The organism is Vibrio sp. CB1-5 (assembly GCF_059412285.1).
In genome coordinates this window covers 56,216-113,886 of the sequence record NZ_JBJHPB010000010.1, presented here as the reverse complement: position 1 = coordinate 113,886, position 57,671 = coordinate 56,216, and the positions used below count along the sequence as shown (strand labels likewise).

Below are 57,671 nucleotides of genomic sequence, written 5' to 3'. Positions count from 1 at the left end.
CGCTTGCGTGGTTATTGTAGACCGAGGCAATGTAATCTAGGTCAAAGTCATCACGGATCAAACCTTTTGATGGTGATGCTTTTTTGCATTCTAAAATAAACGCGGTTTTGCCTGTCGAAAGCGCTCCATAGAAGCTGCGGTCTGATGGAACGAGATCCGCTTTAAAACTCTCTAGTGGCTGAGCTTGCTTGCGCTCCTCAACCCAAATTTTCTTATCATCGACGATTTTTGCTAATACTGTTTCCATTGTCTTTTCCTGTTAATTCGCCGAGTTACTTGCCGTGTGCCGCCAGCTTTTGAACCAGCTCGTAAGCTTTACCTGAGTTCATTGCATCGATGGCTTGCGCTGCATTGGCTTTGAGGTCTTCGTGACCAAATAGTTTCATTAGAAGCGCAACGTTTACCGCAACAGCGCCTAACTGCGCATCCGTTCCTTTACCCGTTAGCATATTAGTGATGATCGCACGATTTTCTTCTGGTTCCCCGCCCTTGATAGTTTCTAGCGGGTAAGACTCTAAACCAAAGTCTGCAGGCGTTAGCGTGTATTCTGTGATTTTGCCATCTTGAATTTCTGCTACCAGAGTTTCACCGTGAATAGCGACCTCATCCAAGCCACTACCGTGAACCACAGCAGCGCGCTTCATACCCATTTGTAGCATGGTTTCTGCAATAGGACGAACCAGTTTTGCATCATAAACACCCATCAATTCGATGTTTGGCCGAGCAGGGTTGATAAGAGGGCCTAAGATGTTAAAGATCGTACGAGTCTTCATCGTTTGACGCACTGGCATCGCATGGCGTACACCACCGTGATATTGCGGTGCAAATAGGAAAGCAACGCCAATTTCATCCACGGCGCCGCGAGTATCTTCCGCCGACATAGCCAAGTCGATACCAAATGAATCCAGTAGGTCGGAAGAGCCAGATTTGCTCGACACGCCACGGTTACCGTGTTTTGCCACTTTCAGCCCGCATGCCGCTGCCACAAACGCAGCTGTGGTAGAGATGTTGATGGTATTGGCACCGTCGCCACCTGTGCCTACTATGTCGGCGAAGTCATAATCTGGGCGAGGAAATGGGTTGGCGTTAGCAAGTAGCGCTTTTGCAGCACCTGCAATTTCGTCCGGCGTTTCGCCTTTGATTTTCAATGCTGTAAGGGCCGCAGACATTAAGATAGGGTCTAGCTCACCTTTGATAATGGTGTCAAACAACGACTGGCTCTCTTCTTGAGTCAGATCCAGTTGGTCGTAAAGTTTGTTGATGATGTTTTCCATAATTACGATTCCTTAGTTGTTTGAATTTTTAAGCCGATTTGGTTTCGTTAGATTTTTCTGTCGCCCAAGCGATGGCATTGCTCAGTAGTGTCGCACCGTAGGTAGTCATAATAGACTCAGGGTGGAACTGGAAGCCGCAGATACGATCTTGTTCGTTCGCGACCGACATCACTAGACCATCAACCTGAGCGGTCACTTCTAGTGAGTCAGGTACTTTCGTTGCCACCAGTGAGTGATAACGTGCTATTGCTAGCGGTGAAGGTAGGCCTTGATAAATAGCATGATTGTCATGCGCCATCATCGACACTTTTCCGTGGATGATTTCGCCCGCGCCAGCAACCACACCACCGTACGCTTCTACAATCGCTTGATGGCCTAGGCAAATACCGATCATGGGTACTTTGCCACGCAATGTTTTAATCAGCGCTGGCATACAACCCGCTTCTGAAGGTGCACCAGGACCCGGCGAAAGTACGACCACAGGGTTATCAAGCTCGAGTACTGCTTTCGCGATTTTTTCTGCAGCAATGTGGTTGCGATAAATCTTAACGTTATGACCTAGGCTTCGGAATTGATCCACTAGGTTGTAGGTGAACGAGTCAAAGTTATCGACAAAAACAATATTGGCGAGTGTGTTGGTCACTGACTTTGGATTATTAGACATCGTGATTACCCCTTATGCGCCGTTTTGATTGCTGAAATAACGGCTTGCGCCTTACCACGAGTTTCATCCGCTTCGGATTGAGGGTCAGAATCAAATACCACACCAGCACCCGCTTGAACTTGAGCAATACCGTCTTCAACGTACGCTGAGCGGATGACGATACAGGTATCTAAATCACCCGCGCCGTTCATGTAGCCAACCGCGCCGCCGTAACTGCCCCGAGTTTGGCCTTCGAATTGGCGAATCAGCTGCATAGCACGAATCTTAGGTGCGCCGGTGAGCGTGCCCATGTTCATACAAGCTTGGTAGCCGTGCAGCGCATCTAGGTCACCACGAAGCTGACCGACGACGCGCGATACTAAGTGCATCACGTGACTATAACGGTCTGTTTTCAAGAGATCTGCCACATGACGAGAGCCTGGCTCTGCAATACGAGCCACGTCATTACGTGCTAGGTCAACCAGCATCATGTGCTCGGCGTTCTCTTTCATGTCGCTGCGTAGTTCAAGCTCGATACGGCTATCGAGATCTTTGTTGATGCTGCCATCTGGGTTTTTACCGCGACGGCGTGTACCGGCGATCGGGTAGATCTCGATCTGGTTAGAATCTTTTCCGTATTTCAGTGCACTTTCTGGAGACGCACCAAATAGAGTAAACAGCTCATCTTGCATGTAGAACATATAAGGGCTTGGATTGCTTTGCTTAAGTTCTTTGTATGCTGCGAGTGGAGAAGGGCACGGAAGGGTAAAACGGCGAGAAGGGACTACTTGGAAGATGTCGCCGCGAACGACGTATTCTTTAAGGTCGCAAACAATTTGGCAGAAGTCTTCGTCTGAAATACTCACTTCTTCTGCAATGCCAGCGACTTTGGTTGCTGCGGGTACCATTTTCAGGTTCTCACATTGCTGGCTAATCTCTGTGATTCGGCCACGAATACGAGCAAGCTCAGCATCATCGTGGTTAAACAGTGTGGTTTGTAGGTCGCAAGACTCTTTTTGGTGGTCGACGACCAGCAGACTTTCAGCAACATAGAATACAAAGTCAGGACACTGGTTCGCTTGGTTTGCATTGCCCAGTGGCTCAAAGTTCGCAACGATGTCGTAAGCAAATAGACCGCCCATGAAAATGGCGTTCTTGTCTAAACCGCTTAGGTCAAAGCTGTGTTGAACAAGACGCAGCGCATCAAAAGAGGAGGCTTCACGAAGTCGAGAGTCTTCATCTAGCGTGTCATCTGGCATCTCAAACTGAACGACGAGCTCTTTGTCTGTTAACGTGTGTTCGATTTCATCAGCAATGTTCTGAGCGATGATGTTGAGAAGATTGACACCGTTTGTGGTTAGCGCTTCATAGCGTACTTTGTGACCTTCACAAACGATACGAACGGCAGAATCAACGATAAGTAGGCTCTGTAGGTCTTGTTTTGAGTCGATCTCTGCAGACTCAAGTAGCAGACTATCGGTTTTATTTTCACACAGGGTGTGAAACAGTCTGGTTGGGTCTTGCGCATATGGCACTTGGAGAGAAAGGACTTCCAATCGACCCTGTTTATTGATGCTAATGGCTTTATTCACAAAAGCTCCTTTTAATCTTGAATCTGCTGTTGCAACAATCTTGGTTCACCTAGCGGTCATTAAGCTATAGTCGCACAATTAAAACGTTTGCCCAACGCTCAATGTACCCAAATTGTTGCTAAAATAATCGTTTAAATTGAATTCTTTGTCAGATGAATCGAAAAACAAAAAAGCCCACTCGATTGAGTGGGCTTTAATCAAATTCGGGTTTGATTATGCACGTAAAAAAGCCCACTCGGATTGTGTCCAAGTGCGCCACCAACCTACTAGAGCATTAACCCCAAGGTTTAAAGGTTTTTTGAATGGTTGAATATCGAGTAACATACGTGACTAATCTCAAAATCTGTATCTGCGTACTAGTTAACTAGTTCGTGATATGAAAGTCAACCGAAAATGTGAAAAAATGAAGATAGATTTACACAGTCACACAACCGCCTCTGATGGCCGATTATCGGTTGCTGAGCTCTTGGACAGAGCCATAAGCTTTGACGTGAAAGTATTGGCGATTACCGACCACGATACCTTAGATGCATTGCCTACCGCTCATCAGCTCATTGAAGAGCAGTCACTGCCAATTGAGTTGGTGAACGGTATCGAAATCTCGACGGTTTGGCAGAATAAAGATATTCATATTGTCGGGCTTGGAGTGGACAATGACTCCTCAGAGTTGAACGCGTTGATTCGTGCTCAGCAAGCTAGAAGAGTAGAGCGTTCCGAGCTCATCGCTCACCGATTAGAAAAAGCGACTCGAGAAGGTTTGCTTGAGGAAGTCAAAGCGATCGCGGGTGATGCGCCGATAACACGTGCTCACTTTGCCAAATGGCTAGTGGATAACGGTTACGCGAAAAACATGCAGCAGGTGTTCAAGAAGTTTATGACTCGTAATAACACCGGCTATGTGCCACCAAACTGGTGCACGATGTCGGAAGCGGTAAATGCGATTCATCAAGCGGGTGGGTTAGCAGTGCTGGCGCATCCGGGCCGTTATCAGTTAACGGCTAAGTGGTTAAAGCGTCTACTGGCAGCATTTGTCGAAGCCAATGGCGATGCTATGGAAGTGGCTCAGCCACAACAAAGTCAACAAGAAAGGCGCAACCTCGCAGATTATGCGATACAATACAATCTATTAGCTTCACAAGGGTCAGATTTCCACTATCCTTCCCCTTGGATGGAGTTAGGTAGAAACCTATGGTTACCATCGGGTGTAGAACCGGTATGGGATCGCCTACCACTAAAGACAGCAACTTCGCTGACGACCACTACAATTGAGAGTGGTGCTGAAAATGTTGAAAAAGAATAACGAAGCCGATATCACTAGACCTTGAAGCATGTTGACCTTGAAACAAATCGACCTTGAAACAAGTCGACCTTGCGTTGAGTATTTTAACTGCACTCTCTATTGATTTATTATCGTATCAAAGCGACAGCTCTTGAAGTCGAACGACAGGGAAGGTCGTCCCGAGAGCGTCCTTAAGTTTGAAGGAATAACAATGAGCCAATTTTTTTATGTACACCCGGACAACCCGCAGGCACGCTTGATCACTCAGGCCGTTGCTATTATTCGTAACGGTGGTGTCATTATCTATCCAACTGATTCTGGTTACGCACTAGGCTGTCAGCTAGAAAACAAACAAGCGTTAGAGCGCATTTGTCAAATTCGTCGCCTTGATGACAAACATAACTTTACTCTGTTGTGTCGTGACTTGTCTGAATTGTCTCTTTACGCACGTGTTGATAACACCGCATTCCGCCTGCTAAAGAACAATACGCCTGGGCCATACACCTTTATCTTCAAGGGTACAAAAGAAGTACCGCGTCGTTTGATGAATCCAAAACGTAAGACGATTGGTATTCGTGTTCCAAACAATCAAATTGCTCTGGATTTACTAGAGGCGCTGGGTGAGCCATTGATGTCAACGTCGTTAATTTTACCTGGTAACGACGTTACGGAATCGGATCCTGAGGATATTCGTGACAAGCTAGAGCATGCGGTAGATTGTATCTTGAATGGCGGTTATTTGGGTGAGCAACCAACGACTGTGATTGACTTTAGTGATGACGAAGCAAAAGTTCTACGTGTTGGTGCGGGTGACCCTGAACCATTCGAGTAGCGTATTGAATGTTTTCTTACTAAATTTATGAAGAAACTTGGTGCGTGAATCAGGTTTCTTTGCGATAATACGCGACCGCGATTTTAGGTCGCATTATCTGGTTTCGACGTCTGTGAAGACGACATTATAGGTAGGTAAATGAGCGAAAAATTACAAAAAGTGCTTGCTCGCGCAGGCCACGGTTCTCGTCGTGAACTTGAAACCCTGATTAAGACAGGGCGCGTGAGTGTGAATGGTCAGGTAGCAAGACTGGGTGAGCGTCTGGAAGACGAAAATGCGGTCATCCGTATCGATGGTCATACTGTTTCTGCCAAAGCACAAGAAGAAGTGGTTTGTCGAGTTCTGGCCTATTACAAGCCAGAGGGCGAGCTATGTACACGTCACGATCCTGAAGGCCGTCGTACTGTATTCGATCGTTTGCCAAAAATCCGCGGCTCACGTTGGATTTCTGTTGGCCGTCTTGATGCCAACACATCAGGTCTACTTCTGTTTACGACGGATGGTGAGCTGGCTAACCGCCTAATGCACCCAAGCCGCCAAGTTGAGCGTGAATACCTAGTTCGCGTTTTCGGTGACGTTAACGAGCAGAAAGTTCGCAACGTGGTAAACGGTGTCGAGCTTGAAGACGGTATGGCACGTTTCGAAGACGTGGTATACGCAGGTGGTGAAGGTATGAACCACACCTTCTACGTTGTTATCAACGAAGGCCGTAACCGCGAAGTCCGTCGTCTATGGGAATCTCAAGAGACAACAGTAAGCCGTCTTAAGCGTGTTCGTTACGGTGACATCTACCTAGACAAGAAACTGCCTCGTGGCGGTTGGATGGAACTGACTCTGAAAGAAGTAAACTACCTACGTGAGCTAGTTGAACTTCGTCCAGAGAAAGAGACCATGCTAGACCAAAGCCAGAACACTTCTCGTCAGCGTGAGCGTTCTCGCAGCCAGAAAATCCGTCGCGCAGTACGTCGCCACGAAGAGCGTGCAAACGCACCAAAAGGTCGTAGTAATCAACAGCGCCGCAACAAAAAGTCCTCTGGTGAGCAGGGCGCACGCAGCAAAACACGTCGATAAACAGAACCGTATTTTCTTAAAGCCAGCGATTGTAATTGCTGGCTTTTTTGTACTTACCCCGCTCTCTGCTCCTCATTTCCCGTTCTAAAACTGTGCCCAAGTCACTGCTTTTGAAATATATTCTGTTAATTGCTCTAGCTAAGGGCATGATGTTTTTCTAGACTAAAATGATGGTTTTGTCTTAAAACGATCGTTGATTATTCTTAGATGTACAGTGGACAGGGTGTGTGCTTTATGTTGGCTTTTTCCAAGTGGGTATTAAAAAAGATTCGAGTTCTTAGCTTCGCTATATGTTTAGTTGGGTTAACCATGTTCACCTCGTTGCCATTTCATACAATTGAGGCATCTGAGAGCCCCAGCGCAAAGCAAAGTGAACTTACCTCCTCTCAGTTGGCCAATACGATCGTCGAGCTTAAGTATTTAGAAGAAGTGTTAACGTCTTCTGCCTCTAATTACGTGTTGCTGAACGATAAGAAGTGGCTTCAACGATACAATGAATATGAGCCCAAACTCACCGAGTTGATTGATGTATTGTCGATGAGCGAGATTGAAGAGGAGCACCTACTAGCATCCGAATTGGCAACTGTTCACCGGTTAACCTACGAGTTAGAAATGAACGTGTTCCAACTGGTCGACGAAGGTGATTTCGTCGTTGCACGACATCTGATAAATAGTGATAAATACCACGCATATAAGACCCGCTATCTCACTATACTGGGGGAGCTTGCACGTCGAGTTGAAAGTCGAGCAGATAATCCTACAAAGGAAGAGGGACTAAACCTCACTGCTAAAGAGCGTGAGTGGATTCAAGAAAATACAGTGACTTTTGCGATTGAAAACTGGCCCCCTTTGCTGTTTAAAAAGGACAATGATGAAATTGGTGGCATTGCTGGTGAAATAGTTAGTCAAATCGTTGAAAAAACCGGACTAAAAGTGGCTCTTATCGAGGGGCAGTGGGATGAACTGTTAGTCAAGTTCAAAGAGGGTGAGCTTGATGTCATGCCGCACGCTTATATGACACAAGAAAGAAAAGCGTATGGTGATTTCACTTCTCCGTATTTTTTGGTTAAAGAGTTGTTTTTTGTAAGACAGGATGACTTTAGATTTGAAACTGCCACCGACTTTGCCAATGCAACAGTCGCTGTCTCTGAGGGTTATACCACGGTTACTAGGTTGAAAAAACTTTATCCAGAGATCCGCATACTTGAGGTTGCGGGTATAGAACAGTCTGTAGCAGCAGTATTGAGTGGAAAAGCTGATGCGCTAGTCGATGCTGACAGTGTGGTTCTTGACTGGTTGTCACTGAAAAAGATCGATGGCCTACGTGCTATTGAGGAGGACCCTGTATCGTCTTCGACGATTCACTTTTGGTCTACTTCGAGCAAGCCAATATTGCATTCTATCTTACAAAAAGGGTTGGACTCATTAAAATTAAGAGATTTAATTTTAACAAAAGGTGATTGGTATCAAGAACAGGAAGAGACCGAAAGCGAGCCTTTTGACGATACGATTCTGAATACATTTAAGTATGTAGTTCTTTTTGCAGGGATAATCCTGATCCTTCTTGTCGTAATTGTTTCACGGGTTTTCGGTGTAAGCGATAGTGAACTAGCGGTTAAGTTTGGAAATAGGAGATTTAAACGGGCGATCATCTTGACTCAAGTCGTTCTTTGTTTTGCTTTACTATCCGCTGCGATGATAGTGATAAGGTATGCTGAACAGCAGAGCGTGGCTTCAGTCAGTTACAGCTTAGATACATTGCTAAAATCGACGCATAAGCGGATGGTTGGTTGGGTAAATGTGGAGCTCTTGACTTTAGAGGAGCTAGGAAAAAATCCCCAATTAGTTAGTTTGGTCGAGGAATTGCTGAAGGTTGAGCGGACACAATCTGCCTTACTTTCCTCTCCAGTACAACAACAGCTACGACAGTTTATTGACCAAAGAAAAGGTTTATCTGGGTCGTTTGGCTTTTTTATTATTTCGCCTGATAAGATAAGTCTCGCATCCCGAAGAGACTCCAATGTAGGTACGATCAATCTTATTCAGCAACAGCGGCCAGATTTAATTACGAAAGTTTTGAATGGCCAAAGTACGTTTGTTCCTCCAATACGCTCTGATATTGCATTGACAAATAAAGAAGTGACACCAACCATGTTTTTTGCTGCTCCTGTGTTAAATCAAAATCAGGAAGTTATTGCGATATTGACCAAGCGTGTGAATTTTGAGGGGGCGTTCTCAACGATATTGTCAGCTGGGTTTCTAGGTCGAAGTGGAGAGACGTATGCAGTAGACCGCTCGGGATTGTTATTGTCAAATGTGCGCTTTGAGAAGCAACTTAAGGCGTTCGGATTAATCGATTCAAATGAGCATTCTTCTTTGCATATAAGAATAGCAGACCCAGGAGAAAGTCTAGCGAGTAACCCACGTGATGCAGACAGTAGTTGGCCTCTGACTTTAATGGCAAAGAGTATAAATAATAAGCAGTCTGGGCGTGACCTTACTGGGTATAACGACTATCGGGGTATTCCTGTAGTAGGAAGCTGGATTTGGGACGAACTGCTCAACGTAGGGATAGCTGCAGAAGTGGATGTAGAGGAGGCATTCGACTTACTTAATACCTTAAAGTTAACGGTATGGTCATTACTTATTGTTTCACTTACATTAATGCTAGGCACGAGTATTTTTACGTTAAAGATGGGTACTCGTGCGACACGTGCCTTAACAAGAACCCAAGAAGAATTAGAAACACTGGTTTCACAAAGGACATCTGAACTTAAAGTTAATACTGAAAGAACTCGTACGATTATTAATAATGCTTCAGATGGCATCGTTGTTGCTAATGAACATGGGCTAATTTTAGAATTTAGTCCTTCAGCCCAACGTATCTTTGGCTATCAAGCCGATGAAGTTATTGGTAAAGAAAATATTTTCCCTAGACTTATACATCAATCCTTTTCAGAATTTCAAGCCAACCTTACTGAAGGAGAAACAGGACAAAGATCGCTACTTGAGCTAAAGGGGTATAGGAGAAGTGGGCAAGTAATTGATCTTGAAGTCTCAATTAGCAAGATGCTAGTTTCTGGGGAAACATTGATTACGGGCATCTTCCGCGATACAACACAAAGAAAAGAAGCAGAAAGAGAATTAAAACTCGCGAAGCAGCAAGCAGAAGAAGCGACGAAAGCTAAAAGTGACTTTTTGGCTAATATGAGTCATGAAATACGAACACCCATGAATGCGATAATAGGTATGAGTTACCTAGCGTTGCAAACAGAACTGTCTAGGAAACAATCTGACTATATATCCAAGATTCAAACTTCGGCTGAATCCTTGCTCGGTATTATTAATGACATATTAGATTTCTCGAAAATAGAAGCTGGAAAAATGGATCTAGAAAGTACCGATTTTCTATTGGGTGATACATTAGATAGTTTGATGCATATCGTCACTCACAAAAGCCAAGAGAAAGGACTGGAGTTACTTTTAGACGTAGATCACAAGTTGCCAGCGGGGTTGGTCGGAGACCCATTGAGACTTAGCCAAGTGCTGTTGAATTTGACGAACAATGCGTTGAAGTTTACTGATAAGGGAGAGGTTGTAGTAAGAGCGAGTCTCGTAGAGTCCAAAAACAACCAGGTCAAGGTTCAATTTTCAGTACAAGATACTGGTATTGGTATGAGTGAGGAACAGATAGCAAGACTGTTTAGTTCATTTAGTCAAGCGGACGCTTCTACAACCCGAAAGTACGGTGGAACGGGCTTAGGTTTAACCATTAGCAAAACACTAAGTGAGATGATGGGGGGCGAAATCTGGGTGGAAAGCGAACCGGAGGTGGGAAGTACTTTTTACTTTACTGCTTGGTTTGGCATTGCAAAGGGGAAGAATGAAGAGGTGCTTCTCTCGGGAGCTAAATTGGCCGGTTTAAGAGTATTAATTGTTGATGATAGTGAGTCTGCTCGCCAAATTTTATTCAATATGTGCCTAAGTTTTCACTTTGAAGTGGATGTTGCATCGTCAGGCTCCGAAGCGTTGGAGAAAATGGTATTTGCCGAAAGCTTGAATCAGCCGTACGAAGTGGTTTTGGTCGATTGGAAAATGCCGACTATGGATGGGATCCAGCTTGTTTTGGAAATCGAAAAACATGCTCTACTTGTGTCAAAGCCTAGATGCATCATAGTGACAGCTTATGACAAGGATGAAATGTTAGAAAAAAGCAATGGCGCGAGGATAGCGCAGTCATTAACTAAGCCTGTTAGTGCTTCTACGTTGCTTGATACGATGTTAACGGTTATGGAAGCCAAGGCGCCGTGTATTATGTTACCGGAAGAAGAAAAAAAATTAGATTTTTCAGCACTTTCTGGCCTAAAAGGAACTCGGGTTTTAGTTGTAGAAGATAATCAAATAAACCAAGAGATAGCGGTCGAGCTCCTTAGTTTTGCAGGTCTCGATGTGTCCATCGCAAATAATGGACAAGAGGCTATCGACAAAGTAAATAATATGAAGTTTGACCTGGTCTTAATGGATATACAAATGCCGGTTAAAGACGGCTATGAAGCGACAAAAGAAATTCGACAAGTTGGGTTGCATAATGATTTGCCAATTATTGCAATGACCGCAAATGCGATGTCAGGTGATAGAGAACGATGCCTGTCCGTGGGGATGAATGATCATTTACCAAAGCCGATTAATCCTCAACAGGTGTTTAAGACCATTGCACAGTGGGTAGCGCCAAAAGAAAACGTAGTGGCGGTGGACTTAGAGCTGCTAGACGATACTCCAACATTTAATGTTGAAGGGTTCGATACGACATCTGCGATTTTACGGATGGCCGGGAACCTTAAAGCTTACAAAAAAACGTTATCGCGTGTTATCGAAACAGAAAATGATATTGTTGCTCGTGTTCAGTTGGCAATGGCTAATAATGATATTGGCTCTGCTATTTTGTCGATACATAGTCTTAAAGGGGTTGCAGCTACCATAGGCGCAATAGACTTAGTTTCTCCGCTAGAGTCATTGGAGAATACTCTTACAGAGCAGCAGAAGAATGAAATGTGTGAGGTAGATGACAACCTAAGAGCGGAGTTTTATAGCTTGTCACTATTAGTTGACAAAGCTATGGCTGCTATTGCAAAGGCGTTGGCTATAGATGACTCGGTTACGGAGGGTCGCTCCAAAGATAAGGAGTTGTTTTTACTGCTGTCCTCAAAAATACTAGAACAGCTAGATAACTTCGATAGTTCGGCCGTTGACACGTTCGATGACATGATTACTGCGATGGGTGAAAAAGAAGAAGAAGTTTTGGCAAAGGAGATAGTTAATACACTATCTCGGTTTGACTTTGAGGAGGCGCGTCCACTTGTAGAAAAATTTATTGGTCGGCATTCTGAGTGAAAGGATATTTTATAATATTTTGATGTCAACGAACAACGGAAGTACTAGAATAAATCAGGACTACATTCAAGCGTTTGTATGAGTGAAATGGTTGATTGCATACTCAAATAAGAGTTAAAGCTAGGAAGATTGGAGAGGCTGAATCGTGTTAATAGACAAGGATGTACAAGCAACAGTTTTAGCAGTAGATGACACGGTGACAAATATAGAAGTCGTTAAAGGGGTGTTATCTGGTCAATATTTGGTTCAAGCGGCATTAAATGGCGAAGTCGCGTTGAAAATTATTGACAAAAAAAAACCAGACTTGATTTTGCTAGATATTATGATGCCAGGACTTGATGGTTATGAGATTTGTCGTCGCCTCAAAGCATCTGAAGAAACGAAAGATATACCTATCATTTTTTTGACTGCAAAATCCCATGAGGAAGATGAAACCAAAGGGCTATCATTAGGGGCGGTAGACTATATTACCAAGCCAATCAGTCCACCCATTCTAAAAGAAAGGGTTAAGAACCACTTAATGCTCAAGAGTATTCGTGACCAACTGGAAAGACAGAATGAAATACTCGAGGAGAAAGTCCAAGAGCGTACTCAGCAATTGAGTAATTTACAGGATGTGACGATGGTGGCGTTGGGAGCTTTAGCTGAATCGAGAGATCCTGAAACAGGTAACCACATACGTCGAACACAAACCTATGTGAAAATACTTGCTGAAGCTTTGGCGAAAACCCCCAAGTACAACTGCATACTTCAACCTGACATTATAACCGCAATGTATAAATCTGCGCCTTTACATGATATTGGTAAGGTAGGTGTGCGTGATGATATCTTGTTGAAGCCCGGATCTCTTACGGAAGAAGAGTTTGAAGAGATGAAAAAACACACCACTTATGGGCGTGACGCTATTGCTGCTGCGGAGGGGGCGTTGGGTAGGGCGGATAACTTTCTAACATTTGCAAAAGAGATAGCGTATTCTCACCAAGAAAAATGGGATGGTTCAGGTTACCCTTTAGGCTTGTCCGGAGAAGATATTCCTTTGTCAGCGCGTATTATGGCTCTTGCTGATGTGTATGACGCCCTAATTTCTAAGCGAGTTTACAAACCCGCATTTAGTCACGAGAAAGCAGTGGAGATTATATGTGAAGGGAGTGGGTCACACTTTGAACCTCTTTTGGTTGATACGTTTTTGGCCATTAAAGATGAATTTCGAGTAATAGCTAATCGTTATAAAGATTAATTTTGATATCTTGTTCGGGCGCTTTTTTAAGGTAAAGCGCCATTGACGTTACTTGTGCCTAGGTGCTTTGTGGAAGTGACTGCTTACCATACGTTGAGTGACGATGTGCTGCGGACTTTCAAGGACATCACTGGTTTTACCATATTCCACAACATCTCCCTCATGCATCACAATCACCTTATCGGTAATGTGTTTTACAATACCGAGGTGCTGAGAAACATAAACAAACGCGACCCCCATTTCTTCTTGAAGCTCGAGAAACAGGTTAATGATCTGAGAGCGCATCGCCATGTCCAAACCATTAAGCGCTTCGTCTGCAACAATAATAGATGGCTGAAGAATCAAAGCTCGTGCTAGACAGACACGCTGTTTTTGTCCAGTTGCCAGCATTTGCGGATAGAAATAGGCATGCTCAGGTAACAGGCCAACGCGAATGAGCGTGTCTTTTACACGTTGCATACGCGCTTCCGGAGGCATGTTGGTATTTCGCTTTAAGGGACCTTCGAGAATGCGACCGATTTGAATGCGCGGATTCAATGATGTATTTGGGTCTTGGAAAATCATGCGAATCAGCTTGCAGCGCGTGGAGTAGTCTTTGTGCTCAAGCAGATCGCCATTGACTCGAATCTCACCTGAAGTCGGTTCAACCACGCCCGCAAGCATACGTGCGAGCGTTGATTTACCAGAACCATTTTTGCCGATAAAACCAATAGTCTGCCCAGCCTCAAGGCTAAAGCTCACGGGCTTAACGGCATGCTGTACTTTTCTTTGGAACAGCTTAGAGCGAGTAACAAAGTCTTTTTTAAGGTCGGAGACTTCTAACAACGAACTCATGCTTTTTTCTCCGTGTTCAGCGGGAAGTGACAACTGAACTTATGATTTTTAATTCGTTTTGCTTCAGGGATTTCTACGCACTGTCTTTGCGCATACGGACAACGTGGTCCCAAACGGCATCCGATCGGCAAGTGCTGAAGTGGCGGGATAGAGCCAGGAAGCGATTGAAGCTTCTCTTTATGCGGTATCCATTCACCAAAATCAGGCATCGCTTTTAGAAGCGCAACGGTATATGGGTGCTTTGGTTTTGCCAGAATCTTTGCGGTATCCGCCGATTCTACTGATTGACCACAATACATAACCGTAATGCGTGTCGCCCATTGGGTAATGGTCGTTAAATCATGACCAATCAACACAATAGTGGTGTTGTTGAGCTGATTCATACGGCTCAATAAACGTAAGATCTGCGACTGTGTAATAGGATCCAAGTCATTGGTCGGCTCATCAGCAAGCAGCAGTTTTGGCTTAGCTGCAATGGCCATCGCAATCATGATTTTTTGGCATTCACCATCGGTGAGCTCATATGGGTAGCTGTGCATGACGCGAGTGTGCTCTTTGATGCCTACTTTATGCAGTAGCGCAATGGCTTGCTTCTTACGCCATTTAAATCGCTCCCACCATTTACCTTCAAATGAGCGGGCAGGGATGGACTCGATCAGCTGTTTACCAACTTGTTCGGATGGGTCCAAACAGGTCGTTGGCTCTTGGAAAATCATCGCGACGTCACGAGCAATCACTCGGCGGCGCTCACGCGGTGTGAGCTGTAGCAGATCGATATTACCAAGACGCATGCGGTCAGCGGTGACCTTCCAGTTGTCTTTGGTTACGCCAACAATCGCTTTAGCAACCAGGCTCTTACCGGAGCCTGATTCACCCACAAGACCGCGGATTTCACCTTCGTTAATGGTGAAGCTCATGCGATCGACGGCTTTCACCAATCCCTGAGGGGTTTCGATTTCGATAGTGAGATGTCGAATATCTAATACTGGCATTATTCGATCCCCGCACTCAGTGCACTTCGGATACCTTCACCCACAATGTTCACCACGACAACAGTACATAGAATCGCAAGCCCCGGGAGAATAACGGTCCATGGTGCAAGGTAAAGTAGTTCGGCGGCATCACCGAGTACCGCACCCCATTCACTGCTTGGCGCTTGGGCACCAAGGCCTAAAAAGCCTAAGGCAGTGATATCAAGAATAGCGATAGACAAAGCGAAAGTAACCTCAGCTGCAATCACAGTTAATAGGTTTGGAAGAATGGAGTTCCACAGTAGGTAAAACTCGTTCGCGCCATCAAGTCTAGCGGCCATAATGTAGTCTTTTTCTACTTCGGTATGGACAGCCATGTAAATGGAACGAATAAAACGCGGTATCAATGCCAGACATATCGCCAGCATAATATTGAACTCACCAGGGCCTAAGAAGGCAACGAAGATGATTGCCAACAGCAGCGATGGGATGGACATGACAGTGTCAAGCAGGTGGTTGAGTGTGCTCGATAGTAGCCCGCGCGTCATACCAGCCAAGATACCAATTAAGCAGCCGACCAACGTTGCGATCACTGTTATGATCACCGCTGCGCCAAATGACAAGCGTGAGCCGTCGATGATGCGAGACAAAATATCACGGCCTAAATCATCGGTGCCGAAGAAAAAATCTACCGTGCCTTTTGGATCCCATGATGGTGGCACTAGCAGGTTCGAGCTCTGCGCCATTGGGTCATAAGGAGTAATGAATGGCGATAGTAGGGTGATAAGGATGATAAAAACCAAACACCACAGACCAAACATCGATAAGCTGTTTGAGCGGTAGCTGCGCCAAAAGCGCTCAAGCTGAGTAGGAATGCGCTCTTCCTGATAAACGTTATCTGACAGCATACCATTCCTTCCTTACTAACGGGTTGATCATCGCGCCGATAAGATCAGAGACGATACTCGCCGCCAATACAATCGTCGCCACCACTAGAACGCCAGCTTGAATTGACGCGTAGTCTTGGTTTGATAGTGCATCTAACAGCCAACGACCAACGCCCGGCCAGTTAAAGATAGACTCGGTCATGATAGCCAAGGTGATCATACTTGAAAGCTGCACGCCCAGTTTAGGGATAATTGGCGGAATCGCATTGCGCAGCACGTGTTCAATGACGATTTCGTAGTTGGATAGACCACGAATACGCGCCGCACGAATGTAGTTTTGTGCCATAACTTCGGTTACGGAGGTTCTCATCATACGAATAACCTGCATCGTTGGTGACAATGCCAAGACCAAACAAGGTAGGATCATATGTTCTATAACGCTTTGAAGTGCTTCTTTGCGGTACGGGCCATCCGATAGGATCGCGTCAATAAGTGCAAAACCAGTCACATGATCAATTTCATAAAGCAGGTCATAGCGACCAGCCACTGGGAACCATTGATAATTAAGCGAGAAATACATGATCATCAATAGCGCAATCCAAAAAAGCGGCGCTGCATAGCCGACCATAGAGGAAAATGAGATCACGTTATCAAGCCATTTGCCCTTGCGCATTCCGGCAATGGTGCCCGCAGGAATACCGATAAATACCGAAATGGTAAACGCAGCAAAACACAGCTCTAATGTTGCAGGTAATACGGATGTGAGCTCTTGGGTGATGGGCACACCCGCCTTCGTGAGACCAAAATCGAGTTGAGCCAGTCTACCAAGGTAGTCAAACCAACCTACCAGCATAGGCTCATTCGCCCATTGCGATGTTGGGTCCAGCCTGACTAAGCTGTAACCCACAAAAGTGAGAATCAGCAGTGTAATGACAAACAGGTTAAGGCGACGTATTGAGTACCAGAACATTTATTTCAACCTCATCACTTGATCAAAAGGTTGAGCATTGAAAGGACTGGTTCTAAATCCAGTCAAATTGTCATTGTGCGCTTGGTATTTTTGTCCGTGAGCGATAGGCAGCACCGGCACTTCCTCATTTAGAATGTTTTGCGCTTGGCGATATAGGTTTAGACGATATCTTGGTTGGTTGACTTCGAGAGCCAAGTCCAAAATAAAGTCAAAGTCGTCGTTACACCACATAGACAGGTTTAGGCCTTCACGCTTTGAGGTACAAGAGAGCAGTGGTCTTAGGTAGTTATCCGGATCACCCGTATTACCCACCCAGCCAGTCAGTAGCATATCGACAGATGCGATGTTGGATAGCTCTTGGCGGTCAACACGATCATCGGTTAACAAATTAAGTGTAACGCCAATATTGGCAAAGTTTGCCTGAATAAGCTCTGCGGTTTTACGCGGGCTTGGGTTATACACTCGTGGCTCAAGAGGCACGGCCATAGTCAGCTCGAGCCCGTGCGCATAACCGGCCTCACGAAGCAGCGCCATCGCATAGTTTCGGTCGTAGCGAACTTGTACCGTGTCTTTTTGATGAGCCCAAGAGCTCGGCGGAAGCAGACTGTAGGCGGTTTCACCGCTACCAAAGTAGACGGCTTCTAAAATGGTGTCGCGGTTAATGGCGAGATTCAGCGCTTTACGAACGCGAGAGTCGCTGAGCGCCCGGTGCTGAGTATTCATAGCAACAAACGCCACGTTCATGGCAGGTTTGGCTTGCAGCACGACTGAGTCTTCTTCCAGTATCACCGGAATTTGGCTTGAAATTGGTGAGTTTAGAACATCACACTCATTACGTAGCAGTTTTGCTAGTGCACCAGCACCACGGTGTGAAATATCAAAAACCACCTGTGACATTTGAGCGGACCCACGCCAATAGCCTTCATGGCGTTTAAGGCGAACCAAGTCCGCAACTTGATACTCATCCAAGTAGAATGGCCCTGTACCGACCGGGTGAGTATCTAGATTTAGTTTATTGTCGCCTGCAATCAACTGGTCTGCATATTCGGCAGAGAAGATAGGTGCGTGTGCAGTAGAGATGTTAGACAAGAACGAATTGTCTGGTCTTGACAAGGTAAATTTGACCGTCAGCCCGTCGATGGCTTCGACTTTCTCGACTAAGTTGGCGAAGTCGATACCGGCAAACCAAGGGTAAACACTGCCACCCACATCATGGAAAGGGTGGTTAGAGTCGATAATACGGCTAAAGCTGAACACCACATCATCCGCATTCAGAGCGCGAGACGGTGTAAACCAATCAGTGCTCTGAAATTGAACATTGTCTCTGAGTGTAAAGGTGTACTCAGTCCCCGTCTTGTTGACCTCCCACGCCTTCGCTAGGTTGGGCACTGGCTGATGCGTTCCTGAGTTTAGCGTGAGCAAGGTGTCGAATAATTGCGGCGCAATCGATTCGACAGTAATGCCACCGTCTACGAGTTGCGGATTGAATGTACTCGGTCGGCCTTGGTCACAATAGACGAAACCGTCTTGTCGTATTTTGGAGTGGTCGACTTTGTCTTCACATCCAGCGAGCAAAATTAAGCCACAGAGCCCGAGTGATAATTTGATTAATGCCTTCATAAACACGCTACATTCGTTGGCGAACGTAATATCTATATTGAGATCAGGGTAATTTACCACTATTTCACTTGCTAAACCAATAACGACAAGCACTTATCGCTGAGTTTGTCGTATAGAAAGCCAAGTAACCCATCAACATCAAACCAGTTTATACTTTCGCACTAAGCCTCTTAGCTGGTCATAACTCAAGCTTAGCAGTTTGGCTGCACCACGTTGATTGTATTGAGCTTGTTTAAGCGCTTCATTTATCAGCTTAATATTCTGCTCATCTTGCCAAGACTTAAAGTCTAATGGAAAGTGGTAGTCCGGTGATGGTTCGGCTGCATCGGAATCCTCTGACGAGGCGCTATCACCGTTTGTATTGTTATCCGCCTGATCTCTTCTTGCTATAGGACTCGGTTGACTAAACTGATTTTCAAAAGGGTTGAATAACAGAGATTCAATAGGCGCTTCAGTGGTGCCTTGCTGATACACAGCACGCTCAACCACGTTTTTCAGCTCTCGCACGTTGCCAGGCCAATGATAGTCATAGATGCTTTGCCAAGCTTGTTCGGTGAAGCCTACGAAAAAGGGTAACCCTAGCTCGCGGCACATTTTAATCGCGTAAAATTCGGCCAACAGGGGAATGTCTTCTTGTCTGTGCCTTAAAGGCGGAAGATGAATAACATCAAAGGCGAGACGATCGAGGAGATCGGCGCGAAACTTTCCTTTTTCGGCGAGTGCTGGCAAATCTTCATTAGTTGCGCAGACCAATCGAACGTTCGCCTCCAGTGCCTTGGCTCCGCCAACTCTTTCGTACTGACCATATTCAATTACGCGAAGCAGCTTTTCTTGAACAGAAAGCGGCGTAGTAGCGAGCTCATCTAAGAATAATGTGCCGTTTTCGGCGCGTTCGAAGCGGCCTTGGTGACGTCCTTTGGCGCCAGTAAAGGCACCGGATTCATGGCCAAACAGCTCTGAGTCAATGAGTCCTTCACTGAGAGTAGAGCAGTTCAATGAGACTAAAGGTTGATCCCAACGCCTCGACAGATAGTGAAGTCGCTGTGCGATCAGCTCTTTACCTGTACCACGCTCACCAATCACCAGTACGGGCCTGTCGATAGGAGCAAGCCTTGAGACCTTATCGAGCACCGCTAAAAACGCGGGGGATTCACCAATTAAGTTTTGCGCCATGATTTCCTCTCAATGTTGGTAAAAAATACCAATTGTTGGCTTATGCATCTTAGCACGGCATTGGATGAAAGCGAGTGACTAAAGTTAAGTTATTGATATGTAAGAAATTAAAATGTTGGCACGGTACTTGGATTACTGTTATCAACAACCAAAGAGTTCATTGGCGAACTCATCCAGATAGGAGATGTATTATGGGTATTTTTTCTCGTTTTGCCGATATCGTAAATTCAAATGTTAGTGCCTTGCTTGATAAAGCGGAAGATCCAGAAAAGATGATTCGTCTCATCATTCAGGAAATGGAAGATACGCTAGTGGAAGTACGTACTAACTCCGCAAAAGCGATTGCCGACAAAAAAGAGTTAGCGCGCAAGGTCACGGCCATTGAAGAACAAATTGCTGAATGGGCACAGAAAGCGACATTAGCACTCACAAAACAACGTGAAGACCTAGCAAGAGCAGCGCTCATTGAAAAGCAAAAGCTTGAAAACGTTGTGAAAGGCTTGCACGATGAGCAAACCTTGGTCGAAGAAACCATTGACAAACTGACGAACGAGATTGCTAAGCTAGAATCTAAAATCACAGAAACTCGTGCTAAGCAGCAAGCTCTTGTGATTCGCTCGGAAGCAGCCAGTAACCGTCGCGATGTGCAAAAACATCTACACACGAGCCGCACCCACGAAGCGATGGCTAAGTTTGAGCAGTACTCGCGTAAAATCGATGAACTTGAAGCGGAAGCTGATCTGTATTCGAAGACGGGGAACGCTAAGTCACTCGATCAAGAGTTCGCAGAGCTGCAGGCTCAAGATGAAATAGATCAAGAGCTCGCCAAACTTAAAGAGCAGATGAACAAAGACAAATAACAACGGAGTAGGAGAAAAACATGTCGACTTTTTTAATTGCGGGTCCATTAATTGTCTTTCTGATTTTTGTCGCACCGCTGTGGCTTTTTCTCCACTACCGCAGCAAACGCAAAGCCGATAATGGATTATCTGAGCAAGAGTTTCAGAAATTGCAGTCTTTGTCGCAGCGAGCTGAAAAGATGCAAGCTCGTGTTGACAACTTAGAACGAATTCTAGATGCAGAGGCACCAAACTGGAGGCAAACTTATGACTCATAGAGAGCTGTATAAAGATCCGGTTAACGGCAAGCTCACTGGCGTTTGTGCAGGACTTGCCAATTACTTTGGACTTGAGGTGTGGCTAGTCAGAATCTTAGTGATTTCAGCGGCACTCTTGGGTGGTAGCTTCCTTGTTCTACTCGCCTATGTGGCAATGAGTTTGATGCTGGAAAAGCAGCCAGATAATTTTGTTCAGGCGATGAAGTCCAAGCAGGAACATTCGCTAAAGAGTAAACCTTGGCAGCAAGGACAGAATGCTAAGGATCTCATTAATACGTTGGAACGTGACTTTGACTCAATGGAGCATAAAGTGCGAGACATGGAAGCGTATGTTACATCCGAAGCATTTAAGGTCAATCGCGAGTTCAGTAAGTTGTAGTTCACAATTGACATTATTTTTGGAAAACACCTCAGTTTTTTGGAAAACGACAGTTAAAGGGGCCTTGTTGGCCTCTTTTCTCGTAGTATGACTAAGTCATTATAAATGAATGACTTTGTGGCAAGCACTGACTCTCTAGACTATGTTTAAAAGTACAATTAAAACAAGGTAGTTAGAGAATGAATAGTAAGTTTGCCTTGCTGGTGATTATCACTGGCCTTCTCAGTGGATGTGGTAAGGAGCCGCCTCCCGTTCCCGAGCCCGAATCTCGCCCCGCTAAGCTTTTCTCCGTTGCCGTCGGCAACAGCCAATTTGAACGTACTTTTCCTGCCACATCGGAAGCGGGAGATAAAGCAGTGCTAGCGTTTCGTGTTCCAGGACAACTTGAAGAAATTGCCGTTCGCTCAGGCCAGCGAGTCACCAAAGGGGATTTCTTAGCAGGCCTAAACCCGGATGAATATCAGCAGCTTGAAAAACAAGCACAAGCTAACTTCCGTTTGGCGGATGTGCAATATCAACGAGCTTTGAAGCTTCGCAAAGAGCAAGTGGTGTCCGAACAGGACTTTGACCAAGCTAAAGCAAACATGAATTCTGCCCGTGCCAACTGGTCGCAAGCGAAAGCAAATCTAAGCTATACGCGATTGCTCGCGCCCTACGACGGCACTATTTCCATTATTCCCGCAGACAATTATGAATACATCCAGGCCAAAGAAGGCGTGATGAACATTCAGTCCAATCAGCTTCTCAAAGTGAACTTCCAACTGCCAGATACGCTCCTTAACCGCTTTCAAGGCGGCGCAGAGGTGGAAGCGACGATGACATTTGATGCTCACCCATCCAGTAGCTACGAGCTGACGTTCCAAGAAATTGACACGGAGGCGGATCCGAAAACTGGCTCTTATAAAGTCACCATGGTCATGGAGCGCCCGAGCGAGGTTGGGATTTTGCCTGGCATGGCTGGTCAAGTTCGCGTTGTGGCAAAAAGTAGCGCAGCGACAGTGATACCAACATCAGCACTGTTTATGGAAGGCGAAAAACAGTGCGTATGGCGCGTGAATGAACAGGGTATTGTTGAAAAAGTAGCGGTAGAGCTTAACGACAAGCGCCAAGTGATCAGTGGACTCAATGACGGCGACCAAGTCGTTATTTCCGGAGTTCAAAGTATTGATGCTGGTATCAAGGTTCGCGAATGGATCAAGGAGAGAGGGCTCTAGTATGAAGTTACACACTCTCACAGCTTTATTGATAGGCGCTACACTTGTTGGCTGCAGCAAACCAGAAGTCGGTGAACGCAACGAGGTGCCAAAAGTTCGCGTGGCAGAAATCGGTCGTACTGAGCTAAAAAGTCGACTTTATTTTCCAGCCATAGCTAGTGCGGCAGACCGCTCTCATTTGAGCTTTCGCGTAGCTGGCGAGATAAGCTCAATCGATCTTAAGGAAGGGGATTTTGTTAATCGCGGAGATGTATTGGCGGTATTAGAGCCAACTGATTATCAACTTGCGGTAGATAATGCCCAAGCACGCTACAACGTCATCAACAGCCAATATCGCCGCTCTAGCCCGCTGGTAAAAAAAGGGCTATTGGCACAGTCACAATTTGATGAGATAGCGGCACAGCGTGCCTATGCACGAGCGGAGCTTGATCTTGCCAAACTTCGCCTGTCGTTCACAGAACTTAAGGCACCTGTGGATGGCATCATTTCTCGTGTCTCTGCTGAGCAGTTTGAGAACGTTCAAATTGGGCAACAAGTGGTGAATATTCATAGCGTTGAAGAGGTGGAAGTGGTGGTGCAAATGCCAGATAGCTTCTCTCTCAATCAGCCGAAGCATAAAAATGTTACCGATGTAGAAGCGCTGGTCAGAGTGCCCTCTGGCAATGAATATACCGCATCGTTGAAAGAATTTACCACAGAGCCGGATCCTGCACTGGGCACCTTTACCGCAACGTTGGTGTTACCGATGCCGAAGAATGAATTCATTCTCGATGGAATGGCAGTGGATGTGACATCAAAAGCAAAAGATGTGGGGATCAACTTTGGCGCTGGTGTCAGCGTGCCTATCGAAGCGGTCTTTAATCAAGATGGTGACAGCTTGGCGGCGAATGAGAAATTTGTCTGGGTTGTGAATGGTGATAGCACGGTGACAAAACAAAAAGTGACCACGGGCAAAGTGTCTCAATCGACCATTCAGATCCTGAATGGGCTTGAACAGTCGCAACAGATAGTCATTGCAGGGATTGCGAGGCTGAGGGAAGGCATGAAGGTTGAAGTATTACCGCAGGAGGCGAAGTAATGAGCCAAGAACAACAAAAATCATTACCGCAATCCGATGATGAAATCACGGGAGTAGCGGCGTATTTCATTCGCAACCGCGTAATTAGCTGGATGGTTTCGCTGATCTTTTTGATTGGTGGTGTATCCGCTTTTTTTGGATTGGGTCGACTCGAAGATCCGGCATTTACCATCAAAGATGCGATGGTAGTCACCTCCTACCCAGGTGCGACGCCTCAGCAAGTTGAAGAAGAGGTAACGTATCCTATCGAGAAAGCGATACAGCAACTGACCTATGTCGACGAGATTAATTCTATCTCTAGTCGTGGGTTGTCGCAGATAACCGTCACCATGAAAAACAACTATGGTCCGGATGATCTACCGCAGATCTGGGATGAACTCCGCCGGAAAGTGAACGATGTGAAGGGCTCACTGCCCCCCGGAGTCAATGAACCTTCGGTCATTGATGATTTTGGTGATGTCTATGGTGTTCTTTTTGCGTTAACGGGCGAAGGCTATAACTACAAAGAACTTCTCGACTATGTGGACTATCTACGCCGAGAGCTTGAGTTAGTGGATGGTGTCAGTAAGGTCTCGGTCACAGGTGATCAGCAAGAGCAGGTCTTTATCGAGATCTCCATTAAGCGTATTAGTGCCTTGGGTATTGCGCCGAGCACCATTTTCAATCTCCTACAAACTCAGAACATTGTCTCCAACGCAGGCGCCACGCGTATTGGTGATAAATATATTCGTATCCAGCCAACAGGCGAGTTTACTGATGTCTCAGAGCTTGGTGATTTGATTTTGACGGAAGGGGGGGCGCAAGGTCTCATCTTCTTAAAAGACGTGGCGGAAATAAAACGCGGCTTTATAGAAGTACCTAGCAATATCATTACTTACAATGGTGATGTAGCGCTAAACGTGGGTATCTCTTTCGCGACCGGGGTTAACGTGGTGGAAGTGGGCGATCGCTTGTATCGCAGACTCGCAGAGCTAAAGTTTCAGCAGCCCGTTGGTATTGAGATAAACGAAGTGTATAGCCAGCCTAAAGAAGTGGATAAATCGGTTCGTGGCTTTGTGGTGAGTCTAGGACAGGCCGTTGCGATCGTTATCATTGTACTGCTGTTCTTTATGGGGCTGCGCTCTGGACTGCTGATTGGCTTGATACTGCTGCTCACCGTATTAGGCACCTTTATTTTCATGCAATACATGGCTATCGATTTACAACGTATCTCACTTGGAGCGCTCGTCATAGCGTTAGGGATGCTGGTGGACAATGCCATTGTGGTAGTAGAGGGGATACTGATAGGGACGCAAAAAGGGCGAACGAGGCTACAAGCCGCAACAGACATTGTCACTCAAACCAAATGGCCGCTTCTTGGTGCAACCGTGATTGCGGTGACAGCATTCGCACCTATTGGACTCTCCGAAGACTCTACTGGTGAATATTGTGGCACCTTGTTCTCGGTGCTATTGATTTCCCTAATGCTAAGTTGGTTTACTGCGATTTCACTTACCCCTTTCTTTGCCGACATTTTCTTTAGAGGTCAAAAGGTGAAAGAGGGCGAAGAGGGGAAAGACCCTTATAACGGCTTTGTCTTTGTTATGTATCGCAAGTTCCTTGAGTTTTGTATGCACAGAGCTTGGCTGACCGTTGTGGTATTAGTTGTGGCATTGGTGGCGGCGTTGTACGGCTTTACTCAAGTGAAACAGTCCTTCTTCCCAGCCTCAACCACACCTATGTTTCAAGTGGATGTGTGGTTACCTGAAGGGACAGATATTCGTGCAACGAACACTAAGCTGAAAGCTATTGAGACATGGATTGCTGACCAGCCAGAAACGGACCACATCACGACAACAGCAGGCAAAGGTTTGCAACGTTTTATGCTGACTTATGCACCTGAGAAAAGCTATGCCGCTTACGGTGAGATCACCACACGCGTGCACAACTATGAAGAGTTGAACTCTCTGATGGAGCGATTCCGTCAGTATGTGGATTCGACGTTCCCAGAAATCAATTACAAGCTGAAGCAGATTGAACTTGGTCCAGGCGGCGGCGCGAAAATTGAGGCGCGTATTATTGGCTCTGATCCAACCGTATTGCGTGGCATCGCATCGCAAGTGATGGACATCATGTACGCCGATCCTGGCGCTTACAATATTCGACATGACTGGCGTGAGCGTACTCAAGTGTTAGAGCCTATTTTCAATGAAAGTCAGGCAAGACGTTACGGCATCACAAAATCTGATATTGATGATGTGTTGATGATGTCGTTCTCGGGCAAAAACGTTGGTCTGTACCGCGATGGTACAACCTTGATGCCGATAGTGGTACGCTTGCCAGATGAGGAGCGTGTGGATATCCGTAACATTGAAGGCATGATGATTTGGAGTCCGGCATTAAGCGAGTTTATCCCGTTTCAGCAAGTAACGCAGGGTTACGATACGCGCTGGGAAGATCCGATCATCGTACGTAAAAATCGCAAGCGTATGCTGACCATTATGGCGGACCCTGATTTGCTTGGAGAAGAGACAGCGGCAACGTTACAAAAACGTCTCCAACCTCAGATTGAAGCCATAGAATTACCACCAGGTTACTCGTTAGAGTGGGGTGGTGAGTATGAGTCTTCAGGAGATGCTCAAGAGTCGCTATTCCAGACCATGCCGCTTGGCTATCTATTCATGTTCTTAATCACCATTTTCTTGTTCAATGCGGTGAAAGAGGCATTGATTGTCTGGCTTACCGTGCCACTCGCTGTCATTGGGGTAACGACTGGGTTGTTGGCACTCAATACGCCGTTTGGCTTTATGGCACTGCTCGGATTTTTGAGCTTGTCAGGCATGCTATTGAAAAATGGTATCGTACTGCTGGATCAAATTGAGATTGAGATGAAGTCGGGGAAAGAGCCTTACTTGGCTGTGGTAGATGCCGCACTAAGTCGTGTGCGCCCGGTCTGTATGGCGGCGATTACAACCATCCTAGGTATGATTCCTCTGCTACCGGATATATTCTTTAAGCCAATGGCGGTAACGATCATGTTTGGTTTGGGTTTTGCGACGGTACTGACTCTGATTGTGGTTCCGGTGTTGTATCGTATATTCCATAGGGTCAAACCGCTTTAACTTAAGCCCTACTTATTATAATGACTTGGTACTATGTTGCGTGGTACCAAGTCTTTTTGATCTAACTTGAGTTGAAGGGATGATCAAGTAGGTGAATTAACCCTCTGAATTTTATAATTGTTTTCCTTCAGGATTGACGTTCTATACACCCTGCAATATGAGCGCTAGGTCATATTTTTGCGAGCTATATTGGCTCATCCATCCCTTTATTGAACAGTAACTTAGTCCTTCTCGCAATTAACGACAAAAGTGTGATTTCGGTTCAGAATTCCCCTGGCTTCCAAGGTGAAATTCTGTTTAGATAGTTTTGGGTGATTTATCAAGAATTTGAATAGGTTCATGCAAATACTAATATGTGATGACTCCAAAGTCGCACGCAAAAGTTTAGCAAGCTGTATCGATGTGAGTTTCGCAGGCGAGATTGTGTTTGCTGCAAACGGGCATGAAGCCATTGAAATTATTGACAATCAGTCGATTGATGTCGTGTTTCTCGACATTACTATGCCGGGTATGGATGGTTTCGAGGTCCTCGAAATATTGCGTCAGCGCGCGTGCCGTTCAAAAATTGTGATGGTGTCTGGCGATATTCAAGAAATGGCGCAAAAGCGCTGTTTTGAGCTTGGCGCGCACGCATTTATAAAAAAGCCGTTAACGGCAGAAACTGCAGTACCGCTGTTTAATGACCTACATTTACCCTTTAACCGTCCAGCTTCCCTTCATGTTGAGTTTTCTAAAAACCAAATGTTTGAGCGTTTTCAGGAGACAGCCAATATTGCTCTGGGTGCTGGTGCTGCAACGATATCTATGTTGCTCAAAGAGTTTATTTTACTCCCGGTTCCGACAGTTGGAGAACTGTCGTTTAGTGAACTCACAATGATGATTCAAGACACGCTAACACGCGAAAACAGTTGTGCAGCCGCACAAAGGTTTGTTGGCGGCGGTCTTCATGGTGAAGCTTTGGTGTGTATTGAAGGGGATTCCATTAATCAAGTGGGTGAGCGTCTTGGTTTCTCGGATGGCGATGTTTCCAATGATGAAGTTGTCGTTAATTTAGTGAACGTGCTCGTGTCGTCGTTTTTGGTGTCTCTATCTGAGCAGCTGTGTCTGGAGTTCTCACTTCGAGAGCCTCTGAGAATCAACGATTTTAGCCCAGACAACTCGATGTTGAGTGATAACGAGCATGTGTTTACGGTCGAGTATACCTATGATGCTGAAGCCTTAGATTTGTTTTGTTCGGTACTGTTTATGTTTGACAAAGAGTCCGTGGATATCATTCGTCGTCAGATGGAGCTTTTACAATGACAACTATGACTTTAGATCTCTCCGATTTCCATTGGACAATGCAACTACTGGATACATTGGATGCAGGGCTCGTTGTGATTGATCGTGATTATCGTGTCTGTGCTTGGAATAGCTTCATGCAGAACTACAGCGGTATTCATGCAGAAGCCATCATGGGTAAGAGCTTGTTCCACAGTTGCCCAGATTTGCCGGAAAGCTGGTTACGTGCAAAGTTAGAATCCGCAAGTAAATTGAAGACTCGATCGTTCTCAAACTGGGAAGATAGACCCGTTGTGTTTGAGTTCAAAAGCTTTTCACCTGTCTCCCAAGGTTTACTGAAAATGTACCAGAACATGGTGATTACTCCGCTAAAATCACCGGCCGGCGATGTAACGCACTTTGCGATTATGCTTCAAGACGTAAGCGACGTAGCGAAGAGTAAAATGCACCTAAAGCGCTCAAACGAAAAACTCACCGAAATTGGTCGTACCGATGGTCTGACCGGACTGTTTAATCGTACCTTTTGGGAAGCGAAGTTTGTGGATGAATTCCACATGGTGCAGACCACAGGACAAACCTCTTCACTGGTGATGTTCGACATTGACCGCTTTAAGAGAGTCAATGACACCTATGGTCATGCGTTAGGCGATAAGGTGATTAAAGAAACCGCCAAGCAACTAATGAAAGCCGCTCGCGGCACAGATGTGTGTGGCCGTTACGGCGGTGAAGAGTTTGCGGTATTGCTATCAGACACCACAGCCGATCAAGCGATGTACTTTGCTGAGCGTCTGAGGAAAAAAATCGAGCAAACGCCCGTAGTGCTCGATGGCAATGGACTTAACTATACCATTAGCCTTGGTATTACTGAGTGTCGTACCGATGATGCTAATCACCTTCAATGGCTAATGCGAGCGGACAAGGCCCTTTATCAATCTAAAGAGCGTGGCAGAAATAAAACCTCAGTGATTTAGGTCGGTAGCTGCAGTCTATAGTTTAAGGCGTTAGTGTGCGAGCAAGCCGCTAGGAAAGGCTGCTCGTTGTGACAACCGCTTGGTGCTTGCGCCTAAGTCCAATAATGCTCAGTGCCAATGCAGTAATGACCACACCGCTGACCAACAAGAAGTTCATCACGCCTAATATGTTTTGCGCATCAATCAGTACTCCCACACAATAAGTGCCTACCGAAAATCCTAGTGATACGGCAGCAGCCATGTAACCTTGTGACGTGGCGGGAGAATACGGGCTAATTTGATCCGCGAGTGCTGCGATGGAAATGTCATTCCAAGCACCATTTATGATAGAGAGTAAAATAAGAGAAAGAGGCAGTATCGCCACGACCTGATTGCCATACATTCCCCACATGACGGCTGCAACAAACAGGTTGATAAAAATGGTGACTAGCCAAAGTGCTTGAGAGCCATGCTTTTCCATCCACTTACCCGCAGGTGCCAGAGATACCAACGTGACCATGGCTGCTATCGCCATTCCAAATGCGCTACTTGCCACGCTAACTCCAAACGCTTGCTCAATGATGACGGGGCCAAGTTCAACCATGTTGGAGCCTATAAACATCGACAGTGCTACGCACGCAACGAAGCCAAACCAAATCGAAGCAGACGGCTTACGGGTTTGCGATACTGTTTCTTCGTCATGAGCTGGCTCAAAATTGATGGCTGCAGGCGGGGCAATTGCAACGAGTATGAGCAAAGCAAAATCAAACACAATGAGTGACACAATTTGTGCTGTTTGCGATAAACCAAAGTAGTTGAGTGAACCGACGGAAACCCCCGCAATAGCAACGCCCAACATTTGTATTTGGAATAGACGTTTCAGCGCTCGAGTCTGCATCGCTGGCTGGTTATTAAGTTTGAGAGCAAATGTCGGGTTTAGAATGAGGATAAGGTTGCTACCTAATCCCACTAAGATAGCTATCAACCAGTAGTGCCATATCGTTTGATGTGCCCAGAGCAGTATCAGTAAAGCTAGACAGTGGCAGGCAAGGGCGAAGAAGTGCAATTGTCTGTGCCATGAAAAGCGGTCAGCTAACGCGCCTAATAAGGGAGCAACTAGGCCAATAAGGCCAAGAATGAGCATGACTTGACCTACTAAAATCGCACTTCCGGTACGAGATAGAATAACCGGGGCGATGATGATCGCCACGCCGATCCATTGGACAATGCCCATAGAGGCTTGAGAGAACTGCCAAAGGTTGCCTTTTTTCATAATAATCATGGCTAAAGAGTTGAACCATGATTATATAAAAAGGCGAGCACGGGGACGTGCTCGCTCACTGTCAATAAAATTGAAGCCTAACTAAATGAGTCGTTACTAGCTCAGTACAAGGCGTGGGTTAGAGACTATTTGCTGCCAACGCTTCTTATGCTCTTTAAGGTTCAAGTCGAGCTGCTCGAGCCTGACTCGTAGAAGCGCTTGCTCATATTTCTCTTTAACGCTGGACTTTGCCGAGTCGATAACTTGGCTTCGCAATTGGTCGTATTCCGTCAATTTACTTAGCAGTAACTGAAACTCTTGCTCTAAGGCTGCTTGGAGCTGATCGGCGTTGGGCAACGTAAAGATTTTGTCTTTAGCGTTTGCCATGGTCTGCATCAACCGCGCCTTCTCAATTCGGTATGCTGATACAGTTTTCAGGTTTGAGGTTAGGCCTAAGCTCGCACAAGAGCGAATCAACCATTTGGTAGGATCGAATTGCCACCAGCGAATACCATTGCGGTAGTCGTGCTCGAAGATGTGATGGAAGTTGTGGTAACCCTCACCAAAAGTGAAAAAGGCCAAAACACCATTATCTCTAGCGGTGTTTTTGCTGGTGTAAGGTTGAGAGCCCCAGATATGCGCCAGAGAATTAATGAAAAAGGTGGTGTGGTGACTGAGTACTAAACGTAAGGCGCCAACAATCAACAAAAAACCCAGAACATCACCGTACCAAAGTCCAAGTGCGAGAGGGATACCAAAGTTCGTCGCCAGAGCCAACAATACATAATGCTTGTGTTGCCACATAACAATCGAGTCTTTTTGTAGGTCGCGACAGTTTCGGTAGTCTTCGTAGCGCTCGGCTTGATATTCTCGAAGCATCCAACCTATGTGCGAGTACCAGAAACCGCGCTTGGCAGAGTAGGGATCTTTGTCGTTGTTATCGACATGCTTGTGATGGACGCGATGGTCTGAAGACCAATGTAACGCACTGTTTTGTAGTGCAAATGCACCGCCAATCGCAAAGAGAAACCTTAGAGATCGATGAGATTGATAGGTCTTGTGAGACCAAAGACGATGATAGCCTGCCGTAATTGACATGCCGCAAAACACGAAAGCAATGACGAGCCAAACCCAGTGAGCTAGGCTGTAGCCTTCAACCATGCCGTACCAAATGACACCCACTGTCGCCAGAATAAACGTCCCTAGAAATATCGTCACATTTAGCCAAATAACTGGGGGCTTTTTCACCGTATCCATCAACTGTCTCCATTTAAGCTTACAACTGTTCGCCAGAATATCAGCGTACACGTGTAAGTCAAAGAGTAAGTTGTTAATTTGTTTGTCGATATTTGCATCAATTGAGAAAAAGCATGCAACTTTTCAGTGCATTCAAAGTGAGTGAGTCTTTGTAACTTACTGACTTTATTGAGTTCACATGAATGGCACGTATATTGCTCACTAGGTTGTCGTTAGTTTGTATACAATTAAAAATACAGAAGGGAAGTCATATGGAACACGACAAAGGCGATCTCATTTATGGATTGGACGACAAACCGTCAGTCAAAGCAGCAAGCTATGCGGCACTGCAGCATGTGCTGGCGAGCTTTGTAGGGATCATCACACCGACACTTATCATCGGCGGCGTGCTTGGTTTGGGCGAGCACGTACCTTACTTGATTAGTATGGCGTTGATGGTTTCGGGCGTTGGTACGTTTATTCAAGCTCGGCGCATAGGCCCTGTGGGCGCGGGCATGATTTGCGTACAAGGGACGAGCTTCGCGTTTTTAGGATCAGTATTAGGTGCGGGTTTCTTAGTCAAAGCCAATGGCGGTGGTCCTGATGAAATGTTGGCGACGATTTTCGGCGTTTGCTTTTTTGGTGCCTTTGTCGAGATAGTGTTGTCACGATTTATCGACAAACTAAAAATAGTGATTACGCCTGTTGTGACAGGGATTGTGATTACCACGATTGGTATCTACTTGATTAAAGTTGGGGTGACCGACATTGCAGGTGGTGTCGGTGCCGAGGATTTTGGCTCTGCAACCAATGTTCTACTAGGCGGCTTAGTACTTGGCACGATCGTGGCGCTCAATATGAGCCGCAACATTATGGTAAGGCTATCCTCAATTTTGGTTGGACTTCTCGTCGGCTGGTTAGTGGCGTTGATGATTGGCAAAGCATCGATGGTCGATTTCTCTTCTCAGCCACTTTTGAGCATTCCGATTCCGTTTAAATACGGCTTTGCTTTCGATTGGCATGCTTTTGTGCCTATCGCATTTATCTATCTGATCACGGCTATCGAGTCTACCGGTGATTTAACGGCTAACTGCATGTTTTCGAAACAGCCTATTAGTGGAAATGGTTATCTGCAGCGTATTAAAGGTGGCGTTTTGGCAGACGGTATCAACTCGTTGATTGCAGCGACATTTAATACTTTCCCGAACACGACATTCAGTCAGAATAATGGCGTTATCCACTTAACCGGAATTGCCAGTCGATACATTGGTTACTTTATTGCTGTGATCTTATTTGTACTCGGCATGTTCCCTATATTGGGCGCGGTATTAATGACGATTCCAAAACCTGTTCTTGGCGGCGCAACCTTGGTGATGTTTGGCACAGTCGCGGCAGCGGGCATCAAAATCATCGCTAACGAAGAACTTGATCGACGACAGATCATGACGATTGCTATCTCATTTGGTTTAGGGCTTGGCGTCATGCTAGTTCCAGACCTGTTGAAACAAGCCCCTAAGTTGGTGCAAACCGTGTTGGGGTCACCTGTCACTATGTCCGGTATTGCGGCGTTGACAATGGCTGGCTTGCTATCGCTATTTCCAGAGTCGGAAAAGTCGCCAAAACAAGTTGAAGCGTCTGAGGCATAATCTAAAAAGAGACATCCTGCGGGATGTCTCTTTCGTTTTCACTTAGCGAGAGTTGATGAGCATTTCGGCCAACTCTGCAAACCCATAGCCCCCGTTACCTGCCGTAACAAAGCTTGGTGGTGAGCTGAGTTTTCCTAGCAAAGGGGAAATGTTGTTTACTCCAAATGTGACAGGAAGCCACTCAAACATGGCTTCATCATTGAGTGAGTCGCCCACATAAGCCACATTAGACAGACTCAAAGTGCCAAAATCTGGTTGTTGCTTTAGATAGTGTTCACTGGATACGCGCTTATTGTGCTCTCCAACCCAAACGTTGATGTGGATAGAGCTTTGTGTGGCTTTCACCTTCTGTCCATTTAATGTCAGTTGGTGAATGTCATTAAGTAGCTTTGCTGCTACATCGGCTTCAACAGCTTTGCGATCTTGTCCAAGATTAATAGCGACATCGCAGAAGCGAAAGTCCTGATCACTGGCAAAGTCGATACCGGGATAGTCGCGTAGCAATTGAGTCAGCTGTTTAATGAGCGCTTGTTGCTGCGCTCGCATCATGGACAGTGGGCTGAGTGACTGAGTATGGAAACCAGACTGATTCCTCTGCATCCAAAAAGCACCATTTTCGCCGATAACACCATGAAGCGGCCACAGTTTCGCAATTTGGTCACACCAACCCGCACACGCACCAGTAACGGCGACCACCTTGATGCCTGCTTTTTGTAGTTTCGATAAAGCATCGAGTGTTTCTGGCGGAAGTTGTCCTTGCCATGTCAAAGTATCATCGACATCTGTTAGTAGCCATTGGATCTCTTTTGCCTGAGCGTGAGACAGCGCTTCTAAAGACTTAGGCATTCATAACCTCTTGTTGCTGCGTTTTGCTATCAAAGTGAATGCGTTTTGATGTGTCACTATCAAAAAGATGGATGTGTTCTACATCGATATCAAGGCCTAGTTTGTCGCCAATGGCGATTTTTGAGTGCCCCTCAACACGTACGACAAGTTTTTGAGATTGTGAGCCGACTGTTTTGCAGTAGAGCAGTAAGTCGGCACCCAGTGCTTCGATAAGTTCAACTTCAACATGGAACCAAGGATTGTCTTCATTCAGGGTTAGATGTTCAGGCCTTAGGCCCAATTTAATCTCGCCAAGCACGAGCGAAGAGGTGTTGATATTTAGCCTTGCGTCATCCAGTTCAATACCCTCAATGGATACATTAGCATCAAGGATGTTCATTGATGGTGAGCCAATGAAGGTCGCCACAAACAGTGATGCTGGGTTGTCATAGATTTCAAGCGGTGTGCCCACCTGTTCGACATTACCTTTGTCCAAAACGACCAGCTTATCAGCAAGCGTCATGGCTTCTACCTGGTCATGTGTTACATAGACCGAGGTGGTACCCAATCGGCGTTGAAGGCGTTTTATTTCTAAACGCATCTGCACTCGCAGCTTTGCATCCAGGTTTGAAAGTGGCTCATCGAACAAGAACACTTTTGGCTCGCGAACTATCGCGCGCCCCATAGCAACACGCTGCCTTTGACCACCAGAAAGCTGCTTAGGTTTACGATCCAGTAAGCCGTTGAGCTCTAACATGTCGGCCGCTTCACTGACTAAGCGTTTGATCTCTACTTTTGGTGTTTTACGGTTTTTCAGTCCGTAGGCCATGTTGTCGTATACCGTCATGTGCGGATACAACGCGTAGTTTTGAAATACCATCGCGATGTCACGTTCGCCTGGCTCTAGGTTGTTGACGACCTTATCATCGATCTGCAACGTACCTGCACTGATTTCCTCTAGGCCGGCGAGCATGCGTAGCAGTGTAGACTTACCACAGCCACTCGGACCAACCAAAACGACCATTTCGCCGTCTTCAATGTTCAAATTGATGTTTGGGATCGCTTGGTAGCCATTTGGGTAACATTTAGCGATGTTTGAAAGAGTAAGTGTAGACATTTATTTCTCCGAATCTACCAAGCCTTTGACGAAGGCTTTTTGCATTGCAATCACAACGATGACGGGTGGCAACATAGCGATAATGGTGGTTGCCATGATTTTGTTCCATTCGATGACGCCATCAACCACACCAAGCATCTGTTTGATGCCCATAACAATGGTGTAGTACTGAGCATCAGTGGTGATGAGTAGCGGCCATAAATACTGATTCCAACCATAGATGAAAGTAATCACGAACAGAGCGGCGAGATTGGTGCGAGAAAGGGGCAGCAAAATATCGAAAAAGAATTTAATCGGCCCGGCACCATCGATTCTCGCTGCTTCAACTAACTCATTGGGAATGGTCATGAAGAACTGGCGAAATAAGAACGTTGCCGTTGCACTAGCAATCAATGGAACTGTAAGTCCATAGAATGAATTGAGCATGTTGAGGTTAGTGATCACCTCGAAAGTCGGCATGATGCGCACTTCCACTGGCAGCATGAGGGTGAAAAAGATCATCCAAAACGCCACCATGCGGCCGCGAAAGCGAAAGAACACCACCGCATACGCTGACATGATAGAAATGATCAACTTCCCGAAGGTAATGAACAAAGCCATGATCAGCGAGTTGGTGAGCATGTGGGTGATCGGCAGCGCGCTGTTGTTGAACGAACTTTGGTTACTGAGTAACTCACCAAAAACGCTAAACCCAAGGTCGCCAAACCAAAGAGGCGTACCTGTGGCAAACGCGGTATTTTCGTGTGTCGTCGCGACTAGCGCTATCCACACTGGTAATGCAATAGAGATAATGCCTAGCGCTAAAATGACGTGGCAAAAAATCGTAAATAGGGGTCTTCTTTCTACCATTAGTACGCCACCTTCTTCTCTACATATTTAAATTGAATCACCGTGAGTAGGGCGACAAGAATCATTAGGATGACCGACTGTGCGGCTGATGAACCGAGGTCTAGGCCAATAAAGCCATCGTTGTAGACTTTGTAAACCAAGGTAGACGTGCTGTTACTCGGACCGCCTTGAGTCATGGCGTGAATAATGGCGAACGTATCAAAAAAGGCGTACACAAAGTTGACGACCAACAAGAAGAAACTGGTTGGTGAAATCAGTGGGAAACTGATTGTCAGAAATCGCTTTACGGGGCCACTACCATCAATGGCTGCCGCTTCATGTAATGATTTTGGCACAGATTGCAGCGCCGCGAGAAAAAACAAGAAGTTGTAACTGATCTGTTTCCATGTCGAGGTGATGATGACCATCCACATCGCATGAGTCCCGTTAAGAGTAGGGTTCCATTGAACGCCAAACCACTTAAGTACATCGGTAATAACACCAATCGTTGGGTCAAAAAGAAACAGCCAAAGTGAACCGGCCACAACGGGTGCGACGGCATATGGCCAAATCAAAAAGGTACGATACATGGTGGCACCGCGAACAATATGCTCAGCAAAGGCAGAGAGAATCAGTGCGCTCACCAAAGCCAAAACAGCAACACATACACTGAACTGAATGGTGGTGAAAAAGGAATCAAGGTAGTAACTGTTGCCTAGCAGTTTGCTAAAATTCTCCAGCCCAACAAATTCTCGGCTAATACCGAAGGCGTCTTCCAACTGAGAAGATTGAAATACCGCTTGGCCTGCTGGCCAGATAAAAAACACTAGGGTGATCACCAACTGAGGCGCAATCAGCGCGTAGGGCAACCATTTATTTTTAAAAATAACTTGTGAAGACATAAACAATACCGACATGCCGCCACTTAAATGCAGTGGCGGCGTAGAAAAGACAACGGGTTATTTCTGTGTGCGTTCAAAGCGACGAAGTTGTTCGTCACCACGGCGAACCGCGTTGTTAAGTGCCGATTTTGCTGTGGCCTTACCTGCCCAAACTGCTTCTAGCTCTTCGTTAATGATGTCACGAGTTTGCAAGAAGTTACCAAAGCGAATACCTTTCGAGTTGGCTGTTGGTTCAGTTGAAGTCATTTGCACAATAGCTGTGTCCGTGCCAGGGTTCGTTGTGTAGAAACCTTGCTGTTTAGTCAGCTCATAAGCTTGCTGAGTGATAGGTAGGTAGCCGGTAAACTGGTGCCAATCTGCTTGAACTTCTGCGCTTGATAGGTAACTAAAGAACTTCGCTACGCCTTTGTACTCTTCAGATGAGTGGCCACGAAGTACCCACAGTGATGCACCCCCAATGATGGTGTTCTGTGGTTTCGCAATCAGTTCATCATCATATGGAAGCTCGGCAACACCTACCTCAATGCCTTTCATGTTTTCTTGAATACCGGCTAGGCCTGCAGATGATCCCATAGTCATCGCACACTCTTGGGTGTAGAAAAGTGGCATGCCATCAGATTGGCGACCTCCGTATTTGTAGATGCCTTCTTTAGACCACTCACCAAGCTTCTCAATGTGTTTCACATAAGGTGCTCCATTGAACTTAAATTCCGTATCAAAACCACCAAAACCGTTATTCTGCGTCGCGACTGGAATGTTGTTTCGAGCGCCAAAGTTTTCGATTTGAGTCCAAGATTGCCATGTAGTAGTGAAACCACATTGAGCGCCAGACTCGAGCAGTTTGCGTGACACTTGCTCCATTTCCTTCCAAGTTTTAGGCGCTGAGGTGATCCCTGCTTTTGCGAACATATCTTTGTTGTAGTACATCACAGGCGTAGAGCTATTAAACGGCATCGATAGCATCTGACCGTCATTGGTGGTGTAGTAGCCTGTCACAGCGGAGAGATAGTTGTCTGGATTAAATGGCTCTTTGGTATCTTCCATGAGCTCGTAAACTGGGTAGATAGCTTGTTTCGCGCCCATCATGGTCGCTGTACCCACTTCAAACACCTGAACAATGGCAGGCTGCTCTTTCGCTCGGAAAGCAGCGATAGCGCTGGTCATGGTTTCTGCGTAGCTACCTTTGTAAACCGGTTTGATCTCGTATTCTTCTTGGCTTGCATTGAAATCCGCAGCGATATCATTAACTTTTTGACCCAAAGCGCCGCCCATGGCGTGCCACCACTCAACCTCAGTTTTTGCTTGAGCACCAGTGCTCATGAGCGCCACTGCCACCGCCATTCCTGTGAGGTGTTTAATAGACATAGTGTTTCCCTTAAATGTGAAAATGTTGGTTTTTGGTTCATAAGCAGACGTTCACTTGTTGTAGAGCCACTGCTTTAAAATGTTCAAGTGAAAGTTAAACTGAGCAAATGACGATTAAGTGACAGTTAAATGAACTTATTTGAAACATTTTATGGCCATGGAAACGCAATAAAACGGCAATAATAGTGTCACAGAGAGTTGTAATCCTTTCATTTGAATGCAAATGAAAATGGTAAAGGAATCAATGAAAATCACAGCGCATCGTGGCGTTTCTAGCCTCGCACCCGAAAATACGTTGGCCGCTTTTGAACTGGCGGCTTTGTTAGGACTAGAATGGATTGAGATTGATGTTCAGCTTAGTCAGGACAAGGTGCCAGTCGTTATTCATGATCGTACCGTGAACCGCTGTACCAACGGCCGCGGCCGCGTCGCCGATATGAGTGTTCAGGTGCTAAAAGCCTTAGATGCGGGCCTATGGTTTGGTGATGCTTATGAAGGCGAGACTATTCCAACATTGGCTGAGACTCTATTGTTGGCGCAAAGACATGGCCTGACGGTCAATGTTGAGCTAAAGCAATATGAAGGTGACGATATTGAGCTTTTGTGTCAGCAAGTTAAGTTGGTCATGACTGAGCTAGGTATTGCCACGGAGCAGGTGCTATTCTCTAGTTTTAGTACGCAGGCGCTGACGGTGATGCAGCGAATATTGCCCTCCATACGTCGCGGGCAATTGTGGCAACAAATACCGGATAACGCGCTAACTATTCTCGATAATTTAGATGCTTACAGCGTACATTGCGACTTTCACTTTCTTAATGAAAAGACAGCGAGATGGATAAAATCGGCGGGATATCAACTCTATTGTTACACCCCTAATCATCCAGTTTTGGTCGAGTCATTTTGGGGGTGGGGCGTGGATATGATGATAAGCGACGTGCCTCAGGATTATCAAAGACAGTCAACAGCATCAAAGCCGCAAGATTTAGTTGATGCCTAATGTGAAATAGAGAGGTAGGTACCGACCATCATGCACCATCTTAGTTTGCGACAAACAAGTATTATCGACCTGATACATACCCAAGAATACTGCACCATAGAGGCGCTTTCGAGCCACTTTGATGTCACCACACAGACCATTCGCCGTGATATTAATGAGCTTTGCAGTCTCGGCCTTGCTCGTCGCCATCATGGTGGAGTGGGTTTGCCGACAACGCTAAGCAATCGTAGCTTTACTTCACGTAGTGCAACCAACTTGACGGAAAAACAGCAAATAGCCAAACAGGTGGTTGCCAATATCCCGGACGGTTGCACGCTGTTTTTAGGCATAGGTACTACGATAGCGGCGATTGCGGAGCAGTTAAGTGGCCACAAGCATCTTCGCGTTGTCACCAATAACTATCAGGCCGCGCATATCTTGGCGCAGTTTGAACAGGTGGAAACCTGGATTGCTGGTGGACGAATGCGTACCAATGATGGCGATGTGGTCGGGGATCATGTGGCCAACTTTTTCGGGCAGTTCTCTGCTGATATTGGGATTGTGTGTTGCGCGGCGGTGAATCTTGCATCAAGCGTCACGGATCAGCCCGCTTTGGAGCCTCAAAAAGAGGAGTTTGCTCTGGAGCATGAGCTGCGCGAGGCGGCGATCAGTCAAGCGATTTTGGCGGGTTCGCAGCAAAGGTGGCTCGTTGCCAACAGTACCAAGTGGCAAAGCAAAGCGAGTGCTCGCGTCGCCCCTTTGGCATATTTTGACTGTGTGTATGGTCGCCCTATTGAGTAGCAGCTTGCTGGTTAGCCTGACTTACTTAGCCAGATGAGTCTCTGGTTCTGGTTGCGGTGGAAACGTGTGATAGATCGCTTTGAATCGCTCTAGATTGTTAAGCTGCGGCTCATAAATTTCGGCTCGCAAGGTGTGTATTCAAGTCAGGTTAAAAAGGGACATTTTCATAACCGTAGCGACTCTAGAGTAAGCATTAAAACTGATGGTCAAGAAGGGCTGTTAGTTGGGTTAGTACATGGATACTTCGCAATGCCTACACCCGAAATTACTCCGCTATTTATTTGGTAATACACATTAGGATGCGGCACAATGCGCACATAAAAAGGCTTTGACCTATTTTGGATGCATTGACTAAAGAGAAAGAAATGAATTTTAAAGGTGCGATTTTCGATATGGACGGATTGCTGTTGGATACAGAAAACGTCTGCAAAGGTATCTTTGAGAAGGCTTGTGAAGCATTAGGGGTACCATTTCTTGAAGAGAAGTACTTGTCGATCATCGGCTGTAATTCTAAAACTATACACGCTAAGTTAGGCGAGGCTTACGCTGGCATTATTGATTACAAAGTGATTAATGACGAATGGCGTCAGCGCTACACCAGTGTCGTATTTCATCAAGCGATTCCCAAAAAGCACGGCGTTATTGAGCTGCTTGATTGGTTAACCTCCAAGAACATTCCTATCGCTGTTGCGACTTCTACTCATCGCGATGTCGCCGAAAAGAAACTTAAGCTAGCAGGCTTAGACGGCTATTTTAGCTGCTTAGCGACAGGGTGTGAGGTCACGCGCGGTAAACCGGACCCCGAGATCTACCACTTAGCGGCTAAGCGACTTGGCGTTGCTTCAGAGCACTGTTTGGCATTTGAAGATTCCAATAACGGTGTTAAAGCAGCTGTAGCAGCGGCTATGCATACTTACCAGGTACCGGACTTAGTCGCGCCATGTGAGGATGTTAAAGCACTGAATGTGCAAACTAGGACGTCACTGTTTGAGATATACCAAGAGCTGTCAGGTAGTTACCTAACCCGCTAATATCGCTCGATGCTCAGCTCGGGCAATTCTTGTTTTCCGTTGGATACCATCAGCTCGGTAAGAATATCCGCGGAACCACAGGCCATCGTCCAACCTAAGGTGCCATGCCCGGTATTGGTATACAGGTTGGTCAGCGGAGTTTTGCCGATGATCGGCGTTCCGTCCGGAGTCATCGGGCGGAAGCCTGTCCAATAGTCTGCGCTCGCCAAATCTACGCCTTGAGGAAATAAATCGCTGACTACGTGGTTTAGAGTCGCTAAGCGTTTGTCAGGGAGAGCGGGATCAAATCCGGCTAATTCTGCAGTGCCCGCCACGCGAATTCGGTCATCAAAACGGGTGACGGCCACTTTAAAGGTCTCATCCATGATAGTCGACGTTGGTGCTTGGCTAGGATCGATGATAGGCAAAGTGAGTGAGTAGCCTTTGACTGGATAAATTGGCAGATCAATACCATGGGGTTGCAGCAAAGCCTTTGAGTAACTGCCGAGTGCCACTACAAAGTGATCTCCAGTGATGGTACCGTTTGAGGTGGTGACACCGACGACACGGCGCTTCTCAGTCATTAGGGCGTTGACTTTTGTATCGAATAGAAATTTCACGCCCGATTTCTCCGCCATTTTTTGCAGTTGCTGGCAGAAAAGATAACAGTCGCCCGTTTCATCGTCGGGCAAGCAAAGTCCACCCACCAAATCCCCATGCATATTTGCGAGCCCCGGCTCTTGTTGCAAGCACTGCTGGGTATCAAATAGCTGGAATCGAGTTCCACTTTCAGTCAATAGCGGCATGTCTTTTTCAATCGCATCAAGTTGCTGTTGAGAGCGAAAAATTTGCAATGTTCCTTGTGTTCGCCCTTGGTATTGGAGAGTGTGGTCTTGATTTAGTTTTGCCAGACATCGACGACTTCGATTGGCAATGGTGAGCATTCGGGATTTGTTCAGTTTATATCTGTCGAGCTGACAGTTGACCAGCATTTGGCTTGCCCAGCGAATAAGCTCCGGGCTCAAACTCGGTTTTATCTTAAGTGGCGCGTGTTGCTCAAATAGCCATTTAATGGCCTTGGTGGGAATACCCGGTGCAGCCCAGGGAGAAGAGTAGCCATAGGAAATTTGTCCAGCATTGGCGAAGCTCGTCTCCTCGCCAGCTCTGGATTGTCTGTCAACAACCGTCACGTCAAAGCCTGCCTGAGACAAATACCATGCACTTGTGAGTCCAATGACTCCGCTTCCCAATACAATGACTTTCACTATTGCTTCTCGCACTTTTGAGTTTTACTCAGAATGAATAATTTACATCTGATTAACAATCGATAAGAATTAATAGTAGGTTTTAGAAAAACTAAAGGCTCAAAATGAAGTCAGCATTGTTAAATGGGGTGAACTTGATTTGTGTTGTTGCTCGGCATACCAGTATTACCAGTGCAGCAAAACAGCTTAATCTAACGGTCAGTGCAGTGAGTCAGCAATTACAACAAATAGAGGATAAGTTAGGTTTTAGCGTTTTTGAACGCCACGCTCGTGGAATACGATTGACAGAACAGGGTAACAGGTTGGTGGAAGCCACAGAGCATCACTTAGCCGCTATTGAGGAAAATGTATTTCAACTGACTCGTGTTTCTGAGCGTAAACAGATCAGACTCAAGCTAACTCCCTCGTTTGCGTTTAAGTGGTTGGTGCCCAAGCTTGAGAACTTTCATCGCCGGTATCCAGATGTCCAGATCCATACTTTGGCAGAAGGGGCGCTGGTGGACAGCGACAATCGAGACTTTGATATTGCCATCGATTATGGACCTATCCCTTATAAACGCTCAGAAGCTGAACTGCTGATGGAGGAGTGGCTAATTCCGGTGTTGAGTCGCGACTATCTAGCTAAACATCCTGGGTTACAACAAGGGAGCGAGGCTTGGCAGGAGGTGACATTACTCCACGACATAATGCCGTGGCAGGGAGTACCAAAAGATTATGAATGGCAATACTGGGCTTCTGAACAAAGATTGGACTTAGAGACCAACAAAGGACACTTTTTCAATCGAACTGACATGGCTATGTCCGCGGCGGAGGCGGGTGTAGGCATTGCGTTAGCAAGAAAGGCGCTACTAGGGGAGGAGGTGCAAAAGGGACGACTGGTCGCCCCTTTTGCACCGATAGCGGCTCATGCAGGGTACTTTATTATTACCCAATTTGACGATCCGTATACGAGATTGTTCAAAGACTGGCTTAAAGAGCAAAGCCAGTCGATATTAACCTAGCCTAGTGCTGACAGTAATCGATGTGGTCACCCATTTCGATCAACTTGTCTAGAATGCGCTCTCCATCGGCACGTAACCCATTGTGTTCATACTCGTTGGTGATCCAAGCTTTCGAATTTGGGATTTTAGCGAGTGTTTCGCGGCTGATGTCCATCTCAACAAACATATCGTCAGCGTAGACGGCGCAACTGACAGGGACGCGGTTGTTTGCCAATACTTCAGCATCGTAGAGTGGGCCCCAATCGTCTTTTTCTGCCAGTTGGTCGGCGGCTTTCTTGAGGGGCTTTAAGCATTCGTATTGCTCAAACATCCAAGGGAACACCATCTCCCCAGTAAAGTAGAAGACGTCGTCACCCTGTTGGTAATTAAACTCGTCGTGCTGTTGCCTAACGCGATCAGCGGACCAACTCGATGCAAAGCCTTGGCAATAAATAGACTCATGCAACAGCGCATAAATAGGATTGGTTTGAAAGGCCTGTTGCATCAGCATTTCATTCAAGAATTCATAACGTAATGTTGGTTTTCCATTCACTTCAATGAACGCATTTTCAAGAGAGTAATAGGTAGGAAGGAAGGTATCGCTGACACCAAAATTGATCCCAATTTGTTGAAATTGTTCCACAGTGAAAGCTTGCCCATTCGGTAAAGTCACTTCGTTTGTCGCTAGGTGGTTAGCAATTTTTTTGCATAACGATTGTGCATGTGGGAACTGATTGAAAAATTCTTGGTTTTTCTCTTTAGTACGCTTGAACGTGGCTGTATAGACATCATCAGGATGTCTTTCTATTGAGGGCACGCCGCCTGTTATGTAGGCACGGCTGAGACTATTTGGAAACAGCGATAGATAGGTCAGAGAGCAAAAACCGCCAAAGCTCTGCCCCAAAATAGCCCATTGTGTGACTCCAAAAGCCTGACGAATAAATTCTGCATCACGAACAATATTATCGGCTCGGAAATGACTTAGGTAGTCAGCTTGCTCATCTGGAGAAAGATGCGCCAAGGTTTGGTGACTAATCACACTGCTGTTGCCTGTGCCGCGCTGGTCAAGAAGCAGTACGCGATAGTCCTGTAGAGCGCGTTTTAGCCAGCCGCTGTTACCATTGGGGCGTGGAGATGGAAAACCAGGGCCGCCTTGAAAAAAGACTAACCAAGGCTTTTCAGCATTGTCCTTGGCGAGAGTGACTTCTCTCGCGAAGATCTGCAACGAACCTTTTATTGGGTCTTGGTAGTCGAGAGGAACCGAAAAATAATGAGGGGTAAATTTTAAACCACCATCAATAAAAGCAGGGGAGGTGTGGGTCATATTCAAGCATCCGTGAAGAATAACAGTACATTTAACAATAGAATCGACGCGCTGTTACTCTGACAGCGCTCGCTGAACTTAGCGGTTTTGATGTAAAAACGCCACCGTTTAGTACCAATTATCTGGGTACTCAAAAGCAAAAAACGCACCAAATGGTGCGTTTTTAATCTCGGGCTAAGGCTAGTTAGTTTTTGTTCGCCCAATGGCAGTTAACCATCCGTCATACAGAGTCTCACGTTTTTCGCGTTCTAATTCAGGACTAAAGATCCGCTCGATCTCCTTTTTATCAGCGAGCTCCTCTTGGCTGTTCCAATACCCAACGGCGAGTCCGGCAAGCATGGCTGCACCGAGCGCCGTCGACTCGCGAACCATTGGACGAACCACTTTGCTACCCATGATGTCGGATTGAAATTGCATCAAGAAATCATTGGCCACAGCGCCGCCATCGACTCGTATTTGATTGAGTTTGATGCCGGAGTCTTCTTCCATCGCAAGCAACACATCTTTGCTTTGATAAGCGATCGCTTCCAGTGCCGCGCGAATAATGTGATTGCGATTGGTGCCTCGGGTTAAACCAACTAAGCTGCCTCGAGCATGAGGATCCCAATAAGGTGCGCCCAGCCCAACAAATGCAGGTACTAAATACACACCGTTTGAGCTGTCCACTTGCTGAGCGAAATACGCTGTGTCTTTGGCATCACGAATCAATCCTAACTCGTCTCGTAGCCACTGAATCGTAGCCCCGCCCATAAATACGCTGCCTTCAAGGGCGTAGGTGACTTCGTCGCCGATTTGGTAGCCCACTGTAGTGAGTAGGCCATGCTGAGATTTAACTGGCTTGCTACCCGTGTTCATCAGCAAAAAGCAGCCCGTGCCATAGGTATTCTTTACCATGCCTTTCTTCACGCATTGCTGGCCAAACAGCGCGGCTTGTTGATCCCCGGCGATACCACTGATGGCAATAGCATGGTTGCCGCCACCTATTTGAGTATGGCCGTAGATTTCGCTCGATGACTTCACGTTTGGCAACATGGTTCGAGGAATATCAAATAGCTCGAGTAGTTCTTCATCCCACTCTAGGGTGTGAATGTTGAATAGCATAGTTCTGGAGGCGTTACTCACGTCAGTCACATGGGATTTACCGTGGGTGAGTTTCCAAACGAGCCATGTGTCTACCGTACCGAAGAGTAATTCATCGTTATCGGCTTTTTCGCGCGCGCCTTCTACATTGTCCAGTATCCACGCCACTTTTGATGCAGAGAAATATGCATCCATCACTAAACCCGTTTTATCTTGAATCATTTGCTCGTGGCCATTGGCTTTGAGTTTGTCGCAGTAATCGGCGGTACGGCGGCACTGCCAAACGATAGCGTTGTAAATGGGCTGTCCGGAGTTTTTATCCCAGACGATAGTGGTTTCTCTTTGATTGGTAATACCAATTGCGGAGACTTGATCACTGCCGATGTCTGCTTGGGCGAGGGCTTCGGTCAGAGATGAGCGTTGCGTTGCCCAAATTTCCATGGGGTCATGCTCAACCCAGCCTGGTTGCGGGTATATCTGGGTGAATTCCCGTTGAGAAGTCGTGATGATATTAGCGTCATGATCAAAGACGATCGCTCGTGAGCTGGTGGTACCTTGGTCGAGAGCAATGATGACTTTTTTGTTATTCATAGAGTGTCCGTCTATCGATGAGTGTTAATGAGAGCATCTGTTCGTTTTCGACCATTGGCCGAAAGCGATGCTGGTAGCATCAAGTGATGATAATAGTGTTGTTGTTAATAATATTCAAAGCAGGGCATAGAATGTGTGAGCAAAGTGATAGAAATGAACAATTTTAACATTTTGCTATCGAAAGGCTCGCAATGTTCGTTTTCGCGCATTATATTGTTCGTATGTGCTCATTAAAATGACGAGATAAACGGAGGCAAGTGGGAATGGGTGACACGAACAACAATTACGATGTGATAGTTATCGGCGGCGGTATCAATGGTGTGGCTGTGGCGTCCGATGCGGCAGGAAGAGGTTTGAATGTGGCGTTGGTCGAGATGAATGATCTTGCTTCGGCGACGTCATCGGCGAGCAGCAAACTCATTCACGGTGGCCTAAGATATCTCGAGCATTACGAGTTTCGTTTAGTGTCAGAAGCGTTAGCAGAACGAGAAGTGCTGTTAAAAAATGCCCCCCATTTAGTTGCTCCTTTGCGCTTCCAGTTGCCTCATCGTCCTCACTTACGTCCAGCTTGGATGATACGTGCTGGACTTTTCCTTTATGACCATTTGGGAAAACGCGTATCGTTGCTTGGCAGCAAAGGCGTTAAATTTGCTGGTGATGAAAGTCCGCTGTTACCAGAGATGAAAATCGGCTTTGAGTACTCTGACTGTGCGGTTGATGATGCACGTTTGGTTGTCGCTAACGCTATGCTGGCAAAGGAAAAAGGTGCGTCGATATTGACGCAAACTAAATGCACCGGAGCGCGCAGATTGGCAGACGGCTGGCTAGTTGAAACAAGCAATGCCCTAACCGGAGAAACTCAGTCCTTACGAGCTAAAGCCTTGGTTAACGCAGCCGGCCCTTGGGTTGATCGCTTTTTTGATGACCAACTGGCTTTACCATCCCCAAGAAGCATCCGATTGGTCAAAGGGAGTCACATTGTCGTTCCCCGCATGTACCAAGGCGACCACGCCTACATTTTGCAAAACGAGGACAAGCGCATTGTTTTCGTTATCCCTTATATGGATAAATACTCCGTAGTCGGTACCACGGATGTGGATTATCAAGGCGACCCGAGTAAGGTGGCAATTGATGGCAGTGAAAAGGACTATTTGTGCGAGATAGTGAACCAACACTTTAAAACAAAAATCAGTAAACAAGACATAGTGTCGGATTGGTCGGGTGTAAGGCCGCTGTGTGAAGATGAATCAGATGATCCGCAAGCCGTAACGCGTGATTACACGATAGAGCTTGACGATGAGCTTGATGATGCACCGTTGCTATCAATTTTTGGCGGTAAGCTCACTACATATCGAAAGCTTGGACAAGCGGCGGTCGATAAGTTGGTGCCATTCTTCCCGCATATGGGGTCGCCTTGGACAAAAGAGGCGATACTGCCGGGGGGAAACTTCTCTACCAGAGAAGCTCTAGCGAAAAAAACCGCGAAGCGTTATCCGTGGCTTGATGCTGATCTTATCAACCGCTGGGTAAGGGCTTACGGTACAAGCTTGGAGAAAATTGTTGCTGGGGCTTCGGAATATGAAGCGCTTGGTGACCATTTTGGTCATGGGCTCTATCAAGCAGAAGTCGATTATCTGATGCAAAATGAGTGGGCAACCAGCTGCGATGATGTGCTGTGGCGAAGAACTAAGCTAGGACTGGAGTTCTCAGAGCTGCAAACTGAGAAGCTCGCAGCGTACATGGCAAGACGTCTATCTGCGCGAAGGCTTTCCATGCTCAAATATGCTGGAGAGTAAACAGAGAGCGCGCCAAGGCGCGCTTTTTTTGGTTAGCGCTTTCGCAAGCTAACCATAGAACTGAGGCGATAAAAAATGAGCGAGCCAAGTAGTAGTGAACAGCCAAGAATTTTGTTAAACGGCATAGGCTCGTGATAGATCATCATGCTCAAAATCAGCGTCCAAATGGGCTCCAATAGCATCAGCAGTGCTGCGTTGGTTGGATTGGCTAGCTTCTGGCCCGTGGTCTGCATTAAGTAGCGCAAGCTTGTCGCTAGCACGACACTAAGCGCAAACCACTTCCAAGTCGTTGTCGAAATTTCGCTTGGCCAAGTCTCGGTAAAGTAGGACAGGATAAGACCGAGCACACCAGTAGAAAATAGTTGCAACGTAGCAAGTAGGATCGGTGAGAGCCGAACTGAGTACTTACTGTTGAAGTTAAAATGCACCGCAAGACCGATGGCGGAAACTAAAAACCACAGTTGGCTGGCATCAAATGTCCAGCTGCCTTTCCATGATAATAAGAACAAACCAACCATGGCGATAGGTAGTGACAGCCAGAACGCGCGGATAGGCTTGGTTTTGAATAACACCCACGCCACGATCGGTACGATGAGCATAGAAAGGCTCATGATAAACGCGCCTTCACCCAACGTATCACTAATAGAAATTGCATAAATCCAGCTAAAAATGGCACAGCCTAAAAATCCACCCACGCTGAGGGCTCGTAAGCAATCGGCGAGCGGAGCCGCTTTAAGCGCTTTTAGACAAAATGGCAGTAGTAATAGCGACGCAAAAAGAAAGCGCAACCCAATAAAGCCAAAAGGTGGCAATCCGGCAATGGCTTCTTTAGAGAATACCCAACCGGCACCAGCAAGCAATGTAGTGAAAACTAAAATTAATTCAGCGCGATAGTTCAAAATCGTATGATCTTTATGTTTTTTGTTTATTCTGCGCCAAAACACGAGTATTAGCCACATGAATATTGGGGACAAGCTCGGTTTGTTGTCGAATGCTGTAAGAATTATGAAATGCGGCTATATTCATAGATGAAGATAAATAAAAATTAGACTTAACGTACCGCACATGTTGGCTAGAGGTGTTTATGACTTTCGCAACGTACAGCAATGACTCGTTGACCGTAATTGAGGTTGAGTCTGCTAGGTTTGACGCCAAACTGGTCACTAAGTTTCGTGATTTTATTGATGATATGCCAGAGACAGGCGATAAGCCCATTTTGTTCGACTTGACCCATGTGAGTTTTATGGACAGTAGTGCCCTTGGGGTACTGATGGCATTTAAGAACAACCACCATCAATCGGACATTTCTGTCGTCACAGAAAGTGCACCGGTATTGCAGCTTTTCAAAGTGACCAAAGTCGATCAAATCGTTAAGGTATACAGTGATTTAGAACAAGCTATTTTAGCTGGTTAGCTTTATACGCTTAAAAACAACGCATATCGCTCATACAACTTTCTGTTTTTGTTGACGACTCTCGCTGAGTCATACACACTTAGTGTCAACAATTCGTGACACTTTCTACAGGAACATAAAGTGCGTTTAGAAGTCCTTTGCGAAGACAGACTTGGGTTAACTCGAGAGCTGTTAGATATCTTGGCATCCAATAGTATCGACTTACGTGGTATCGAAATCGATATTACGGGCATCATTTACCTCAATTGCCCAGATATAGACTTTGAAACTTTTCGCGACTTGATGGCCGAAATTCGCCGTATTTCCGGCGTAAAAGACGTACGAAAAATTCAATTTATGCCTAGTGAGCGACACAACACCGAGCTGGTGTCTTTGCTGACTAATTTGCCATATCCAGTACTTTCCATTGATCTCAAAGGCGCCATCGATATGGCGAATCATGCGGCGCTCAAACTACTTGCAAAGAGTGAAGACGAAGCAATGGGCCAGCTTATCTCCCACTTATTGCCAAGCTTTAACTTTGCCAAATGGATCGAAGGCGATATCACTAGACAAAAACAAGCGATTGTCATCGACGGCTTAGATTACACCATGGAGATCTTGCCGGTTTACATTACTGGTGAGTCGAATGAAACAGTGCTCGCTAGTGCTGTAATGAGTATTCACCCTACTACTCACGCCATGACAACAGAGTCGTTAGCAGACAGTAACACATTAGGCTTTGAACACTTTGTTGGTCTCTCAAATCGTCACAAAGCACTAATGAGCCAAGCGAAAAAGCTTGCCATGCTTGATCAGCCACTTCTTATTGAAGGAGAGACGGGTACGGGTAAAGAGATGCTAGCGAAAGCATGTCACAACCGCTCTCATCGCGCTTCTCAACCATTTTTGGTACTCAGCTGTGCCTCAATGCCGGATGATGTGGCGGAAACGGAGCTATTTGGTCATGCACCTGGCTCGTTTAATCATCAACACGGCCACAAAGGCATTTTTGAGCAGGCCAATGGTGGCACTGTGTTACTTGATGAAATTGGCGAGATGAGTCCGCACCTACAAATCAAGCTACTGCGATTTTTGCAAGACGGTACTTTCCGCCGTGTCGGTGAAGAGCACGAAGTACACGTCGATGTTCGAATCATTGCTTCAACTCGCCACAACTTAGCGGATTTGGCAGAGCAGGGCGCATTTAGGGAAGATCTTTATTATCGACTTAATGTGCTGACGTTGACGATACCGCCGCTTAGAGAGCGCGCGAGCGACATTGCCCCGTTGCTTGAACTGTTCGTTGCCAAACATAGCGCCAAACTGGGTATTAGCAAACCAGAAGCTGACGATGAACTGTTGGATGCGCTAAGCAATTATCCTTGGCCTGGCAACATGAGACAGCTTGATAATATGGTGCTGCGCGCACTCACCCAAGTAAGTGGCACAAGACTGAAGTTAGAAGACTTCAACTTACCGAAACTGGAAGCGGTAAGTACAGGAAACGTGAATCTAAACATTGATGGCTCGTTGGATGACATTATGAAAGATTACGAGTCTAAGGTTCTCGAAAAGCTTTATCAGTCGTTCCCATCTAGCCGTAAACTTGCCAACCGATTGAATGTTTCTCACACCTCAATTGCTAATAAGCTACGCGATTACAACATCAGGAAGAATTAATGGAAGACAGAAGCTCAGCGGTGCAGTTGCATCGCTGTGAGGGCAATGTGCTGGTTCGAAGTTCAGCGCCTTCAGATGCTTACACCGTGGCTCAGTATTTCCGTGATAATCGTGAGTTCTTAGAACCATGGGAGCCAAAGCGTGAACTTGGCTTCTTCCAAGTTGATACTTGGGCGAATAAGCTGCTCAAACTGGAAGAGTTGCACCGATTAGGTTTGGCTTATTATTGTCTGGTATTTGATGCAGACACCAAAGAAATGAAGGGGACGGTTTCGTTTAGCAATTTAGTTCGCTTTCCCTTCCATTCATGCAATTTAGGCTACTCTCTGGCTCAAGATGCACAAGGGCAAGGGTACATGCGCCGCGCCTTGTCTATGGCCATCCCTTACATGTTTGAGTTTCAAAATATGCATCGCATAGCTGCCAGCTACATGCCTCACAATAAGCGCAGTGAAGCCGTGTTGCAGCATATGGGGTTTGAGCGAGAAGGGTTTGCTAAAGATTACTTGCTGATTAATGGCAAGTGGGAAGATCATATCCTGACGGCGCTTCACAATCCAAACTGGAAGGAATCATGATCAATAGATTAGAGCAGCAACTGAACTTATTGATGGAGTTAGACAGGTTGAAATCTGTCTTGCGCCGTACCCGTATTCGAAGTGCAGAAAGCCGTTTTGAAAACAGCGCTGAGCACAGCTGGCATGTCGCCATGATGGCACTGCTGTTTCAAGAACATGCCAATGAGCCAGTGGATATAACAAAAGTCATTAAGATGCTACTTTTGCACGATATTGTCGAAATTGATGCGGGTGATACCTTTGTCTACGATGTCCAAGCATCTCAGCTGCAAGAGCAAAAAGAGCTTGAAGCGGCTGAGCGTTTGTTTGGCATGCTACCTGAGGATCAAGGTGAAGAGCTGTTTACTATTTGGCGTGAGTTTGAACAAGCTGAATCTTCGGAAGCCAAGTTCGCTAAAGCGCTAGATAGACTAATACCGATGTTGCTTAACTATCACAATCAGGGACAAAGTTGGATTGAGAACAAAGTAACGGAGACTCAAGCGATTCAGGTGAATCAAAAGATAGAAAAAGGTTCACAAGTGCTTTGGGATAAAGCAAAATCGCTCATTGAAGAAGCCGTTGAAAATGGCTGGTTAAAGAATTAGGAAACTGAATGTCGTACACAACTTTGGATGAATACCAAAGAAAATGGATTTTTACTCATCAATCAATGCCAGTACCAGAAGTTGATTGGCCGCAAATCAAACCGATGACGCAAGCGCGTGCAGCGCAGTTTTGGAAAGAAAACATCAGCGCTCAAAGCCCAGATGCTGAACGTTTGAGCAGCCAAGATTGGCCGATGAAAGACAATAACTGGTGGGATGAAGTTGATTGGATGCAGGCGTGGGAAGCGGATGAAAATGATTTGCCCGAGGCGGTAGAGCAGTTCATTGATTGGCAAGATGACGTTACCGTGTACTTCTGCTACGAGAAGTACAACGTAATTGAAACGAAATGGTCGACCTTTAAACGTTATTGGAAAAACTTTCTATTTTACGATGACGGTCCAATCCTGCTAGGCCGACGCCGCTCTGAAGCGTTATGGTTCTCAACCAACGGCACCGTGAAACTCGGCAAGCGCAAGTAAGATGTTCTATTAAAAACAGCAGCCATCGGCTGCTGTTTTTGCAAACAAAGTTTATTCACAAGGTGGAGCAAGGTGAATCAGTGCTAAACCGCCTTGAGAGGTTTCACGATACTTCTTATTCATATCTTTACCCGTCTGGTACATGGTATCAATGACTTTGTCGAGAGAGATTAAGCACTTGCTAGTACGCTTAAGCGCCATACGTGAAGCGTTAATCGCTTTCATAGCGCCCATGGCGTTGCGTTCAATGCATGGGACTTGAACTAAACCACCGATAGGGTCACAAGTCATACCCAGCGAGTGCTCCATGGCGATTTCTGCTGCGATACACATCTGTTCGTTACTGCCACCGCGAAGGGCTGTTAGACCTGCTGCTGCCATTGACGAAGACACACCGACTTCCCCCTGACAACCCACTTCTGCACCAGAGATAGAGGCATTGGTTTTGTACAAGATGCCAATAGCACCAGACACAGCAAGGAAATCTTTAAGCTGTTTGGTGTCGAGCTCTTTGATGAATCTGTGGTAGTACATCAGAACCGCTGGGATGACGCCGGCAGCGCCGTTAGTCGGAGAGGTAACTACCTGACCACCTGCCGCGTTCTCTTCGCTGACAGCAAAGGCGAACAAGTTAATCCAATCCATGATTTCCATTGGATCGTTTTCTATTGCGGCGTTCGCTTCGAGCTTCTTAAGAAGATTAGGTGCGCGGCGTGTGACGTTTAGACCACCGTCTAAAATACCTTCTGTTTCAAAGCCACGTTCCATACAGCGTGTCATTACACGCCAAATTTGTTCCGTTTTTGCGTTTATATCTTCGATGTCTTTAAACGCGAGTTCGTTACGAAGCACCATACCGCCAAGACTCATGCCGCTCTTCTCGGCAAGCGCTAACATTTCATCTGCGTTGGTGAATGGATACTCAACGCTGACTTCTTGCTCGTCTTTGCCATGTTGTAGCTCATATTCCGTTGCGATGAAACCGCCACCGATTGAGTAATAAGTTTCGAAACCAACACGATTACCTTCGCTATCAAACGCGGAGATCGTCATGCCGTTTTCATGGAGAGGGAGATTTTCTTCATGAAACAGCATGTCGGTTTTGTAGTTGAATCCGATGTTGTGCGTACCAGCGAGAGGCAGTGTGCCATCATTAATGGCTTTCTTCATGGCTTGGTTAGCACTTGAAATCTTGATAGTGTCCGGTTTGTTGCCAAGTAGGCCAAGGATAGTGGCTCGATCAGTATGGTGACCAATGCCCGTTAAAGAGAGCGAACCATAAAGGTCGATTTGAACTCTTTGAACGTTATCGAGTAGAGCCGCAATTAATGTAGTAAACTGATAACCAGCGATCATTGGACCATTCGTGTGCGAGCTCGAAGGGCCGACGCCAACTTTGTAGATGTCGAATATAGAAAGCATGTTTACTTCTCTTCACTTAGTCTTGTTATGTCTCTGCGCTAAGGCAGATTATCTTTATATTATATTGGAGTCTGACACAGTTGACGAAGAAATGTGGTCTGTTTTGCCAGTAACGTGAGAGTAATTGCTTGGCTGCTGGGTTCTATCTGTTAGTTTATGCTACTTGTTTATTAATGGCGGGAGGTTTGAAAAACCTAACTGGTCGGAGCTTATATCTCTGACGAATTTACCTATCTTTCTTATAGGCAAAACTTATTTTCTTTTTATCTAGCACGCTGTTAACATTGCGTCCGCTAAACAATTGCCCCATTGTCTAAGGAAAAAAGATGGTAATACCTGAAAACAGTAGCATCGTGATTTTTGGTGCTTCAGGCGACCTTACGTACCGTAAGTTGATCCCTGCTCTTTACCATTTGTACGCTAGCGACCAGCTACCAAAATCATTTGCTATTCTTGGTGTCAGCCGTACTCAGTACAGTGATGAGTCTTATCGCGAGAAGTTGAAAACTTCTTTGCAAGAGATGGAAAAGACCGAGCCAGAAACGCTCGACGCATTTTGTAACCATCTTCATTATCAAGCGATTGATACCTCAGATACTCAAGACTACGCGAAACTCGCAACCCGCCTTGATGACGTTGCTAACCAATACGGTTTTGAACAACGTAACACGCTATTCTATTTGGCGACGCCGCCAAGCCTTTACAGCATTATCCCAGCGAGCTTAGCTGCTCACGGCCTTAATGATGAAAGCCAAGGCTGGAAACGCCTCATTATCGAAAAGCCATTTGGCTATGACTTAGCGTCTGCACGTAAACTCGACAAAGAGATCCACGAGCACTTCCAAGAGCACCAAATCTATCGTATCGACCACTACCTTGGTAAAGAAACAGTTCAGAACCTACTTGTTCTGCGTTTCTCAAATGCGATGTTTGAACCGCTTTGGAACCACCAGTATGTCGACTACGTCGAAATCACTGGCGCGGAATTCCTCGGTGTTGAAGAGCGTGGTGGCTATTACGATGGCTCTGGCGCGGTGCGCGATATGTTCCAAAACCACTTGCTACAAGTACTAGCAATGGTAGGTATGGAATCTCCGGCACAAATTAATGCTGACGCGATCCGTAACGAAGTGGTTAAAGTGCTGCAATGTCTGCGTCCGCTATCTGATGACGATTTGCGAAACAACCTTGTATTGGGTCAATACACAGAATCAAACGTTCGCGGACAATTCCTGCCAAGCTATCGTGATGAACATGGCGTAGCGGATGACTCGCGTACGGAAACCTACGTTGGTTTGAAGATGTTTATCGACAACTGGCGTTGGAATGGCGTGCCTTTTTATGTGCGCACAGGTAAACGTTTGCCAACACGTGTGACTGAAGTTGTGATTCACTTTAAACAAACGCCGCACCCGGTGTTTGGTAAAGATGCACCAGAAAACAAACTGATCATTCGTATTCAGCCGGATGAAGGCATTCAAATGAGCTTTGGCTTAAAAGAGCCGGGTGCTGGTTTTAATGCAAAAGAAGTGAAGATGAACTTCCACTATGCTTCGCTACAAGAGACGCAAATGCTAACGGCCTATGAGCGCCTTCTTCTTGATGCGTTAAATGGTGATGCGACGCTCTTTGCCCGCAGCGACGCGGTTGAAGCGTGTTGGGAGTTCGTACAACCGATTCTGGACTTCAAGCAAGATCCACAAGCGCTATTTGGCTATGCATGTGGTACTTGGGGGCCAAAAGAGTGTGATCAGCTGCTTCAAAACGACGGTCGCGCATGGCGCTTCCCTTGTAAGAACCTGACAGACACAGATTACTGCGAACTGTAATCAAAAAATTATGTCGCGCTGGGAGAGCTGCACAACTTGGCGCGACCAAAAATTTCAAAGCAGCAAGTTAAGTTGCCGAATTGATGGAGAGAATGATGAAAGGTGATATTGGTGTAATTGGTCTGGCGGTAATGGGTCAGAACCTTATCCTAAACATGAATGACCATGGCTTTAAAGTTGTGGCTCACAACCGTACTGCTGCAAAAGTTGACGAGTTCCTAGAAGGCCCAGCAAAAGGCACTAACATCGTTGGCGCATACTCACTAGAAGAGCTAGTTGAGAAGCTAGAAACGCCACGTAAAGTCATGCTAATGGTACGTGCTGGTGACGTTGTTGATAAGTTCATCGAAGCGCTAGTACCACTACTAGACAAAGGCGATATCATCATTGATGGTGGTAACACAAACTACCCAGACACTAACCGTCGTGTTGTTGCGCTTCGTGAGAAAGGCATCCACTTCATCGGTACCGGTGTTTCTGGTGGTGAAGAAGGTGCTCGTTTCGGTCCTTCAATCATGCCAGGTGGCGCGGCAGAAGCTTGGGAAGCAGTTAAGCCTATCTTCCAAGGCATCTCTGCAAAAACTGACGCTGGCGAGCCTTGCTGTGACTGGGTTGGTAACGATGGTGCAGGTCACTTCGTTAAAATGGTGCACAACGGCATCGAATACGGTGACATGCAGCTGATCACTGAAGCGTACCAGTTCATGAAAGACGGTCTAGGCATGTCTGCTGACGAAATGCAGGCAGTGTTTGCTGATTGGAACAAGACTGAACTAGACAGCTACCTAGTAGAAATCACTGCTGACATCCTTGGCTACAAAGATGAAGACGGCGAGCCACTAGTAGAGAAGATCCTTGATACTGCGGGCCAAAAAGGCACGGGCAAATGGACAGGTATCAACGCACTAGACCTAGGTATTCCACTAACGCTTATCTCTGAGTCTGTATTCTCTCGTTGCCTGTCTGCTCTAAAAGACCAACGCGTTGAAGCTGAGTCTCTATTCGGTAAGACAATCACGCCAGTAGAAGGTGACAAGCAAGAGTGGGTTGATGCACTTCGTCAAGCGCTACTCGCTTCTAAGATCATCTCTTACGCTCAAGGTTTCATGCTAATGCGTGAAGCATCAAACGAGAACGGTTGGGATCTAAACTACGGTAACGTAGCACTAATGTGGCGTGGTGGTTGTATCATCCGCTCTGCATTCCTAGGCAACATCCGTGATGCGTACGAAGCGAACCCAGATATCGCATTCCTAGGTTCTGATGAGTACTTCAAGAACATTCTACAAAGCAGCCTAGCGGCATGGCGTAAAGTAGCAGCGAAATCTCTAGAAGCAGGCATCCCAATGCCATGTACGATTTCAGCGCTGTCTTTCCTAGACGGTTACACAACAGCACGCCTACCAGCTAACTTGCTTCAAGCTCAACGTGACTACTTCGGTGCTCACACCTATGAGCGTACTGACCGTCCACGTGGTGAGTTCTTCCACACTAACTGGACTGGTACAGGCGGCGATACGGCGTCTACAACTTACGACGTGTAGACCGTTGGATATTTAGAATTACGAATACTAAGCCTCGCTATTTAGCGAGGCTTTTTTTCGTCTAGTGATAGGAAGTTTAAGTTCGCTAGGACGTCGCCTGACATGATGGCGCAGCAGCGGGTTATTGCTTCTTCATTAGATTGGCAAGATCGGCAAATGGATTGTGCGTTGCCGTTTGATGATTGTCCTCTCCCGGTTTCACCTCGCTACCGTACAAATCATGCTCAGTATACTTTGAATGCTCGTGATCATGACA

General features: G+C 46.2%; 50 protein-coding genes and 1 other annotated feature (2 of these 51 running past the window's edge). Of the genes, 26 read left to right on the top strand and 24 right to left on the bottom strand.

The features are described from left to right. The 5 genes from trpCF to trpL2 form a co-directional block, all read right to left on the bottom strand. Positions 1 to 247, bottom strand: the start of a protein-coding gene (gene trpCF / locus ACJB0T_RS09890) for a bifunctional indole-3-glycerol-phosphate synthase TrpC/phosphoribosylanthranilate isomerase TrpF (RefSeq protein ID WP_479290601.1). 1,118 nt of this gene lie to the left of the window's left edge; 247 of the gene's 1,365 nt are visible here — the first part of the coding sequence; the start codon lies at positions 245 to 247; its stop codon lies beyond the left edge, outside the window. Positions 248 to 272: 25 nt separating this feature from the next. After that, positions 273 to 1,274: an anthranilate phosphoribosyltransferase gene (gene trpD / locus ACJB0T_RS09885; RefSeq protein WP_479290600.1), complete on the bottom strand. Its 1,002-nt coding sequence runs from the start codon at positions 1,272 to 1,274 to the stop codon at positions 273 to 275. A gap of 28 nt (positions 1,275 to 1,302) precedes the next feature. Then, a complete protein-coding gene (locus tag ACJB0T_RS09880; RefSeq protein ID WP_479290599.1) occupies positions 1,303 to 1,938 on the bottom strand; it encodes an aminodeoxychorismate/anthranilate synthase component II in 636 nt (211 codons plus the stop codon). A 5-nt stretch (positions 1,939 to 1,943) separates the two neighbouring features. Beyond that, positions 1,944 to 3,509: an anthranilate synthase component 1 gene (locus ACJB0T_RS09875; RefSeq protein ID WP_479290598.1), complete on the bottom strand. Its 1,566-nt coding sequence runs from the start codon at positions 3,507 to 3,509 to the stop codon at positions 1,944 to 1,946. Positions 3,510 to 3,673: 164 nt separating this feature from the next. After that, positions 3,674 to 3,776: a sequence feature (Trp leader region), on the bottom strand. Further along, the gene (trpL2, locus tag ACJB0T_RS09870; RefSeq protein WP_479290597.1) at positions 3,723 to 3,833 is read right to left on the bottom strand and encodes a tryptophan operon leader peptide; all 111 of its coding nucleotides are present in this window, start codon (positions 3,831 to 3,833) and stop codon (positions 3,723 to 3,725) included. (Overlaps the previous feature by 54 nt.) A 79-nt stretch (positions 3,834 to 3,912) precedes the next feature. Between trpL2 and rnm the strand changes: the two genes are divergently transcribed. The 5 genes from rnm to ACJB0T_RS09845 all read left to right on the top strand — a co-directional run bounded on the left by rnm (position 3,913) and on the right by ACJB0T_RS09845 (position 13,319). Next, positions 3,913 to 4,809, top strand: a complete 897-nt coding sequence (gene rnm / locus ACJB0T_RS09865) for an RNase RNM (RefSeq protein ID WP_479290596.1) — start codon at positions 3,913 to 3,915, stop codon at positions 4,807 to 4,809. Positions 4,810 to 4,999: 190 nt separating this feature from the next. Next, positions 5,000 to 5,620 (top strand): L-threonylcarbamoyladenylate synthase, encoded by a 621-nt coding sequence (locus ACJB0T_RS09860; RefSeq protein ID WP_479290595.1) that lies wholly within the window; start codon positions 5,000 to 5,002, stop codon positions 5,618 to 5,620. 138 nt (positions 5,621 to 5,758) lie between these two features. Beyond that, a complete protein-coding gene (rluB, locus tag ACJB0T_RS09855) occupies positions 5,759 to 6,691 on the top strand; it encodes a 23S rRNA pseudouridine(2605) synthase RluB (RefSeq protein ID WP_479290594.1) in 933 nt (310 codons plus the stop codon). A gap of 234 nt (positions 6,692 to 6,925) precedes the next feature. Beyond that, complete coding sequence (locus ACJB0T_RS09850; protein WP_479290593.1) at positions 6,926 to 12,082, top strand: response regulator; 5,157 nt, start codon at positions 6,926 to 6,928, stop codon at positions 12,080 to 12,082. 145 nt (positions 12,083 to 12,227) lie between these two features. Next, the gene (locus ACJB0T_RS09845) at positions 12,228 to 13,319 is read left to right on the top strand and encodes a response regulator (protein ID WP_479290592.1); all 1,092 of its coding nucleotides are present in this window, start codon (positions 12,228 to 12,230) and stop codon (positions 13,317 to 13,319) included. 48 nt (positions 13,320 to 13,367) lie between these two features. Here the strand turns inward: ACJB0T_RS09845 and ACJB0T_RS09840 are convergent, their stop codons facing one another. The 6 genes from ACJB0T_RS09840 to pspF all read right to left on the bottom strand — a co-directional run bounded on the left by ACJB0T_RS09840 (position 13,368) and on the right by pspF (position 19,774). Continuing rightward, positions 13,368 to 14,153: a peptide ABC transporter ATP-binding protein gene (locus tag ACJB0T_RS09840; protein ID WP_479290591.1), complete on the bottom strand. Its 786-nt coding sequence runs from the start codon at positions 14,151 to 14,153 to the stop codon at positions 13,368 to 13,370. Then, positions 14,150 to 15,145: a peptide ABC transporter ATP-binding protein gene (locus ACJB0T_RS09835; RefSeq protein WP_353496486.1), complete on the bottom strand. Its 996-nt coding sequence runs from the start codon at positions 15,143 to 15,145 to the stop codon at positions 14,150 to 14,152. Before ACJB0T_RS09835 ends, ACJB0T_RS09840 begins: the two co-directional genes overlap by 4 nt. Further along, positions 15,145 to 16,032, bottom strand: a complete 888-nt coding sequence (sapC, locus tag ACJB0T_RS09830) for a putrescine export ABC transporter permease SapC (protein ID WP_353496485.1) — start codon at positions 16,030 to 16,032, stop codon at positions 15,145 to 15,147. The genes ACJB0T_RS09835 and sapC overlap by 1 nt, the downstream gene beginning before the upstream one ends. Continuing rightward, positions 16,019 to 16,981, bottom strand: coding sequence for an ABC transporter permease (locus ACJB0T_RS09825; RefSeq protein ID WP_479290590.1), 963 nt, complete (start codon positions 16,979 to 16,981; stop codon positions 16,019 to 16,021). The genes sapC and ACJB0T_RS09825 overlap by 14 nt, the downstream gene beginning before the upstream one ends. Beyond that, positions 16,982 to 18,601, bottom strand: a complete 1,620-nt coding sequence (locus ACJB0T_RS09820; RefSeq protein WP_479290588.1) for an ABC transporter substrate-binding protein — start codon at positions 18,599 to 18,601, stop codon at positions 16,982 to 16,984. 138 nt (positions 18,602 to 18,739) lie between these two features. Next, positions 18,740 to 19,774 carry a phage shock protein operon transcriptional activator gene (gene pspF / locus ACJB0T_RS09815; protein WP_418642131.1) on the bottom strand — a complete coding sequence of 345 codons (1,035 nt, stop codon included), beginning with the start codon at positions 19,772 to 19,774 and terminating at the stop codon, positions 18,740 to 18,742. A 191-nt stretch (positions 19,775 to 19,965) separates the two neighbouring features. On the opposite strand from pspF, the gene pspA reads away from it, so the two are divergent. The 8 genes from pspA to ACJB0T_RS09775 all read left to right on the top strand — a co-directional run bounded on the left by pspA (position 19,966) and on the right by ACJB0T_RS09775 (position 28,915). Further along, entirely contained in the window at positions 19,966 to 20,634 is a 669-nt protein-coding gene (gene pspA, locus ACJB0T_RS09810; RefSeq protein ID WP_353496482.1) for a phage shock protein PspA, read from the top strand. A 20-nt stretch (positions 20,635 to 20,654) separates the two neighbouring features. Beyond that, positions 20,655 to 20,891 carry an envelope stress response membrane protein PspB gene (gene pspB, locus ACJB0T_RS09805; protein WP_042499466.1) on the top strand — a complete coding sequence of 79 codons (237 nt, stop codon included), beginning with the start codon at positions 20,655 to 20,657 and terminating at the stop codon, positions 20,889 to 20,891. Further along, on the top strand, positions 20,851 to 21,270 hold the full coding sequence (gene pspC, locus ACJB0T_RS09800; RefSeq protein WP_353496481.1) for an envelope stress response membrane protein PspC: 420 nt from the start codon (positions 20,851 to 20,853) through the stop codon (positions 21,268 to 21,270). Before pspB ends, pspC begins: the two co-directional genes overlap by 41 nt. Positions 21,271 to 21,449: 179 nt before the next feature. Then, on the top strand, positions 21,450 to 22,484 hold the full coding sequence (locus ACJB0T_RS09795) for an efflux RND transporter periplasmic adaptor subunit (protein ID WP_479290585.1): 1,035 nt from the start codon (positions 21,450 to 21,452) through the stop codon (positions 22,482 to 22,484). A 1-nt stretch (position 22,485) separates the two neighbouring features. Next, on the top strand, positions 22,486 to 23,562 hold the full coding sequence (locus ACJB0T_RS09790) for an efflux RND transporter periplasmic adaptor subunit (protein ID WP_479290584.1): 1,077 nt from the start codon (positions 22,486 to 22,488) through the stop codon (positions 23,560 to 23,562). Continuing rightward, positions 23,562 to 26,663 (top strand): efflux RND transporter permease subunit, encoded by a 3,102-nt coding sequence (locus ACJB0T_RS09785; protein ID WP_479290583.1) that lies wholly within the window; start codon positions 23,562 to 23,564, stop codon positions 26,661 to 26,663. Before ACJB0T_RS09790 ends, ACJB0T_RS09785 begins: the two co-directional genes overlap by 1 nt. A gap of 339 nt (positions 26,664 to 27,002) precedes the next feature. Next, complete coding sequence (locus tag ACJB0T_RS09780) at positions 27,003 to 27,965, top strand: response regulator (RefSeq protein ID WP_479290581.1); 963 nt, start codon at positions 27,003 to 27,005, stop codon at positions 27,963 to 27,965. After that, complete coding sequence (locus ACJB0T_RS09775; protein ID WP_479290579.1) at positions 27,962 to 28,915, top strand: sensor domain-containing diguanylate cyclase; 954 nt, start codon at positions 27,962 to 27,964, stop codon at positions 28,913 to 28,915. The genes ACJB0T_RS09780 and ACJB0T_RS09775 overlap by 4 nt, the downstream gene beginning before the upstream one ends. 49 nt (positions 28,916 to 28,964) lie before the next feature. On the opposite strand, the gene ACJB0T_RS09770 is transcribed toward ACJB0T_RS09775, so the two are convergent. Both ACJB0T_RS09770 and ACJB0T_RS09765 read right to left on the bottom strand, forming a co-directional pair. Continuing rightward, positions 28,965 to 30,167, bottom strand: a complete 1,203-nt coding sequence (locus tag ACJB0T_RS09770; protein WP_479290577.1) for an MFS transporter — start codon at positions 30,165 to 30,167, stop codon at positions 28,965 to 28,967. Positions 30,168 to 30,272: 105 nt separating this feature from the next. Then, on the bottom strand, positions 30,273 to 31,412 hold the full coding sequence (locus tag ACJB0T_RS09765; protein ID WP_479290576.1) for a fatty acid desaturase: 1,140 nt from the start codon (positions 31,410 to 31,412) through the stop codon (positions 30,273 to 30,275). A 251-nt stretch (positions 31,413 to 31,663) separates the two neighbouring features. On the opposite strand from ACJB0T_RS09765, the gene ACJB0T_RS09760 reads away from it, so the two are divergent. Then, on the top strand, positions 31,664 to 33,037 hold the full coding sequence (locus ACJB0T_RS09760) for a nucleobase:cation symporter-2 family protein (protein ID WP_479290573.1): 1,374 nt from the start codon (positions 31,664 to 31,666) through the stop codon (positions 33,035 to 33,037). 42 nt (positions 33,038 to 33,079) lie between these two features. Here the strand turns inward: ACJB0T_RS09760 and ACJB0T_RS09755 are convergent, their stop codons facing one another. The 5 genes from ACJB0T_RS09755 to ugpB are packed head-to-tail and all read right to left on the bottom strand — an operon-like array spanning position 33,080 to position 38,074. Next, positions 33,080 to 33,883, bottom strand: a complete 804-nt coding sequence (locus tag ACJB0T_RS09755) for an HAD-IIB family hydrolase (RefSeq protein WP_479290571.1) — start codon at positions 33,881 to 33,883, stop codon at positions 33,080 to 33,082. After that, the gene (locus tag ACJB0T_RS09750) at positions 33,876 to 34,979 is read right to left on the bottom strand and encodes a sn-glycerol-3-phosphate import ATP-binding protein UgpC (RefSeq protein ID WP_479290570.1); all 1,104 of its coding nucleotides are present in this window, start codon (positions 34,977 to 34,979) and stop codon (positions 33,876 to 33,878) included. The genes ACJB0T_RS09755 and ACJB0T_RS09750 overlap by 8 nt, the downstream gene beginning before the upstream one ends. Continuing rightward, positions 34,980 to 35,828: a sn-glycerol-3-phosphate ABC transporter permease UgpE gene (ugpE, locus tag ACJB0T_RS09745; protein WP_479290568.1), complete on the bottom strand. Its 849-nt coding sequence runs from the start codon at positions 35,826 to 35,828 to the stop codon at positions 34,980 to 34,982. It lies immediately after the preceding gene. Then, a complete protein-coding gene (gene ugpA, locus ACJB0T_RS09740; RefSeq protein ID WP_479290567.1) occupies positions 35,828 to 36,709 on the bottom strand; it encodes a sn-glycerol-3-phosphate ABC transporter permease UgpA in 882 nt (293 codons plus the stop codon). Before ugpA ends, ugpE begins: the two co-directional genes overlap by 1 nt. Positions 36,710 to 36,766: 57 nt before the next feature. Next, positions 36,767 to 38,074, bottom strand: a complete 1,308-nt coding sequence (gene ugpB, locus ACJB0T_RS09735) for a sn-glycerol-3-phosphate ABC transporter substrate-binding protein UgpB (RefSeq protein WP_479290566.1) — start codon at positions 38,072 to 38,074, stop codon at positions 36,767 to 36,769. Positions 38,075 to 38,318: 244 nt separating this feature from the next. Between ugpB and ACJB0T_RS09730 the strand changes: the two genes are divergently transcribed. The 3 genes from ACJB0T_RS09730 (at position 38,319) to ACJB0T_RS09720 (ending at position 40,882) form a co-directional block, all read left to right on the top strand. After that, positions 38,319 to 39,071 (top strand): glycerophosphodiester phosphodiesterase family protein, encoded by a 753-nt coding sequence (locus ACJB0T_RS09730; RefSeq protein ID WP_479290564.1) that lies wholly within the window; start codon positions 38,319 to 38,321, stop codon positions 39,069 to 39,071. A 30-nt stretch (positions 39,072 to 39,101) separates the two neighbouring features. Continuing rightward, entirely contained in the window at positions 39,102 to 39,851 is a 750-nt protein-coding gene (locus tag ACJB0T_RS09725; protein WP_479290563.1) for a DeoR/GlpR family DNA-binding transcription regulator, read from the top strand. Positions 39,852 to 40,216: 365 nt separating this feature from the next. After that, positions 40,217 to 40,882: an HAD family hydrolase gene (locus tag ACJB0T_RS09720; protein ID WP_479290561.1), complete on the top strand. Its 666-nt coding sequence runs from the start codon at positions 40,217 to 40,219 to the stop codon at positions 40,880 to 40,882. Here the strand turns inward: ACJB0T_RS09720 and ACJB0T_RS09715 are convergent. Then, a complete protein-coding gene (locus tag ACJB0T_RS09715; protein WP_479290559.1) occupies positions 40,879 to 42,126 on the bottom strand; it encodes a D-amino acid dehydrogenase in 1,248 nt (415 codons plus the stop codon). The genes ACJB0T_RS09720 and ACJB0T_RS09715 overlap by 4 nt on opposite strands. A gap of 104 nt (positions 42,127 to 42,230) precedes the next feature. Here ACJB0T_RS09715 and ACJB0T_RS09710 point away from each other — a divergent pair, with 104 nt between their 5' ends. Continuing rightward, a complete protein-coding gene (locus ACJB0T_RS09710) occupies positions 42,231 to 43,127 on the top strand; it encodes a LysR substrate-binding domain-containing protein (protein WP_479290557.1) in 897 nt (298 codons plus the stop codon). A gap of 1 nt (position 43,128) precedes the next feature. Here ACJB0T_RS09710 and ACJB0T_RS09705 read toward each other — a convergent pair whose 3' ends face one another. Further along, on the bottom strand, positions 43,129 to 44,430 hold the full coding sequence (locus tag ACJB0T_RS09705) for an alpha/beta fold hydrolase (RefSeq protein ID WP_479290555.1): 1,302 nt from the start codon (positions 44,428 to 44,430) through the stop codon (positions 43,129 to 43,131). A 180-nt stretch (positions 44,431 to 44,610) separates the two neighbouring features. Further along, a complete protein-coding gene (gene glpK / locus ACJB0T_RS09700; RefSeq protein ID WP_479290553.1) occupies positions 44,611 to 46,101 on the bottom strand; it encodes a glycerol kinase GlpK in 1,491 nt (496 codons plus the stop codon). A 263-nt stretch (positions 46,102 to 46,364) separates the two neighbouring features. Between glpK and glpD the strand changes: the two genes are divergently transcribed. Beyond that, a complete protein-coding gene (gene glpD / locus ACJB0T_RS09695; RefSeq protein ID WP_479290551.1) occupies positions 46,365 to 47,897 on the top strand; it encodes a glycerol-3-phosphate dehydrogenase in 1,533 nt (510 codons plus the stop codon). A gap of 32 nt (positions 47,898 to 47,929) precedes the next feature. Here the strand turns inward: glpD and ACJB0T_RS09690 are convergent, their stop codons facing one another. Continuing rightward, a complete protein-coding gene (locus tag ACJB0T_RS09690) occupies positions 47,930 to 48,796 on the bottom strand; it encodes a DMT family transporter (protein WP_479290550.1) in 867 nt (288 codons plus the stop codon). Positions 48,797 to 48,981: 185 nt separating this feature from the next. Here ACJB0T_RS09690 and ACJB0T_RS09685 point away from each other — a divergent pair, with 185 nt between their 5' ends. The 5 genes from ACJB0T_RS09685 (at position 48,982) to ACJB0T_RS09665 (ending at position 52,620) form a co-directional block, all read left to right on the top strand. Further along, the gene (locus ACJB0T_RS09685) at positions 48,982 to 49,311 is read left to right on the top strand and encodes an STAS domain-containing protein (RefSeq protein WP_479290548.1); all 330 of its coding nucleotides are present in this window, start codon (positions 48,982 to 48,984) and stop codon (positions 49,309 to 49,311) included. A gap of 120 nt (positions 49,312 to 49,431) precedes the next feature. Further along, a complete protein-coding gene (tyrR, locus tag ACJB0T_RS09680; RefSeq protein WP_479290546.1) occupies positions 49,432 to 50,973 on the top strand; it encodes a transcriptional regulator TyrR in 1,542 nt (513 codons plus the stop codon). Further along, positions 50,973 to 51,551 (top strand): ribosomal protein S5-alanine N-acetyltransferase, encoded by a 579-nt coding sequence (gene rimJ, locus ACJB0T_RS09675; RefSeq protein ID WP_479290544.1) that lies wholly within the window; start codon positions 50,973 to 50,975, stop codon positions 51,549 to 51,551. Before tyrR ends, rimJ begins: the two co-directional genes overlap by 1 nt. Then, positions 51,551 to 52,138 (top strand): HD domain-containing protein, encoded by a 588-nt coding sequence (locus ACJB0T_RS09670; protein ID WP_479292275.1) that lies wholly within the window; start codon positions 51,551 to 51,553, stop codon positions 52,136 to 52,138. The genes rimJ and ACJB0T_RS09670 overlap by 1 nt, the downstream gene beginning before the upstream one ends. A gap of 8 nt (positions 52,139 to 52,146) precedes the next feature. Beyond that, on the top strand, positions 52,147 to 52,620 hold the full coding sequence (locus ACJB0T_RS09665; RefSeq protein WP_479290542.1) for a DUF2947 domain-containing protein: 474 nt from the start codon (positions 52,147 to 52,149) through the stop codon (positions 52,618 to 52,620). A gap of 51 nt (positions 52,621 to 52,671) precedes the next feature. Here the strand turns inward: ACJB0T_RS09665 and ACJB0T_RS09660 are convergent, their stop codons facing one another. Continuing rightward, on the bottom strand, positions 52,672 to 54,042 hold the full coding sequence (locus ACJB0T_RS09660; RefSeq protein ID WP_479290540.1) for an L-serine ammonia-lyase: 1,371 nt from the start codon (positions 54,040 to 54,042) through the stop codon (positions 52,672 to 52,674). A 326-nt stretch (positions 54,043 to 54,368) separates the two neighbouring features. Here ACJB0T_RS09660 and zwf point away from each other — a divergent pair, with 326 nt between their 5' ends. Together zwf and gnd are read left to right on the top strand one after the other, a co-directional pair. Further along, positions 54,369 to 55,871: a glucose-6-phosphate dehydrogenase gene (zwf, locus tag ACJB0T_RS09655; RefSeq protein WP_112461063.1), complete on the top strand. Its 1,503-nt coding sequence runs from the start codon at positions 54,369 to 54,371 to the stop codon at positions 55,869 to 55,871. A gap of 95 nt (positions 55,872 to 55,966) precedes the next feature. Next, positions 55,967 to 57,415: a decarboxylating NADP(+)-dependent phosphogluconate dehydrogenase gene (gnd, locus tag ACJB0T_RS09650; RefSeq protein ID WP_479290538.1), complete on the top strand. Its 1,449-nt coding sequence runs from the start codon at positions 55,967 to 55,969 to the stop codon at positions 57,413 to 57,415. Positions 57,416 to 57,536: 121 nt separating this feature from the next. Here gnd and ACJB0T_RS09645 read toward each other — a convergent pair whose 3' ends face one another. Then, on the bottom strand, positions 57,537 to 57,671 hold the final stretch of the coding sequence (locus ACJB0T_RS09645; RefSeq protein ID WP_479290536.1) for a YajD family HNH nuclease. It continues 213 nt past the right edge of the window; the window shows 135 of its 348 coding nt (coding positions 214-348); its start codon lies off the right edge, out of view; its stop codon occupies positions 57,537 to 57,539.

Coding starts and splice junctions, on each gene's coding strand:
- trpL2 (WP_479290597.1), bottom strand. CDS start 3,833: ATGTTACTCGATATTCAACCATTCAAAAAACCTTTAAACCTTGGGGTT.
- ACJB0T_RS09785 (WP_479290583.1), top strand. CDS start 23,562: ATGAGCCAAGAACAACAAAAATCATTACCGCAATCCGATGATGAAATC.
- ugpA (WP_479290567.1), bottom strand. CDS start 36,709: ATGTCTTCACAAGTTATTTTTAAAAATAAATGGTTGCCCTACGCGCTG.
- rimJ (WP_479290544.1), top strand. CDS start 50,973: ATGGAAGACAGAAGCTCAGCGGTGCAGTTGCATCGCTGTGAGGGCAAT.
- ACJB0T_RS09660 (WP_479290540.1), bottom strand. CDS start 54,042: ATGCTTTCTATATTCGACATCTACAAAGTTGGCGTCGGCCCTTCGAGC.
- pspC (WP_353496481.1), top strand. CDS start 20,851: ATGCAGAGGCACCAAACTGGAGGCAAACTTATGACTCATAGAGAGCTG.
- zwf (WP_112461063.1), top strand. CDS start 54,369: ATGGTAATACCTGAAAACAGTAGCATCGTGATTTTTGGTGCTTCAGGC.
- gnd (WP_479290538.1), top strand. CDS start 55,967: ATGAAAGGTGATATTGGTGTAATTGGTCTGGCGGTAATGGGTCAGAAC.
- ugpB (WP_479290566.1), bottom strand. CDS start 38,074: ATGTCTATTAAACACCTCACAGGAATGGCGGTGGCAGTGGCGCTCATG.
- sapC (WP_353496485.1), bottom strand. CDS start 16,032: ATGCTGTCAGATAACGTTTATCAGGAAGAGCGCATTCCTACTCAGCTT.
- ACJB0T_RS09880 (WP_479290599.1), bottom strand. CDS start 1,938: ATGTCTAATAATCCAAAGTCAGTGACCAACACACTCGCCAATATTGTT.
- ACJB0T_RS09755 (WP_479290571.1), bottom strand. CDS start 33,883: ATGCCTAAGTCTTTAGAAGCGCTGTCTCACGCTCAGGCAAAAGAGATC.
- ACJB0T_RS09770 (WP_479290577.1), bottom strand. CDS start 30,167: ATGAAAAAAGGCAACCTTTGGCAGTTCTCTCAAGCCTCTATGGGCATT.
- ACJB0T_RS09795 (WP_479290585.1), top strand. CDS start 21,450: ATGAATAGTAAGTTTGCCTTGCTGGTGATTATCACTGGCCTTCTCAGT.
- ACJB0T_RS09705 (WP_479290555.1), bottom strand. CDS start 44,430: ATGACCCACACCTCCCCTGCTTTTATTGATGGTGGTTTAAAATTTACC.
- ACJB0T_RS09760 (WP_479290573.1), top strand. CDS start 31,664: ATGGAACACGACAAAGGCGATCTCATTTATGGATTGGACGACAAACCG.
- ACJB0T_RS09775 (WP_479290579.1), top strand. CDS start 27,962: ATGACAACTATGACTTTAGATCTCTCCGATTTCCATTGGACAATGCAA.
- ACJB0T_RS09685 (WP_479290548.1), top strand. CDS start 48,982: ATGACTTTCGCAACGTACAGCAATGACTCGTTGACCGTAATTGAGGTT.
- ACJB0T_RS09825 (WP_479290590.1), bottom strand. CDS start 16,981: ATGTTCTGGTACTCAATACGTCGCCTTAACCTGTTTGTCATTACACTG.
- ACJB0T_RS09780 (WP_479290581.1), top strand. CDS start 27,003: ATGCAAATACTAATATGTGATGACTCCAAAGTCGCACGCAAAAGTTTA.
- ugpE (WP_479290568.1), bottom strand. CDS start 35,828: ATGGTAGAAAGAAGACCCCTATTTACGATTTTTTGCCACGTCATTTTA.
- rluB (WP_479290594.1), top strand. CDS start 5,759: ATGAGCGAAAAATTACAAAAAGTGCTTGCTCGCGCAGGCCACGGTTCT.
- ACJB0T_RS09790 (WP_479290584.1), top strand. CDS start 22,486: ATGAAGTTACACACTCTCACAGCTTTATTGATAGGCGCTACACTTGTT.
- ACJB0T_RS09860 (WP_479290595.1), top strand. CDS start 5,000: ATGAGCCAATTTTTTTATGTACACCCGGACAACCCGCAGGCACGCTTG.
- trpD (WP_479290600.1), bottom strand. CDS start 1,274: ATGGAAAACATCATCAACAAACTTTACGACCAACTGGATCTGACTCAA.
- ACJB0T_RS09820 (WP_479290588.1), bottom strand. CDS start 18,601: ATGAAGGCATTAATCAAATTATCACTCGGGCTCTGTGGCTTAATTTTG.
- ACJB0T_RS09710 (WP_479290557.1), top strand. CDS start 42,231: ATGAAGTCAGCATTGTTAAATGGGGTGAACTTGATTTGTGTTGTTGCT.
- pspB (WP_042499466.1), top strand. CDS start 20,655: ATGTCGACTTTTTTAATTGCGGGTCCATTAATTGTCTTTCTGATTTTT.
- ACJB0T_RS09725 (WP_479290563.1), top strand. CDS start 39,102: ATGCACCATCTTAGTTTGCGACAAACAAGTATTATCGACCTGATACAT.
- ACJB0T_RS09850 (WP_479290593.1), top strand. CDS start 6,926: ATGTTGGCTTTTTCCAAGTGGGTATTAAAAAAGATTCGAGTTCTTAGC.
- ACJB0T_RS09840 (WP_479290591.1), bottom strand. CDS start 14,153: ATGAGTTCGTTGTTAGAAGTCTCCGACCTTAAAAAAGACTTTGTTACT.
- ACJB0T_RS09720 (WP_479290561.1), top strand. CDS start 40,217: ATGAATTTTAAAGGTGCGATTTTCGATATGGACGGATTGCTGTTGGAT.
- rnm (WP_479290596.1), top strand. CDS start 3,913: ATGAAGATAGATTTACACAGTCACACAACCGCCTCTGATGGCCGATTA.
- glpD (WP_479290551.1), top strand. CDS start 46,365: ATGGGTGACACGAACAACAATTACGATGTGATAGTTATCGGCGGCGGT.
- pspA (WP_353496482.1), top strand. CDS start 19,966: ATGGGTATTTTTTCTCGTTTTGCCGATATCGTAAATTCAAATGTTAGT.
- glpK (WP_479290553.1), bottom strand. CDS start 46,101: ATGAATAACAAAAAAGTCATCATTGCTCTCGACCAAGGTACCACCAGC.
- ACJB0T_RS09765 (WP_479290576.1), bottom strand. CDS start 31,412: ATGGATACGGTGAAAAAGCCCCCAGTTATTTGGCTAAATGTGACGATA.
- ACJB0T_RS09730 (WP_479290564.1), top strand. CDS start 38,319: ATGAAAATCACAGCGCATCGTGGCGTTTCTAGCCTCGCACCCGAAAAT.
- ACJB0T_RS09835 (WP_353496486.1), bottom strand. CDS start 15,145: ATGCCAGTATTAGATATTCGACATCTCACTATCGAAATCGAAACCCCT.
- ACJB0T_RS09665 (WP_479290542.1), top strand. CDS start 52,147: ATGTCGTACACAACTTTGGATGAATACCAAAGAAAATGGATTTTTACT.
- pspF (WP_418642131.1), bottom strand. CDS start 19,774: ATGGCGCAAAACTTAATTGGTGAATCCCCCGCGTTTTTAGCGGTGCTC.
- ACJB0T_RS09750 (WP_479290570.1), bottom strand. CDS start 34,979: ATGTCTACACTTACTCTTTCAAACATCGCTAAATGTTACCCAAATGGC.